At 69.8% G+C, this 55,814-nt stretch carries 62 protein-coding genes and 1 pseudogene (1 of these 63 running past the window's edge); 33 read left to right on the top strand and 30 right to left on the bottom strand.

Annotated features, from left to right (window positions below; genetic code table 11):
• From ACLQ2N_RS28245 to ACLQ2N_RS28220, 6 genes are all read left to right on the top strand, one after another.
• Positions 1-1,301, top strand: partial view of a DUF2637 domain-containing protein gene (locus ACLQ2N_RS28245; protein WP_425817237.1) — the 3' portion only. 16 nt of this gene lie to the left of the window's left edge; the window shows 1,301 of its 1,317 coding nt (coding positions 17-1,317); its start codon lies off the left edge, out of view; its stop codon occupies positions 1,299-1,301.
• Positions 1,298-1,489 carry a hypothetical protein gene (locus ACLQ2N_RS28240; RefSeq protein WP_425817235.1) on the top strand — a complete coding sequence of 64 codons (192 nt, stop codon included), beginning with the start codon at positions 1,298-1,300 and terminating at the stop codon, positions 1,487-1,489. The genes ACLQ2N_RS28245 and ACLQ2N_RS28240 overlap by 4 nt, the downstream gene beginning before the upstream one ends.
• Positions 1,490-1,792: 303 nt before the next feature.
• Positions 1,793-2,419 (top strand): plasmid mobilization protein, encoded by a 627-nt coding sequence (locus tag ACLQ2N_RS28235; RefSeq protein WP_425817233.1) that lies wholly within the window; start codon positions 1,793-1,795, stop codon positions 2,417-2,419.
• Positions 2,416-4,149 (top strand): relaxase/mobilization nuclease domain-containing protein, encoded by a 1,734-nt coding sequence (locus ACLQ2N_RS28230; protein ID WP_425817231.1) that lies wholly within the window; start codon positions 2,416-2,418, stop codon positions 4,147-4,149. Before ACLQ2N_RS28235 ends, ACLQ2N_RS28230 begins: the two co-directional genes overlap by 4 nt.
• A 140-nt stretch (positions 4,150-4,289) precedes the next feature.
• A complete protein-coding gene (locus tag ACLQ2N_RS28225) occupies positions 4,290-4,733 on the top strand; it encodes a hypothetical protein (protein ID WP_425817229.1) in 444 nt (147 codons plus the stop codon).
• 76 nt (positions 4,734-4,809) lie between these two features.
• Positions 4,810-5,496 carry a hypothetical protein gene (locus tag ACLQ2N_RS28220; RefSeq protein ID WP_425817227.1) on the top strand — a complete coding sequence of 229 codons (687 nt, stop codon included), beginning with the start codon at positions 4,810-4,812 and terminating at the stop codon, positions 5,494-5,496.
• A 299-nt stretch (positions 5,497-5,795) separates the two neighbouring features.
• Here ACLQ2N_RS28220 and ACLQ2N_RS28215 read toward each other — a convergent pair whose 3' ends face one another.
• From ACLQ2N_RS28215 to ACLQ2N_RS28205, 3 genes are all read right to left on the bottom strand, one after another.
• Positions 5,796-6,617: a DUF317 domain-containing protein gene (locus tag ACLQ2N_RS28215; protein WP_425817225.1), complete on the bottom strand. Its 822-nt coding sequence runs from the start codon at positions 6,615-6,617 to the stop codon at positions 5,796-5,798.
• 15 nt (positions 6,618-6,632) lie between these two features.
• A complete protein-coding gene (locus ACLQ2N_RS28210) occupies positions 6,633-6,923 on the bottom strand; it encodes a hypothetical protein (RefSeq protein ID WP_391261863.1) in 291 nt (96 codons plus the stop codon).
• 100 nt (positions 6,924-7,023) lie between these two features.
• Positions 7,024-7,377: a DUF317 domain-containing protein gene (locus ACLQ2N_RS28205; protein ID WP_425817223.1), complete on the bottom strand. Its 354-nt coding sequence runs from the start codon at positions 7,375-7,377 to the stop codon at positions 7,024-7,026.
• Positions 7,378-7,592: 215 nt separating this feature from the next.
• On the opposite strand from ACLQ2N_RS28205, the gene ACLQ2N_RS28200 reads away from it, so the two are divergent.
• From ACLQ2N_RS28200 to ACLQ2N_RS28185, 4 genes are read left to right on the top strand one after another with little or no spacing between them, the layout of a single operon-like run.
• Positions 7,593-8,348 (top strand): TnsA-like heteromeric transposase endonuclease subunit, encoded by a 756-nt coding sequence (locus ACLQ2N_RS28200; protein WP_425817221.1) that lies wholly within the window; start codon positions 7,593-7,595, stop codon positions 8,346-8,348.
• Positions 8,345-10,237 (top strand): Mu transposase C-terminal domain-containing protein, encoded by a 1,893-nt coding sequence (locus ACLQ2N_RS28195; RefSeq protein WP_425817219.1) that lies wholly within the window; start codon positions 8,345-8,347, stop codon positions 10,235-10,237. Before ACLQ2N_RS28200 ends, ACLQ2N_RS28195 begins: the two co-directional genes overlap by 4 nt.
• Positions 10,234-11,286: a TniB family NTP-binding protein gene (locus tag ACLQ2N_RS28190; protein WP_425817217.1), complete on the top strand. Its 1,053-nt coding sequence runs from the start codon at positions 10,234-10,236 to the stop codon at positions 11,284-11,286. Before ACLQ2N_RS28195 ends, ACLQ2N_RS28190 begins: the two co-directional genes overlap by 4 nt.
• Positions 11,283-11,933, top strand: coding sequence for a hypothetical protein (locus ACLQ2N_RS28185; protein ID WP_425817215.1), 651 nt, complete (start codon positions 11,283-11,285; stop codon positions 11,931-11,933). Before ACLQ2N_RS28190 ends, ACLQ2N_RS28185 begins: the two co-directional genes overlap by 4 nt.
• Positions 11,934-12,039: 106 nt before the next feature.
• On the opposite strand, the gene trxB is transcribed toward ACLQ2N_RS28185, so the two are convergent.
• Positions 12,040-13,014, bottom strand: coding sequence for a thioredoxin-disulfide reductase (trxB, locus tag ACLQ2N_RS28180; RefSeq protein ID WP_425817213.1), 975 nt, complete (start codon positions 13,012-13,014; stop codon positions 12,040-12,042).
• Positions 13,011-13,433 carry an arsenate reductase ArsC gene (locus tag ACLQ2N_RS28175; protein ID WP_383167130.1) on the bottom strand — a complete coding sequence of 141 codons (423 nt, stop codon included), beginning with the start codon at positions 13,431-13,433 and terminating at the stop codon, positions 13,011-13,013. The genes trxB and ACLQ2N_RS28175 overlap by 4 nt, the downstream gene beginning before the upstream one ends.
• 95 nt (positions 13,434-13,528) lie before the next feature.
• Here ACLQ2N_RS28175 and ACLQ2N_RS28170 point away from each other — a divergent pair, with 95 nt between their 5' ends.
• Genes ACLQ2N_RS28170 through ACLQ2N_RS28160 form a run of 3 tightly spaced genes read left to right on the top strand, consistent with a single transcriptional unit; the run spans position 13,529 to position 16,001 of the window.
• The gene (locus ACLQ2N_RS28170; RefSeq protein ID WP_006126153.1) at positions 13,529-13,837 is read left to right on the top strand and encodes an ArsR/SmtB family transcription factor; all 309 of its coding nucleotides are present in this window, start codon (positions 13,529-13,531) and stop codon (positions 13,835-13,837) included.
• Entirely contained in the window at positions 13,834-14,946 is a 1,113-nt protein-coding gene (gene arsB / locus ACLQ2N_RS28165; protein WP_425817210.1) for an ACR3 family arsenite efflux transporter, read from the top strand. Before ACLQ2N_RS28170 ends, arsB begins: the two co-directional genes overlap by 4 nt.
• Complete coding sequence (locus ACLQ2N_RS28160; RefSeq protein WP_425817208.1) at positions 14,943-16,001, top strand: ArsO family NAD(P)H-dependent flavin-containing monooxygenase; 1,059 nt, start codon at positions 14,943-14,945, stop codon at positions 15,999-16,001. Before arsB ends, ACLQ2N_RS28160 begins: the two co-directional genes overlap by 4 nt.
• Positions 16,002-16,004: 3 nt before the next feature.
• Here ACLQ2N_RS28160 and ACLQ2N_RS28155 read toward each other — a convergent pair whose 3' ends face one another.
• The 3 genes from ACLQ2N_RS28155 to ACLQ2N_RS28145 are packed head-to-tail and all read right to left on the bottom strand — an operon-like array spanning position 16,005 to position 18,016.
• Complete coding sequence (locus ACLQ2N_RS28155; RefSeq protein ID WP_425817206.1) at positions 16,005-16,511, bottom strand: GNAT family N-acetyltransferase; 507 nt, start codon at positions 16,509-16,511, stop codon at positions 16,005-16,007.
• A 26-nt stretch (positions 16,512-16,537) separates the two neighbouring features.
• On the bottom strand, positions 16,538-16,912 hold the full coding sequence (locus tag ACLQ2N_RS28150) for an ArsR/SmtB family transcription factor (RefSeq protein WP_054100422.1): 375 nt from the start codon (positions 16,910-16,912) through the stop codon (positions 16,538-16,540).
• Positions 16,913-16,954: 42 nt separating this feature from the next.
• Positions 16,955-18,016, bottom strand: coding sequence for a flavin-containing monooxygenase (locus ACLQ2N_RS28145; protein ID WP_425817204.1), 1,062 nt, complete (start codon positions 18,014-18,016; stop codon positions 16,955-16,957).
• A gap of 109 nt (positions 18,017-18,125) precedes the next feature.
• On the opposite strand from ACLQ2N_RS28145, the gene ACLQ2N_RS28140 reads away from it, so the two are divergent.
• The 5 genes and pseudogenes from ACLQ2N_RS28140 (at position 18,126) to ACLQ2N_RS28120 (ending at position 25,479) form a co-directional block, all read left to right on the top strand.
• Positions 18,126-19,529, top strand: a complete 1,404-nt coding sequence (locus tag ACLQ2N_RS28140; RefSeq protein ID WP_425817202.1) for an NAD(P)-binding domain-containing protein — start codon at positions 18,126-18,128, stop codon at positions 19,527-19,529.
• Between the two features lie 54 nt (positions 19,530-19,583).
• A complete protein-coding gene (locus ACLQ2N_RS28135) occupies positions 19,584-20,780 on the top strand; it encodes an MFS transporter (protein ID WP_425817689.1) in 1,197 nt (398 codons plus the stop codon).
• 1,152 nt (positions 20,781-21,932) lie between these two features.
• Positions 21,933-22,172 (top strand): annotated as a pseudogene (locus tag ACLQ2N_RS28130) (HNH endonuclease); the annotation flags it as partial.
• 45 nt (positions 22,173-22,217) lie between these two features.
• Entirely contained in the window at positions 22,218-22,682 is a 465-nt protein-coding gene (locus tag ACLQ2N_RS28125) for a hypothetical protein (protein WP_425817711.1), read from the top strand.
• Positions 22,683-23,100: 418 nt separating this feature from the next.
• Positions 23,101-25,479, top strand: a complete 2,379-nt coding sequence (locus ACLQ2N_RS28120) for a hypothetical protein (protein ID WP_425817200.1) — start codon at positions 23,101-23,103, stop codon at positions 25,477-25,479.
• Positions 25,480-25,650: 171 nt separating this feature from the next.
• On the opposite strand, the gene ACLQ2N_RS28115 is transcribed toward ACLQ2N_RS28120, so the two are convergent.
• The 5 genes from ACLQ2N_RS28115 to ACLQ2N_RS28095 all read right to left on the bottom strand — a co-directional run bounded on the left by ACLQ2N_RS28115 (position 25,651) and on the right by ACLQ2N_RS28095 (position 29,321).
• Entirely contained in the window at positions 25,651-26,325 is a 675-nt protein-coding gene (locus tag ACLQ2N_RS28115; RefSeq protein ID WP_425817198.1) for a GNAT family N-acetyltransferase, read from the bottom strand.
• A 20-nt stretch (positions 26,326-26,345) separates the two neighbouring features.
• Positions 26,346-26,714: a VOC family protein gene (locus ACLQ2N_RS28110; RefSeq protein WP_425817196.1), complete on the bottom strand. Its 369-nt coding sequence runs from the start codon at positions 26,712-26,714 to the stop codon at positions 26,346-26,348.
• A 16-nt stretch (positions 26,715-26,730) separates the two neighbouring features.
• Complete coding sequence (locus ACLQ2N_RS28105; RefSeq protein ID WP_425817194.1) at positions 26,731-27,600, bottom strand: hypothetical protein; 870 nt, start codon at positions 27,598-27,600, stop codon at positions 26,731-26,733.
• Positions 27,597-29,093, bottom strand: a complete 1,497-nt coding sequence (locus tag ACLQ2N_RS28100) for an MBL fold metallo-hydrolase (protein ID WP_425817192.1) — start codon at positions 29,091-29,093, stop codon at positions 27,597-27,599. Before ACLQ2N_RS28100 ends, ACLQ2N_RS28105 begins: the two co-directional genes overlap by 4 nt.
• Before the next feature lie 99 nt (positions 29,094-29,192).
• Positions 29,193-29,321 carry a hypothetical protein gene (locus ACLQ2N_RS28095; protein WP_393767853.1) on the bottom strand — a complete coding sequence of 43 codons (129 nt, stop codon included), beginning with the start codon at positions 29,319-29,321 and terminating at the stop codon, positions 29,193-29,195.
• Between the two features lie 163 nt (positions 29,322-29,484).
• Between ACLQ2N_RS28095 and ACLQ2N_RS28090 the strand changes: the two genes are divergently transcribed.
• On the top strand, positions 29,485-30,795 hold the full coding sequence (locus tag ACLQ2N_RS28090; protein ID WP_425817190.1) for a hypothetical protein: 1,311 nt from the start codon (positions 29,485-29,487) through the stop codon (positions 30,793-30,795).
• Between the two features lie 203 nt (positions 30,796-30,998).
• Here the strand turns inward: ACLQ2N_RS28090 and ACLQ2N_RS28085 are convergent, their stop codons facing one another.
• The 17 genes from ACLQ2N_RS28085 to ACLQ2N_RS28005 all read right to left on the bottom strand — a co-directional run bounded on the left by ACLQ2N_RS28085 (position 30,999) and on the right by ACLQ2N_RS28005 (position 43,472).
• On the bottom strand, positions 30,999-32,027 hold the full coding sequence (locus ACLQ2N_RS28085; protein WP_425817188.1) for a SpaA isopeptide-forming pilin-related protein: 1,029 nt from the start codon (positions 32,025-32,027) through the stop codon (positions 30,999-31,001).
• A gap of 37 nt (positions 32,028-32,064) precedes the next feature.
• Positions 32,065-32,874 carry a DUF317 domain-containing protein gene (locus ACLQ2N_RS28080; RefSeq protein WP_425817186.1) on the bottom strand — a complete coding sequence of 270 codons (810 nt, stop codon included), beginning with the start codon at positions 32,872-32,874 and terminating at the stop codon, positions 32,065-32,067.
• Between the two features lie 48 nt (positions 32,875-32,922).
• Complete coding sequence (locus ACLQ2N_RS28075) at positions 32,923-33,408, bottom strand: hypothetical protein (protein WP_425817184.1); 486 nt, start codon at positions 33,406-33,408, stop codon at positions 32,923-32,925.
• A 29-nt stretch (positions 33,409-33,437) separates the two neighbouring features.
• Positions 33,438-34,301: a DUF317 domain-containing protein gene (locus ACLQ2N_RS28070; protein WP_425817182.1), complete on the bottom strand. Its 864-nt coding sequence runs from the start codon at positions 34,299-34,301 to the stop codon at positions 33,438-33,440.
• Positions 34,298-35,533: an ATP-grasp domain-containing protein gene (locus ACLQ2N_RS28065; RefSeq protein ID WP_425817180.1), complete on the bottom strand. Its 1,236-nt coding sequence runs from the start codon at positions 35,531-35,533 to the stop codon at positions 34,298-34,300. The genes ACLQ2N_RS28070 and ACLQ2N_RS28065 overlap by 4 nt, the downstream gene beginning before the upstream one ends.
• Positions 35,534-35,594: 61 nt before the next feature.
• On the bottom strand, positions 35,595-35,876 hold the full coding sequence (locus tag ACLQ2N_RS28060) for a hypothetical protein (RefSeq protein ID WP_425817178.1): 282 nt from the start codon (positions 35,874-35,876) through the stop codon (positions 35,595-35,597).
• Positions 35,877-35,907: 31 nt separating this feature from the next.
• Complete coding sequence (locus ACLQ2N_RS28055; RefSeq protein WP_425817176.1) at positions 35,908-37,140, bottom strand: MFS transporter; 1,233 nt, start codon at positions 37,138-37,140, stop codon at positions 35,908-35,910.
• The gene (locus ACLQ2N_RS28050; protein ID WP_425817174.1) at positions 37,137-37,655 is read right to left on the bottom strand and encodes a regulator; all 519 of its coding nucleotides are present in this window, start codon (positions 37,653-37,655) and stop codon (positions 37,137-37,139) included. Before ACLQ2N_RS28050 ends, ACLQ2N_RS28055 begins: the two co-directional genes overlap by 4 nt.
• Complete coding sequence (locus ACLQ2N_RS28045; RefSeq protein ID WP_425817172.1) at positions 37,652-38,485, bottom strand: winged helix-turn-helix transcriptional regulator; 834 nt, start codon at positions 38,483-38,485, stop codon at positions 37,652-37,654. The genes ACLQ2N_RS28050 and ACLQ2N_RS28045 overlap by 4 nt, the downstream gene beginning before the upstream one ends.
• Positions 38,486-38,527: 42 nt before the next feature.
• Positions 38,528-38,947: a hypothetical protein gene (locus tag ACLQ2N_RS28040; protein WP_425817170.1), complete on the bottom strand. Its 420-nt coding sequence runs from the start codon at positions 38,945-38,947 to the stop codon at positions 38,528-38,530.
• Positions 38,948-38,957: 10 nt separating this feature from the next.
• The gene (locus tag ACLQ2N_RS28035) at positions 38,958-39,401 is read right to left on the bottom strand and encodes a hypothetical protein (RefSeq protein ID WP_425817168.1); all 444 of its coding nucleotides are present in this window, start codon (positions 39,399-39,401) and stop codon (positions 38,958-38,960) included.
• Complete coding sequence (locus ACLQ2N_RS28030; RefSeq protein WP_425817166.1) at positions 39,398-39,886, bottom strand: hypothetical protein; 489 nt, start codon at positions 39,884-39,886, stop codon at positions 39,398-39,400. Before ACLQ2N_RS28030 ends, ACLQ2N_RS28035 begins: the two co-directional genes overlap by 4 nt.
• Positions 39,887-39,994: 108 nt before the next feature.
• Positions 39,995-40,342 carry an SH3 domain-containing protein gene (locus tag ACLQ2N_RS28025; RefSeq protein ID WP_425817164.1) on the bottom strand — a complete coding sequence of 116 codons (348 nt, stop codon included), beginning with the start codon at positions 40,340-40,342 and terminating at the stop codon, positions 39,995-39,997.
• Between the two features lie 145 nt (positions 40,343-40,487).
• Positions 40,488-41,147: a hypothetical protein gene (locus ACLQ2N_RS28020; protein WP_425817162.1), complete on the bottom strand. Its 660-nt coding sequence runs from the start codon at positions 41,145-41,147 to the stop codon at positions 40,488-40,490.
• A 302-nt stretch (positions 41,148-41,449) separates the two neighbouring features.
• A complete protein-coding gene (locus tag ACLQ2N_RS28015) occupies positions 41,450-41,932 on the bottom strand; it encodes a hypothetical protein (protein ID WP_425817160.1) in 483 nt (160 codons plus the stop codon).
• Entirely contained in the window at positions 41,929-42,477 is a 549-nt protein-coding gene (locus ACLQ2N_RS28010) for a DUF4913 domain-containing protein (RefSeq protein ID WP_425817687.1), read from the bottom strand. Before ACLQ2N_RS28010 ends, ACLQ2N_RS28015 begins: the two co-directional genes overlap by 4 nt.
• A 239-nt stretch (positions 42,478-42,716) precedes the next feature.
• Entirely contained in the window at positions 42,717-43,472 is a 756-nt protein-coding gene (locus ACLQ2N_RS28005; protein WP_425817158.1) for a DNA-methyltransferase, read from the bottom strand.
• 509 nt (positions 43,473-43,981) lie between these two features.
• Here ACLQ2N_RS28005 and ACLQ2N_RS28000 point away from each other — a divergent pair.
• From ACLQ2N_RS28000 to ACLQ2N_RS27935, 14 genes are all read left to right on the top strand, one after another.
• Positions 43,982-45,100 (top strand): C40 family peptidase, encoded by a 1,119-nt coding sequence (locus ACLQ2N_RS28000; protein ID WP_425817156.1) that lies wholly within the window; start codon positions 43,982-43,984, stop codon positions 45,098-45,100.
• Positions 45,101-45,147: 47 nt separating this feature from the next.
• Complete coding sequence (locus ACLQ2N_RS27995) at positions 45,148-45,453, top strand: DUF6112 family protein (RefSeq protein ID WP_018522644.1); 306 nt, start codon at positions 45,148-45,150, stop codon at positions 45,451-45,453.
• A complete protein-coding gene (locus ACLQ2N_RS27990; RefSeq protein ID WP_425817154.1) occupies positions 45,453-46,133 on the top strand; it encodes a hypothetical protein in 681 nt (226 codons plus the stop codon). The genes ACLQ2N_RS27995 and ACLQ2N_RS27990 overlap by 1 nt, the downstream gene beginning before the upstream one ends.
• Before the next feature lie 32 nt (positions 46,134-46,165).
• Positions 46,166-47,539, top strand: a complete 1,374-nt coding sequence (locus tag ACLQ2N_RS27985; RefSeq protein WP_425817152.1) for an SCO6881 family protein — start codon at positions 46,166-46,168, stop codon at positions 47,537-47,539.
• Positions 47,540-47,614: 75 nt separating this feature from the next.
• On the top strand, positions 47,615-49,111 hold the full coding sequence (locus tag ACLQ2N_RS27980; protein WP_425817150.1) for an SCO6880 family protein: 1,497 nt from the start codon (positions 47,615-47,617) through the stop codon (positions 49,109-49,111).
• 25 nt (positions 49,112-49,136) lie between these two features.
• Positions 49,137-49,598 carry a DUF6238 family protein gene (locus tag ACLQ2N_RS27975; protein WP_425817148.1) on the top strand — a complete coding sequence of 154 codons (462 nt, stop codon included), beginning with the start codon at positions 49,137-49,139 and terminating at the stop codon, positions 49,596-49,598.
• A gap of 28 nt (positions 49,599-49,626) precedes the next feature.
• A complete protein-coding gene (locus ACLQ2N_RS27970; RefSeq protein ID WP_425817146.1) occupies positions 49,627-51,141 on the top strand; it encodes a VirB4 family type IV secretion system protein in 1,515 nt (504 codons plus the stop codon).
• Positions 51,142-51,163: 22 nt separating this feature from the next.
• A complete protein-coding gene (locus tag ACLQ2N_RS27965; RefSeq protein ID WP_425817685.1) occupies positions 51,164-52,027 on the top strand; it encodes a ParB N-terminal domain-containing protein in 864 nt (287 codons plus the stop codon).
• Entirely contained in the window at positions 52,024-52,545 is a 522-nt protein-coding gene (locus ACLQ2N_RS27960; protein WP_425817144.1) for a hypothetical protein, read from the top strand. Before ACLQ2N_RS27965 ends, ACLQ2N_RS27960 begins: the two co-directional genes overlap by 4 nt.
• 127 nt (positions 52,546-52,672) lie before the next feature.
• Complete coding sequence (locus ACLQ2N_RS27955; protein WP_425817683.1) at positions 52,673-53,659, top strand: hypothetical protein; 987 nt, start codon at positions 52,673-52,675, stop codon at positions 53,657-53,659.
• A 331-nt stretch (positions 53,660-53,990) separates the two neighbouring features.
• Positions 53,991-54,281, top strand: coding sequence for a hypothetical protein (locus ACLQ2N_RS27950; RefSeq protein WP_425817142.1), 291 nt, complete (start codon positions 53,991-53,993; stop codon positions 54,279-54,281).
• A 53-nt stretch (positions 54,282-54,334) separates the two neighbouring features.
• Positions 54,335-55,114 carry a hypothetical protein gene (locus ACLQ2N_RS27945; protein ID WP_425817140.1) on the top strand — a complete coding sequence of 260 codons (780 nt, stop codon included), beginning with the start codon at positions 54,335-54,337 and terminating at the stop codon, positions 55,112-55,114.
• Positions 55,115-55,145: 31 nt separating this feature from the next.
• On the top strand, positions 55,146-55,364 hold the full coding sequence (locus ACLQ2N_RS27940) for a hypothetical protein (protein ID WP_425817138.1): 219 nt from the start codon (positions 55,146-55,148) through the stop codon (positions 55,362-55,364).
• Between the two features lie 50 nt (positions 55,365-55,414).
• Positions 55,415-55,573, top strand: coding sequence for a hypothetical protein (locus ACLQ2N_RS27935; protein WP_425817136.1), 159 nt, complete (start codon positions 55,415-55,417; stop codon positions 55,571-55,573).
• Positions 55,574-55,814: the final 241 nt, after the last annotated feature.

Below are 55,814 nucleotides of genomic sequence, written 5' to 3'. Positions count from 1 at the left end.
CACACCCCGCCGTCGCGCCCATCGGGGTGTGGGACCGGCTCGCCATCGTCACCCTCGGCCTCGCCGGATGCGCCCTGAGCTACGACGCGCTCCAGCAGATGGCCGTCGCGATCCACATCCGCGGATACCTGACCTACCTCTTCCCCCTCGTGGTCGACGGCTTCATCGCCTACGGGGTACGCGCCCTGCTGGTCCTCTCCGAGGCTCCGCTGCGGGCCCGGCTCTATGTCTGGACGCTCTTCGGTACAGCCACCGCGGCAAGCATCTGGGCCAACTCCCTGCACGCGGTCCGCCTCAACCAGCAGACCGCTCACACCACCGGCCTGCGCCTGGGCGACACGGTCGTCGCCATCCTGTCCACCCTCGCCCCGCTCGCCCTGGCCGGCGCGGTCCACCTGTACATCCTCATCACCCGCCATCACCCGGGCGCCGGATACACAGGGGCAACTACAGCGGCGGAAGCCGGGGAGCAGAACACGGACCAAGTGCCTTCCTTCGCCCCAGCAGCGGACTGGACCCGCCCTGCGGACCGTCCGGGAGACGGTGCGGACCACGGGCGCGGACCAGCACCGGAGACTGGTCCAGCAAGCGCGGACCACCCCGACCCGCACGGTCACGGCCCTGCGCGGACCACGGACCATGCCGCTGGTTTTGTCCCGGCGGACCACGAGGATCCGGCTGCGGACCACCGAGGCGACTCGGCTTCCGAGCAGGCTGCCAGCCAGGACGCGACGGCTGCGGACCAGCAGACCAGTGATGGTCCGCGCGGTATCGAAAACTGTGGGCGGACCAGGAAAACCCCAGGTCAACCGGCCGATAGGTCCCATGGCCCGGGGGAGCACGACCGAGCGGACCATGGGCGTGGACCGGCCCAGGATCTTGATCCGGCGAGCACGGAGCAAGCTGCCCCGGCAGACCAGATGCCGGACCGCGAGCACCCTCGGACCACGGACCAGCCCGCCGAACCCGCCGCGGACCAGGACCAGAACGGTCCGGCGGACCAGGACCAGGACGATTCCTCGAGTGGACCGCAGGGGGCTGCGACCACGGACCACGAAACCTCGCGCGCGCCGCGGACCACGCCTGCGGACCAGAACGACGAGGTCCCCTGGGAGGTGAAGGTCGAGGTGGCCCGCGAGGCGGCTCTGGAGGCGGGTCGTATGACGCGCCGGGTCATACGACCGCACCTTCGGCGCAACAACATCACCATCAGCAACGAGGGCTTCCGCAAGCTCCAGGATCAGCTCTACGCCGATCCTGCGCTCGCGCACCTGCCCCGAGACACGAGGAGGTCGCGATGAAGACCTGCCGCCGGTTCATCACCGTCCGCGCGGAGTTCGAACGGGAGATCGGCTTCCTGCTGGCCCACTCCCAGCGATACGAGGGGAAGCCCTCGGCGAAGTCCAGCGCGAAGCGGGCCGCCTCCGCGAAGGAGCAGATGGCCCGCGCGCTCTCCACCCACGTCGGCCGCTGCCCCGAGTGCGGCTAACTGACAAGACCCCAGCTCAAACCCCCTATCCGCAAAAGGTGGCCCGGCTCTGTGCCGGGCCACCGTCCCGCTGGGGAGATAGCGCCGCGCTCCCCCGTCCTCATCGGTCACCGAGGCAGGCGCCAGGGCGCACACCCTGGTGCGCGGACGAGTTCTGCACACCCCTGTCCTCACGCCAACCGGCCTGCGGCCCGGCCTGGGCCGGCCTGGCGGGCCGCTCCGCATCTCTACGCACCCGGCCGACGTGCTCGCACTGACCGCGACCACCCAGCACCACACCCGATCCGCGAGGCCCGAACTGCGATGACGCACGCACCCAAGAACACCACCACCCCGGAACCTGGTCCTGACAGCAACTCGGTCTCGGGGCGAGCAAGTTGGGGCGGAAGCGTAGCTTCCGCCGAACCCACCCCCGAGGGGGCGGGTTCGGACCTGCACCGGGGGGCGCAGGTCCTTCAGGCTTCGACCGAGGGCGGATCGAAGCCAGGGCAGGAGGAGCAGCAGAACACGTCGCGCGTCCGCCGACAGCGCACCCCTCGCGCCCGTCAGCGTCCGCGTCAACCGCGCGAGAAGAAGCGCCTGCATCAGCCCAACACACGTTTCAACGAAGACGAGTTCACGCTGATCAAGTCCGCCGCCGCCCAGTGCAATCTGTCCGTCGCCGGGTTCCTCGCCCGTGCCGCACTCGCCGCCGCGAGCGACCTCGACCGCACCAGCGCCGAGATCGCCGACGAACGCGAAGTGATCACCGCCCTGTTCGACAGCCGGCGCCGGCTCGGCTGGGCCGGCAGCAACCTCAACCAGGCGGTCAAGGCCCTCAACTCCGGCGCGGACGCCCCCCAGCTCGAAGCGGCCATCATCGCCGTACGGCGTGCCGCCGACACCGCCCACGAAGCCGCTACACGTCTGATCGAACGCCGCAGCTCATGATCCCCAGCGTCAACGATGAAGGCTCCCGAACCATCGGGCTCCTCGCCTATCTCTTCGGCCCCGGCAGACACGAGGAACATGTCGACCCTCACCTCGTCGCCTCGTTCGACGGCATGTCCCCCGACCCCGGCCGTGACCGGAACGCCACCCTGAAGGAGCTCCAACAGCTTCTGGACCAACCCGTGATGGCGCTTGCGGAGCATGCCCGTCCGGCGAAGCACGTCTGGCACACCTCCGTACGCGCCGACGCCGGTGACCGGACGCTGTCCGACGAGGAGTGGGCCGGCATCGCCCGTCGGATTATCGCCGCGACCGGGATCGACCCTGGCGAGGGGCAGTCCGGCTGCCGTTGGGTCGCCGTACGGCACGCTGACGACCACATCCACATCGTCGCCACCCTCGTCACCGAGGACGGCCACCGCCCCGACGACTACCGCTCCGGCGCCCGCGCCCAGGCCGAAGCCCGGCTCATCGAGAAGGAACTCGGCCTCCACGAGGTCGCACCCGGTGACGGCACCGCCGCACAGCGGCCCACCAGCGCCGAGCGCCACAAGGCCGAGCGGCAAGGTCGCGAGCGCACGGCCCGGGAGGAACTGCGCGAGACCGTTCGGCGGGCCGTGGCCGGCGCGAGGAGCGACGAGGAGTTCTTCGAACGGCTCGCCGCCGCCGGCCTCCTCATCCGCAAGCGCACAGCACCCTCCGGCGACCTTCTCGGATACAAGGTCGCTCTGCACGACGACCTGAACAAGAACGGCGAACCGGTGTTCTACCCCGGCGCACGCCTGGCCCCCGACCTGTCGCTGCCCCGCATCCGGGAACGCTGGTCCGGTCACCCAACCCCGGACCAGGAGGCCCCGGTCCGCACGAGGCCGAGCACCCCGGCCGCTGCCCGACGAGTCACGGCATCAGCCGCGTGGCAGGCCGTGCTCGTCGTCGAGCACGGCGACGACGCCGTCGCCGCTGCCCATATCGCCGCCGCCGGTGAGGTCCTGGACGCCCTCGCGACCACGTCCGCCGCGCACACCCGCCGCGAACTCCACGCCGCCGCCACCGCCTTCGAACGCGCCTCTCGCTCCCACCTACGCGCCGTACGGGGGCACGACCGGGCCCTGCGCCAGGCGGCACGAGACCTCGTCCACGGCGGCAATGCCCTGGGCCGGGGTGAGGACGGTGCCAGCACCGCCATGGCGATCGACATGCTGTTCTTCCTGATCACCGGCGCCGCGCACTGGCACGCCCAGAAGGGGCACGCTCAGCAAGCGGAGGCCGCCGCCCGGGCCGCCGAGCACCTGCGCACCGCCTACCAGCACGCCTCCGCCCAGCCCCTCGGCGTGCTCCACGCGCGCGGCCGGCGTCTGAGCCGGCCGGTGATCCAGCGGCAAATCGCGCTGCTGCGCGACACCCTGCCGGGCCTGGCCGAACGGATTCTCGCCGAGCCCGGCTGGCACGCCCTGGCCGCAACGATCGCGGAGGCCGAAGCCGCTGGCCACGATCCGGCCGCTCTCCTCTCCGGCGCCGTCGAACGCCGGGAACTCGACACCGCGGACCAGGTCAGCGACGTCCTGGTGTGGCGGCTGCGGCGAACCGCCGACCTGCCCGCCGACGCCTCCGACCTGCCCGAGAAGATCACGGCAGGCGACCGGAACGCGAAGCGCAGGCCCACGACCCGGCCCTTCACACCCGGCAGGCGTCGCAACGGGCGAGAGACACCGGGCAGGTCCCCCCGGTGAGCCCGCCAAGCGCGGGCGCCCGGCGCCGCCCAGGAGCACAGTAATACGGGGCAGGCACTGTGGACTTTGTGAATTGAAGCCGCCGGGGTCGTAGGGCACGATCATCAAGCGATTTGGACGAGGCCAAGGAGGACGTCAGGGTGTTTCACCGAATACGCCGCAGGGCCAAGGGACCGAGCGAGGCGGAGCGTCAGCTTGCCGAGTTGCACGCGCGGCTGGCAGACCTGGTCCCCCCGGTCCTCGGGGTGCCGGCGGCGGAGCCGCAGCACAGCGAGCCGACGGCGATGGTCGACGATTTCCTTCCGCCGGAGCTGCGGGTGCCGAGCCATGACCAGCTCGACGGCAGGATGATGCCGTGGAAGCAGCCGCTCGTCCTCGACGGCGAGTTGGCCGCCTGCGCCGAGTGCGGCGCGTACCGGGACTGGCTTATCCTCTCCACCCGTGACGAGATCTGGCTGCGCTGCCGGGTCGGTCACCAGCAGCAGGAGACGCGCATCGACACCGCCTGGTTCAACCGGCACGCGGGGCCGGCGGACGCGACGCACGCCACGTTCGAGGACTGCCTGCGCTATTTCGGGCACTGACCACCACTCCTACGACCCCACCGGGCCCGCGGGCCCGTACTGACCACCCGTCGTCCACCAAGGGGTCAGTTCCGTCATGCGCGTTCGCGTCGCCACCACCATCCTCGGCATCACCGCCGCCCTCCTCGCCGTGCCCGCCTGCTCCGCCGACACCATCGGCACCGAGCCCACCACCGCACCGCCCGCCCGTACCGGAGAGCCGGCCAGCGACACCACCCTCCTCTCCTCGGCTGCGCTGGAGACGCGCCTGCTCGACGAGAGCGATCTCGGCAGCGGCTACCTGCGCAAGCCGGAGCGCGCCGCTCAGCACGACGACGTCACCGTCATCGGCTGCCCGGCCCTGAACGAGCTCGGCAGCGACGCCGCGATCGGCGGCAGCCTCTCCTTCCCGCGCCGTGCGAAGGTGTCCTTCACCTACGGCGGCAGCTCCTCGGAGGTCTCGGAGGAGCTGTACAGCGGCCACCAGGACTCGTTGTCCGATGGCATCGACGAGATCTTCGAGGCGATGACCGGGTGCCCGACCTATCAGGTCGTCTCGGGCGGTACCGCCATCGACATGTCCTCACAGACGCTGGACCCGCGCCGCAGTCTCGGTGACGAGCAGTGGAGCCAGCTCCTGACGGCCTCCACCGGAGGACACAGCACCGTGGTCAAGCAGACCGCGATCCGCGCGGGCAGCCTGTTGCTGATCGTTTCCGGCTCTCCGGCCCTCGTCGACCGCCACCTCGACAAGGCTCTCGCCAAGGCCACGGCAACGAGGTGATGCGAACCCGCCCTTCGGGGCGTCGCTCATTTCGAGCGGCGCCCCTTGCAGGTCGGCCCCGCAGCCCGTGAGGGCGGCGGGGCCGCGCGGTCGTCATGTCAGACGAATGCGTGAAGCCGGGCCTCCCCGTACGGGCAGGCCCGGTTTCGTTGTTGTTTAGCGAGGCGGACGGGACCGTGGGCGCTATTCCCACGTCGAGGCTCAGGGGCCCGGGGAGACCTTCGGGAGTAGCACGGGCCGCCCGCCTCCCCCGCTCCGACCGAGAGGGGGCCTTCACAGGAGGAGGATGCGTGTGCGTCCTATCCGGCCGGGGCCCGCAGCAGCCGATCCTCGGTAGCTGCGGGCAGCACCCGACGCAGAACCGGTGCGGTCGAGCTGAGGGAGGCGGCGAAGGCCGCGACGAGATCGTGCGGGACGCTGGCGGCGAACGATGCCGCCCACAGCCACGGTTCGCCGAGCGCGGGCTCGGCCCATGCCTGCCACCCAACCGGTCCCCCGTCGTCGTACTCGGTCGCGAGAACGCGCGGGTCGGAGTCCTGGATGAGCGGGGGAACCTCGCCCAGGCTGATCTGCGAGGTGAATGTCGGGTCCGTCGCTCCGCCTTCAGGCCGGTCGAAGTCGCGGAGCCATCCGTGGGCGGCAACAGCGTCAAGCACCCGCTCGGGTCCGGCGAGCGACTCGGCAGGCTGGCCGCTCGCGTCGAGCGCCACGAGGAAGTCGACCACCGCCTCACCGGGGACGTCGCAGGTGAAGTACGCCGACCACTGGGCGAGCGGACTGCTCGGCTCAGCTCGGGCGGAGACCTGCCAGGCGATCGGCAGCCCTCCCAGGAGGAACGGCTCGTCCGCCAGCGCCCATTGGGCCCAGCGAAGGGCGTCGGGACTGATGTGCAAGACGGTGCTGCGCACGACTTGGCGGTCCTCCGGCGCCTCATCCGGCTCCTGTCGTCCGCGGACCACTGTCAGGCTCGTCCAGCCCAGGCTGGAGAGCGTGTCGGCGACGACGTCGTAGAGGCGCCCATCGTCACCAGCCAGGTGTCGCGGGCCGACCCAAAACGCGGGCTGGCCGCCGTGCGAAGCACCGGAGTCGGTCGGAAGGTCGGGGTACAGGGGCGCCTCCAAGGGCTCGATGCGGATTCAGTTGCCGCCGGCACGGCGGCGGGGGCGGCGCGGGGGTGCCTGAACGGGGCCCTGCCACGTCAGGGCGACGGCGACCTCGGTCGGCAGATGACCGAGTTGGGCACCCTCATCCCGCCCTTCGGCGAGATAGACGACGGCCCGACCGGTCTCGTCCACAGACGCCAACACGCTCTCGATGCTGTGAGCCATCGGGAAGAACGGGTTCATGGCCAGACGGACCGGAGCAGTCCGGTCGTGGGCGGACAGTCGATCGATGAGATCGCCGACGGTCATCTCCGAGGACGTCACGAACAGCCTCCTGAGGTAGGGAAACAAGCAGCGGTGATACGGATCGGCCGCCGGCAACAGACCAGCGGCCGATCAGCGGTGCCGGCGGGAGCCGCCACGGTCACACGCGACGTGAAGTCGCCAGCACGCAGGCCACAGCGGCGGCGACGATGTCAGCCGGCGTCTCGGTGTCAAACGTCATGCGGTAGCCGGGTACGCCGCCGGTTCCCGCGACGGCAATCGCCCATCCCTCACCATCTGTTCCGGGACGGCCATTCGGGAACCAGCCGAGGTAGAAGCGGCCGTCCTTCGAGCTGATGTGCACGTCCGCCTGGTCATCCACGATCAAGTGGAAGTCGGCGGCAGAAAACTGATCTGTCACGAGCGTGGGCTGGCCGGAACCAAGCTGCCACTCATGTAGCCGCAGGGCTTCGATGGTGGTCGAGAAACCAGGGCCGGCAGGAGCTACGGTCACGGGCAATCACCTCTCTGACCTGCGCAGTTCTTGCAAGGTCGTCTACGTTGACATGCCCTCACGCACCTTGGCCAGTCTTTCCGCGATCTTTCCTGTCTGCCCCCGGCGAACTGTCCTTTGTCATCCAATCGAGGCGTTTGACAGCGAACCCAGCCGTTTCGGTCTCTCTGACAGTGAATCTAGTCCGTGAGGGGTGAACAAGCTGGGGGTGTCGTATGTCGGTAGAGACTGGGGCGGACAGCGTCGTGCCGTACGTCGAGTTGTCGTGTGCGGAGGGCGTACGCGGGCGTCGGCGTCGGCGTCCGTTGCTGGACTGTGCGACGGCCAGGTTCGAGGACGCGGTGCCAGTTCGGCCGTTTCGGTGGTCGCAGGGTGGTCTCCATTTCCCGGGGTGGTACTGGGCGGCGACGACTGGGCAGCATGTCGGTTTCGAGTCGTGGCTCGAGCGGGACCGCCTCGTGCTCATGGACTTCGATCCCGCCGTGGTGCGGATGGCCTCCCAGCCGTTCTGGCTGCACTGGCACGACGGTTCGCGTGAGCGGCGGCATGCACCGGACTTCTTTGTGCGGCGCGCGGACGGTTCGGCCGTTGTGGTCGACGTCCGCGCAGACGGCTGGATCGCGCCGCGCGATGCCGAGGCGTTCGAGGTGACGCGCCGGGCCTGCGCCGAAGTCGGGTGGGCCTTCGAGCGGGTGGGGGTGCCGGAGGCCGTGCTGCTGGCGAACGTGCGGTGGCTGTCGCGCTACCGCCACCCTCGCTGCCGACAGGATCAAGTCGCTGCGCGGCTGATGGAGGTCTTCTCGCAACCCAGGCCGCTGATGGCCAGCGCCGACACGGCTGGCGACCGGCTGGCGACGCTGCCCGTGTTGTTCCATCTGTTGTGGAGGCAGGAGTTGTCCGCCGACGGTATGGCCGTCGAGTTGCTGGGGCCGCACACGGTCGTGCGCGTGGCCGACGGGGGTGTCGGATGACGGAGGACGGGCGATGGGTTCCGCCGACTGCCCGTATCGCGGAGTACCCGAAGAAGGCCGCTGAACAGGCTCGTTGGTGGGAGGGCCATATCCTGGAGGTGCTGCATGGACTGCCGCCGGATGCACCCCAAAGCGCCGTGCCAAGAACGGAGTTCGACCCGAAGCGGCACTCGCTGGCCGAACGCGAGCGGGCCAAGGCCGCCGAGCTTACGGCAGCGGGCCATCCGGTGACGGCCAGTGGAATCAAGCAGCGACGCCAGCGATATCACCGCGACGGACTTGTCGGGCTGGCCGACGGCCGGTCAGCCAAGAAGCTGCCTGACTTCGGCCAGATCCCTCCGGCAGTCGTCGAAGCAATGCGGCAGGCCATCGCTGAGACGGCCAATGCCTCCTCAAGGACGATCCGTTTCACCATTTGGCGGACGAAACAGATCCTCGCGTCCCGAGAGGATGCCGACGGCATCGAATTGCCCACGGAGCGCACGCTCTACCGGCTCTTCGCCAAGCTGGCTGCCGGCACACACGCGACCGGTTCCGCAACCACGCGCCGCTCGCTGCATACACGTCCGTCCGGCCCGTTCGGAGAAGTCCCGGCCATTTCGCCGGGCGAGCTGATGCAGATCGACTCCACTCCGCTGGACGTCCTGGTACGGCTGGACGACGGCATCGCGGAGAAGGTCGAGCTGACCGCGCTGGTCGACATCGCGTCCAGGTCGATCACTGCGGCGGTGCTGCGGCCGACGACGAAGGCGGCCGACGCCTCCGCCCTCCTGGCCCGCAGCATCACACCGGAAACGATGCGACCGGGCTGGCCAGAGGCACTGCGGATGTCCCGGTCAGTGCTGCCGTACCAGCGACTGCTGGCCCTGGACAAGCGGCTGGAGCACGCGGCGGGCAGGCCGGCGATCGTTCCGGAGACGATCGTCTGCGACCACGGCAAGGTCTTCATCTCGCACAACTTCCGTGCTTCCTGCCGCTTTTTGGGCATCTCGCTGCAACCCACGCACAAGGCGTCGCCCTTCGAAAAGGGCGTGATCGAGAGGACCCTGAGCTCAGTGGCCACGCTGTTCGCGCAGTTCGTCGCGGGCTACACCGGCCGCTCGGTGGATCGTCGCGGCCGGCATGTGGAGAACGGACCGCTGTGGTCACTGCCCGAACTGCAGAGTCTGCTGGACGAGTGGATCGTCGCCGTCTGGCAGAACCGGGCGCATGACGCCCTGCGAGATCCGGACGCACCGAAGCGAGCCTTCTCGCCGAACGAGAAATACGCGATGCTGCTGGAGTCGTGCGGCTACGTTCCAGCCCCGTTGAGTGGTGAGGACTACGTCGAGCTGTTGCCGGAACGATGGCACGCGATCAACGCCTACGGTATCCGGATCAACCGCCGTACCTACGACAGCGCCGAGTTGAACCCACTGCGCCGTCAGCACTCCGGGGTCGCAGAGAAGAAGGGCCTGTGGGAGATCCACTACGACCCCTACGACGTCTCCCGGATCTGGGTACGCGACCGCCGCGGCGAGAGCGACCGGTGGATCACCGTGTACTGGCGGCACCTGCACCGCGCCGGCGTCCCGTTCGGCGAAATGGCCTGGAACCACGCCCGCCAACAGGCCCCGAGAAACGGGAGCGAGGCACAGATCGCGGATGCGGCAGCCGCCCTGCTCAAACGCGCCCACGACGGCCCTCCGGACGAGGAGGACCCTCCGGCCAAAAGGCCCCGGCGGGACCGCCGGGTCGCCGCCCGCACCCGGGCGACCACCCCTGGCCGACAGATTCCCGATCCGCCGGCCGAGAGGAAACCCATGGATGAGGCCACGGACACCTCGTCGGCCGAGGTCATTCCGCTGGGCCTGTTCGACCCGCTGGCCGACCCCTGGAGGCGCCCGTGACCATTCCCAAGCCGACGGCGGGACGCACCGGGGTGCGGGAGGCCGACGCCGAGGCCGGCCTGCAGCTGAACACCCTGGTCGGGTGGCGGAGGTTCATCGACGGGCTACCCGCTCCCCCGGCCCTGTCGTCCCGCACCGCTTGGCAGCGAATGCCGGCGTCCGAGCGGGGCCTCTACGACGAGGACCGCCTGGACCATCACGCCCGCATGCTCACGGTCGCCACCTCGTTCGTCGAGCAGACGGCGATCTGCGGCCGCAGGCTGGTCCTGCTCAACCGCCACGCGATCAGCGCCCGCCGCGGGCTGATCGTCTCCGGCCCTGCGGGAACCGGCAAGACCATCGCCATCACCCAGTTGGGTCGCTCGCACGAACTTCTCGACCGGGCCCGGCACCCACGCGCCACCGACCGCATCCCTGTCGTCTACGTAACCGTCCCGCCCGCCGCGACCGCCCGCATAATCGCGACTGAGTTCGCCCGCTTCCTGGGCCTGCCGGTGCGGGCCCGCTCGAACATGACCGACATCATCGAGGCCGTAGTCGGTGTCTGCACCGACACCCGCACCGGGATGGTGCTGGTCGACGAGCTCCACAACATCTCACTCACCAGCCGCCACGGTGCCGAAGTCGCCGACACTTTGAAGTACTTCTCCGAGCGCCTGGCCGCCACCTTCGTCTACGCCGGCATCGACATCGCCGAATCCGGCCTGCTGTCCGGGACTCGCGGCGCCCAGATCGCGGGCCGATTCACCCTGATCCCCTCTCGCCCCTTCCCCTACAGCAGCGAATGGAAGGGCCTGGTCGCCGCCATGGAGGACACCTTGCGGCTGCACGACCACCGCCCTGGCACACTTACCGGCCTGGACCGCTTCCTGCATGACCACACCGGTGGCATGATCGGGTCCCTCTCCCATGCCATCCGCGGAGCCGCAGTCGATGCCATCCTCACCGGCACCGAGAAGATCACCAAGAAGAGCCTTCAGGTCATCCCTCTCGACCACACCGCCCACACCACAGCTCCGCTGGCAGCGAAGACCGCTACCTACCGATGAATAGCGAGCTACCGCCCCGATTTGCGCCCCTGCCGGTCCGACTTCGTCCCGGCCTCGGAGAGTCCGCCCACTCCTACATCCGGCGCCTGGCTCGCGCCAACCATCTCAAGCCCAGTTTTCTGCACTGCTATCTCTGCGGCCCGCCGCAGTGGTTCGGCAAGCCGCTCCTCGAAAACCTAGCTATCGTCGCAGGTCGCTCGCCCGAGGCGCTCGAACGTGCCCTCGTTGACGCCAGCACCCTGGGCGGCACGAACAGACCCCGCCGTCTCCCCAGGAGAAATCCGTTCGCCTGGCGCCGGAGCCTGTCCCATCGCATCGCTCAAGAGGCCCTGAGAGGCACACAAGTCCGCACACTCGCCAAGCGCTACAACATCCGTGACAGGGAGGTCCGCTTCGCCCTGGAGACAACCCGCCTGACCACCACGGTGACGGGTCCGCTGACCGCCCCTGTCACAGGCGAACTCGCCGACCTCATCGAGAGCATGATCAGCAGAAGGCTCAACGGAAGGCAGATCTGGACAGAGCTCATGGACGACCACGACTACCTGGTCACCTATGGCTCCGTTCGCCACTACCTCAGATACGCGCGATGCCGGAGGGCGCCAGCACAAGCTGAGGCATCAGGACGCCAACAGATCGCCCTCTAGGCGGCACCCGGCCGACGTAGCACCGCAGCTCCGACGGGTGAACGATAGTGCGCGGTTCCGTCCCCGCGCAGACTGAGCTGCCCCCGGGTACGGAACCGCAGCGGACTCAAGCGAAGGCCGCGGTAGCCTCCGGATCGGTCTGGACGGCGTTGCCGGCCGCGAGGTACCGCTCGGCGTCCAAGGCTGCGGCGGCGCCGGTGCCGGCGGCGGTGATGGCTTGGCGGTAGGTGTGGTCGACGACGTCACCGGCCGCGAACACTCCGGGAAGGCTGGTGCGGGTCGTCGGGGCGGCAACCTCGATGTAGCCCTCGCCGTCCAGTTCCAGCTGGTCGGCGAAGAGTTCGGTGCGGGGGTCGTGGCCGATGGCGATGAACAGCCCCGTGACGTCCAGGTCGCGGGTGGTGCCGGTGAAGACGTCGCGCAGGGCGACGCCGGCGAGCATGCCGTTGGTCTCCTTGATCTCGGCGATCTCGCAGTCGAAGGCGAAGGAGATTTTGTCGTCGGCGAAGGCCCGGTCTTGCATGACCTTGGAGGCGCGCAGGGTGGAGCGGCGGTGGACGACGGTGACGGAGCGGGCGAAGCGGGTGAGGAAGGTGGCTTCCTCCATGGCGGTGTCGCCGCCGCCGACCACGACGATGTCGCGGTCGCGGAAGAAGAATCCGTCGCAGGTCGCACACCAGGAGACGCCCCGGCCGGACAGCTTGTCCTCGCCTCGCAGGCCGAGCTTGCGGTAGCCGGAGCCGGTCGCGACGATCACCGTCCTGGCGCGGTGGACGGTGCCTGCGGAGTCGGTGAGGAGCTTGATGTCGCCGGTCAGATCGACGGACACGACATCGTCGTCGATCATCTCGGCGCCGAACTTCTCCGCCTGGGCCCGCATGTTCTCCATCAGGACCGGGCCGTCGACGCCCTCAGGGAAGCCGGGGAAGTTCTCCACCTCGGTCGTCGTGGTCAGCGAGCCGCCGACGAAGATGGAGCTGCCGAACAGCAGGGGCTTGAGCTGGGCGCGGGCGGTGTAGAGGGCCGCCGTGTATCCGGCGGGGCCGGAGCCGATGATGACGACCTCGCGTATCTCGCTCACGCCGTCGCCTCCGGCTTCGCGGGGGCGATCTCGGCGATCAGGCCCTCGACGAGGGTCTTGATCTCGTCGCGGATCGGGCGCACGGCCGCGACGCCCTGGCCGGCCGGGTCCTCCAGCTTCCAGTCGAGGTAGCGCTTGCCGGGGAAGACGGGGCAGGTGTCGCCGCAGCCCATCGTGATGCAGACGTCGGACTCGCGGACCGCGTCGATGGTGAGGACCTTGGGGGTCTCGGCGGAGATGTCGATGCCGACCTCGGCCATCGCCTCGACGGCGGCGGGGTTCACGGCCGTGCCCGGGTTGGAGCCGGCGGAGCGGACCTCGACACGGTCTCCGGCCAGGTGGGTCAGCCAGGCGGCGGCCATCTGGGAGCGGCCGGCGTTGTGGACACAGACGAACAGGACGGACGGCTTGTCGGCCATGGTGATCGTTCTCTCTCGTCGCATGGCGGAACCCGGCCGCCAATGACTTCAGCCCCCGCTGGTATCAGCGGGTGATGATGTGAGAGTATCAGTGCATGCTGACTTCAGTCGATCCTGATGTGATCCGAGTGCTGGGCGATCCGCTCCGCCTGAAGATCGTGACCCTGCTGGCGCGCGAGACGCTCTGCACGACGCACCTGGTCGAGGAGACCGGAGCCAAGCAGACCAACCTGTCCAACCACATGAAGGTGTTGCGCGAGGCCGGGATCGTGGAGACCGAGCCGTGTGGCCGCTTCACCTACTACAAGCTCAAGCCCGAGGTCCTGGCCGGGCTGTCCGAGCAGTTCGCCGCGCTGGCCGACTCCGCCCGCACCGCTTCCGAGAACAAGAGGGCCTGCCCGTGACCTCCACCGAGCCCACCACCTCCCCCGCTCCGGCCGGCGGTGGGGACGACTCGATCGTCAAGAAGCTCTCCACCCTCGACCGCTACCTGGCGGTGTGGATCCTGCTCGCCATGGCCGTCGGCCTGGGCCTGGGCCGCCTCATCCCGGGCATGAACGACGCGCTCGCGAAGATCGAGATCGGCGGGATCTCCCTGCCGATCGCGCTCGGCCTGCTCGTGATGATGTACCCGGTTCTCGCGAAGGTCCGCTACGACCGGCTCGACCGCGTGACCGGCGACAAGAAGCTGATGATCTCCTCGCTGGTCATCAACTGGATCGTCGGCCCGGCGGTCATGTTCGCCCTGGCGTGGATCTTCCTGCCGGACCTGCCCGAGTACCGCACCGGGCTGATCATCGTCGGTCTCGCCCGCTGCATCGCCATGGTCATCATCTGGAACGACCTCGCCTGCGGCGACCGCGAGGCTGCAGCCGTCCTCGTCGCCCTGAACTCGGTCTTCCAGGTTGTCGCCTTCGGCCTGCTCGGCTGGTTCTACCTCGACCTGCTGCCCCGCTGGCTGAACCTCGGCAACGGCCAGGGCCTGGACGTGTCCGTGTGGCACATCGCGCTGAACGTCGTCATCTTCCTCGGCATCCCCCTGCTGGCCGGCTTCCTCACCCGTCGCATCGGCGAGCAGAAGATGGGCCGCGAGAAGTACGAGACGAAGTTCCTGCCGAAGATCGGCCCCTGGGCGCTGTACGGGCTGCTGTTCACGATCGTCATCCTCTTCGCCCTCCAGGGGAAGACCATCACCTCCCAGCCGCTGGACGTCGTACGGATCGCACTGCCGCTCCTGGTCTACTTCGCGATCATGTTCTTCGGCACGTTCCTCCTCGGCAAGGGCCTGGGCCTGGCCTACGACCGCACCGCCACCCTCGCCTTCACCGCCGCCGGCAACAACTTCGAACTGGCCATCGCCGTCGCCATCGCCACGTTCGGCGTCACCTCCGGCCAGGCCCTGTCCGGCGTCGTCGGCCCCCTGATCGAAGTCCCGGTGCTGATCGGACTGGTCTACGTCGCGCTCGCCTGGCGCAAGAAGTTCGCCCCCGACGCGGTGACCACGGCCCCGTGACCCAGCACACGGAGGTGGTGGTGGTCGGCGGCGGCCAATCCGGGCTCGCCGCCGGCTACTACCTGCGCCGCCAGAACCTGGACTTCGTGATCCTGGACGCCGGTGCGGCGCCGGGCGGGTCCTGGCAGCACATGTGGGACTCCCTGCACCTGTTCTCCCCGGCCGGGTACTCCTCGCTGCCGGGCCGGCTCATGCCCGCCCAGGCGGGCGAGACCTACCCGGACGCCGGGCACGTGGTCGACTACCTCACCGACTACGAGAAGCGTTACGACCTGCCGGTCCAGCACGGTGCTCGCGTGGATGCCGTGCACCGCGACGCGGACCGGCTCCTGGTCGAGGCTGACGCGGGCACTTGGCGGGCGAAGGCGGTTATCAGTGCCACCGGGACCTGGACGCGGCCCTTCCTGCCCGCCGTCCCCGGCCGCGGCCTCTTCACCGGACGCCAGCTCCACACGGTGAACTACCGCTCTCCGGCCGACTTCGGCGGCCAGCGCGTGGTCGTGGTCGGAGGAGGGAACTCCGGCGCGCAGATCGCCGCCGATCTCGCCCTGGACGGCAACGTCCAGGTGACCTGGGCGACTCAGCGCCCGCCGCGCGTCCTGCCCGACGACATCGACGGCCGCGCACTCTTCGACGTCGCCACCGCCCGCCGCCGCGCCCTCGATGCCGGCCGCGACGATACCGGCGGGGTCGCCTCGCTCGGCGACATCGTCGCCGTGCCGCCCGTCCGCGCCGCACGCGACGCCGGGCTTCTCACCGCGAAGCCGATGTTCTCCCGGCTCACCGCCAGTGGCGTGCGGTGGGACGACGGCAGCCGCGCCGGTGCGGATGCGATCATCTGGTGCACCGGCTTCCGCCCGGCCCTGGCCCACCTCGCCCCGCTGAACCTGCGCGGCCCGCGCGGCCACATCCCCACCGACGGAACCCGGGCCCTCGGCGAGCGGCGGCTGCACCTGCTCGGCTACGGCGACTGGACCGGCCCGGCCTCGGCCACCCTCATCGGCGTTGGCCGTCCAGCCCGCGACGCCGCCCGCGAGATTGCACAGCTGAGCTGAGGTTCAGGTGACGGCGCGGCTGCGGCGTTCGAGAAGGACGACGTCACGCCAGACGCCGTGATGGCGTCCGATCCGCTCCCGGGTGCCGATGACCCGGAAGCCGGCCCGCTCATGGACGGCGAGGCTGGCGGCGTTCTCGGGGAAGATCCCGGACTGGATGGTCCAGATCCCGGCCTGCTCAGTGGAGTCGATCAGCGCCTTGAGCAGGGTGGAGGCGATGCCACGTCCGCGGGCTGCGGGGTGGACGTAGACGGAGTGCTCGACCACACCCGCGTACGCGCACCGGTCGGAGACCCGGCTCGCCGCGACCCACCCCAGCACCGTCCCCCTCTCGTCGATCGCGGAGAAGCGGTGTTCGGACAGCTTCGCCGCATCGAACGCCTCCCACGCCGGGGCAGCGGTCTCGAAGGTGGCGTTCCCTTCGTCGACGCCGGCCTGGTAGATCGCCAGCACCTGCTCGGCGTGCTCCGCCGCCAGCGGCACGACCCTCACACTCAGCGCCCCGCTCACCGCTTCCCCCTCTGTACGTCCGGTCGTCAGGCCGCAGCCGGCATGGCCAGCAGCTTGCCCATCGCGGCGAGCACCGACGGCTCGACCCGGTAGTACACCCAGGTGCCGCGCCGCTCCGAGGTGAGCAGCCCGGCCTCCTTCAGCTTCTTCAGGTGGTGGGACACGGTGGGCTGGGAGACGCCGACGTCGGAGATGTCGCACACGCACGCCTCCCCGCTTTCGTGCGAGGCCACGGCGGAGAACAGCCGCAGGCGCACCGGGTCACCGAGGGCCTTGAACATCCGCGCCGCGGTCTCGGCCTCCGCGGCACTCATGGGGCGCTCGGTCAGCGGCGGACAGCACGGCGCCACGCCCTGACCGTCGGCGGGCTCGAGCAGCGGCAGCACCTTCGCATTCGACATACGTCTATGTTGACACACGTCGAACCAGCATGGGGAGGCTCATCACCGGCGCGCGAGATGGGCGGCCAGACGCCGGGCGATCCGCTCCGCGTCCCGGCCAACCCCACGCAGCGAGTTCGACGAGAGGCTGCGCTGCCACTCCAGCCCGACATGCGCCAGCCCCGGCACGCTGATGGCGAGGCCCTCGCGGTGCCGGGGGCTCCCGTCGGCGTCCAGGGCGCCGTCCAGGGAGGCGAGGTAGGGCAGGTCGGGGCGGTAGCCGGTGGCGAGCACGATCGCGTCGACCTCCTCCCGCTGTCCGTCCGGCCAGATGAGCTTGGCCCCGTCGGCGCCGGTGAACAACGGTCGCCGGTCAGGCTGTCTGGCGGCCAGTGCGGCGCGGTAGCAGCCGTCGTCGAGGACCGGCTGCGCCGGCGGATGCGGCAGGAGCCGACCAAGGGGTGCGGTGTCCAGGCCGGTGCGGGCCGTCCAGAAGTGCAGGTCACGGCCGAGGATGCGCTGGGACGCGAACTTCACCGGCCCGCGGGTGGCGAGCGTGACGCGGGCGGTTTCGGCGAGTTCGGCGGCGATCTGCACCGCGGAGTTGCCGGCCCCGACTACCACCAGCCGGCCGCCGGCGAAGGGGGTTGGGCTGCGATAGTCGGCTGCGTGCAGCACCTGACCGGTGAACTCCGCCAGGCCGGGCAGTGCTGGCCGGTATGGACGCCCGAAGGTGCCGGAGGCCGCGACGACGGCCCGTGCCCCGAGCCGGCCGCCGCCTTCGAGGACCACTTCGAATACGGATCCGGCCCGTCGCACGGAGCTGACGCGCTCACCGGTACGGATGTCGGCGTCCAGGCGGTCGGCATAGGCGGTGAGGTAGGCGACGACCTCGTCGCGATGCGGATAGCGGTTGCGGTCGGCGCCGGGGAACGGCACTCCCGGTAGGGAGCTGTACCGGGCGGGCGAGAACAGCGTGAGGCTGTCGTAGTAGTGCGGCCATGACCCGGCCGCACGGTCGGACGCCTCCAGTACCACCGGCCGCAGCCCGCGGCGCAGCAGCGCGTGGGCGGTGGCGAGCCCGGACTGGCCGCCGCCGATGACGGCGACGTCGATGTGCTTCATGAACAATCCCTCTGGTTTCGATGAATGTCTATGTTGACGCTCATCAATACAGGTGCCATGCTGGGCGGCGCAAGCCATCGACAGATGTCGAACCACGCAAGGAGTCGCCGTGAACGCGCCCGCCACCACCGAGCTGCCCGTCGTCGTGATCGGAGCAGGACCCGCCGGCCTGGCCGCCGCCGCCCACCTGCTCGACCAGGGCATCGAGCCCCTGGTCCTCGAAGCCGGTCCCGCCGCCGGCGCAGCGGTCCGCGAGTGGGCACACGTGCGCCTGTTCTCCACCTGGGGCGAGGTCGTCGACCCGGCCGCCGAGAAGCTCCTCGCCCCCACCGGCTGGACCCGTCCCGACCCGGCCACCTACCCCTCCGGCGGCGACTGGGCCGAGCTGTACCTGCAGCCGCTCGCCGACGTCCTCGGCGACCGCGTCCGCACCGGTGCGACGGTCACCGGCGTCTCGCGCACCGGCCGGGACCGCATCGTCGACGCCGACCGCGAGCAGCAGCCCTTCGTCGTGCACTTCACCCACGCCGACGGCCGTGAGGAGCGCGTCTTCGCGCGCTCCGTCATCGACGCCTCCGGCACCTGGGCCACCCCGTCCCCGGCCGGTGGTAACGGACTTGCCGCGCTCGGCGAGAGGGCCGCCGCGGACCGGATCGCCTACCGTGTTCCGGACCTGAAGGACCCCGTCGTCCGCGCCCGGTACGCGGGCAAGCGCACTGCCGTGATCGGCTCCGGCGCGTCCGCGTTCACCGCCCTCGCCTACCTCGCCGACCTCGCCAAGGCCCAGGACGGAGCGGGCACGAAGGGCGTATGGATCCTGCGCCGGGGCATCTCCGGCTCCACCTTCGGCGGCGGCGAGGCCGACCAGCTCCCGGCGCGCGGCGCCCTGGGCCTGGCGGCCAAGGCCGCCGTCGACGAGGGACACGCGGACGCGGTCACCGGCTTCCGCACCGAAGCGGTCGAGCGCGACACCGACGGCCGCCTGGTCCTGGTCGGCGAGGACGGCCGGCGTCTGGACCCGATCGACGAGATGATCGTGCTGACCGGCTTCCGCCCCGACCTGTCCTTCCTTGATGAGCTGCGCCTGGGCCTCGACGAGCGCCTCCAGGCACCCGTCGAGCTGGCACCGTTAATCGACCCCAACCAGCACTCCTGCGGCACCGTCTACCCACACGGCCACCGCGAGCTCTCCCACCCCGAACCCGGGGTGTACCTGGTCGGGATGAAGTCTTACGGCCGCGCGCCGACGTTCCTGGCGATGACCGGGTACGAGCAGGTCCGCTCCGTGGCCGCCGCGATCGCCGGCGACCTCGACTCCGCCGACCGCGTCGAACTCACCCTGCCCGAGACCGGAGTCTGCGGCGGCGCCGGCCTCTTCGACGCCCCCGACGCCCAAGAGGCGGACGGTGGCGGCTGCTGCGCACCCGCGCCGCAGCTCGTCCAGCTCAGCGCCCCCGTCGCGGTCGGGGCCGCTGCTGAGGAAGCACCGGCGGGCGGCTGCTGCGGCTCGTGACCGACCTCAGTACCCGAGGCGGCGGGGGGGCGGCGGGCCCGCCCCCGCGCCGCCCTGCCCGCCCTCTGCGCCACGCAGATCGCGAGCTGGGGCATCGTCTACTACGCCTTCCCCGTCCTCAACCCCCAGATCACCCAGGCGACCGGCTGGCCGGCCGGGGCGACCACCGCAGCGTTCTCCCTCGCACTCGTCGTCTCCGCCCTCGCCGGAATCCGCGTCGGCCGCATTCTCGACCGGAGCGGCCCCCGCACCGTCATGACCGCAGGGTCTGTGCTCGGCGTCATCAGCCTGCTGATCGTGGCTGCGGCCCCGAACCTCCCGCTCTTCATCACCGGTTGGATGCTCGCCGGGCTCGCGATGGCCGCCACCTTCTACCAGCCCGCGTTCGCCGCCCTCACCCGCTGGTGGGCCCCCGACCACGTCCGCGCCCTGACCGTCGTCACCCTCGCCGGTGGCCTCGCCTCCACCGTCTTCGCACCCCTGACCGCAGCCCTCGCCGAGCACCTGTCCTGGCGCCACACCTACCTCGTGCTCGCCGGCATCCTCGCCGCCGTCACCATCCCCGCCCACGCCCTGGCCCTACGCGCACCCTGGCCCGACGCCCCAACCAGCCCGGCACACGCGGCCGCAGGCGCCGCCAAGGTCGGGCGCAGCCGACCGTTCCTCCTGCTCGCCGCCGCCTTCACCCTGTCCAGCTTCGCGATGTACGCCGTCGTCGTCGCCCTCGTCCCGCTCCTCCTGGAACGCGGGTACACCACCAGCCAGGCCGCCTGGGCCCTCGGAATCGGCGGCGCCGGACAGACCTTCGGCCGCACCCTGTACGCCACCCTCGCCCGCCGCACCAGCGCTACGACCCGCACCACGATCCTGATCGCGCTCGGTGCACTGACCACCGCCGCCTTCGCCGCCGTCCCCGGCCCGTACGCCCTGTTCATCGCCCTATCGGTCGCAGCTGGCATGGTCCGCGGCAACCTCACTCTCCTCCAGGCCACCGCCATCACCGACCGCTGGGGCACCACCCACTACGGCCGACTCTCCGGACTCCTCGCCGCACCCGCCCAAACAGCAGCAGCGCTCTCACCGTTCGCCGGCGCCGCCTTGGCCGTGCCCCTCGGCGGCTATGGCCCCCTCTTCTTCCTCCTGGCCGGCCCTCCACTCGTTGCCGCACTGGTCACGCCATGGACCAAGCCTGCCGACCGCTCGAAGCCGTACGCCTTCGCAGCGACTCGTTTGACTGACAAGGACGACTAGATTCGATGTCAAAGGACAACTACTCTCCCCGCAACCACTAAAGGATCTTGAACCCCGTGGCCGGATCGAGCCGCCAATGGCCACTCTCTGGCCGATCGGCCACGGATCTGAGACCGAAACCGACACAGTGGCCGACGCGCGGGCCGGCGACCGGCATCGGCCGCAGGCAGCGGAGTGGGAACCCCGGCAGCAGAGCACTGCGGCGGACCGTTCCGCTGACCGTGCAAGGTGGGGCGCCGCAATCTAGGCCAGGACGAGAAGGTCACCGGCCCGGGGCTCGCGCAGTGTCTTGGCTGCCCGGTGCCGAGACCGCTACCTCGGCGGAGTCCAGTCGGCGGCGCAAGTGGTCCAGATGCGGCGGCGGGCAGGACCGTCGAGTGCCACCATCATTGCTTAATTCTCTGAGTTGGGGTAGTGAGCGGGGAGCAGGGTCACCCCCGCACACGCGGGGAGCACACTCAACGACCTGCCTAGATTCGGAACGGCAAGAAGCGCGGACCATCCCCGCGCGTGCGGGGAGCGCGCTACAGTGCTTGGGGTGACGACACATATAACTTGACGCATGCCTAGGCATTGAATGGGAGGCGTCGAGTTCATAGTTAGTCGCCAGCGAAAGAGCGGGGCCACGCCGGGCATGGCGTGACCCCGCTAGGACGGACGGGTTCGAGAGACCCGGCCAAGTGACCGCGTATGCGGTCAGTGAAGGGTGAGCAGGGGCCAGTTATAGGCCAAGGCGCCTCCTCCAGTCGTTGACCAGGTCGCCAATAACTCGACCAGCCGCCGCTGACAGGATGGTGATCCAGACCTTTGCTGGTCCCTTGCTCTTGTCGCGAGACTCCCCGTCGTTCATGTGTGCCTCCAATGCACCATTGGGAGTGGTATGACCACGAACTCATGTGCTGGTGCTTGGAGTTGCACGCGTCGGACGGAACCGACATCGCAGAGACGACGATATGCCGTGCGGTGGAGCCAGAGAGCCGCCTTCCCGAGAAGTCACTAATTGCGCCCCTCCTCCCGTATGTAGCCATAAGGCCCATTGGGTTGCGCGCTCAGTGCGCCACAACGCGCCCACGGCGCGCAATGGAGGATCAAGATCTTCCTCCGCGCCGGAAATCTTCACAATCGGATGAGAGGCGTCCGCTTTTGTAGCGGATGCCAGTACCTCCCTTTACGATCCTCGCGATTGACCAGAAGGGGTGCGTGGTGGATGTGATCCGTCGTGGAGAGCGGGGTAAGCAGAAGACCTGGCAATGGATCATGGTCCTTACGGCGCAGCGAGGACTGTGTACCTACTGTGGCCGGTCGGCTGCTACAACGATCGACCACGAGGAGCCCATCGCCAACAGGGGAGCGGACATCTGGTGGAATTTCGTTCCGGCTTGCGAAGACTGCAATCGCTGGAAGAGGGGCCGTTGTGCCAGGCGCTGGGTAGCGGACATGGACCTGCACCACAGGTATCCGAAGGCAGGGTTTGCAACGCGGGCTATGCGGCCCGCGGTCTACGCTGGCATCACCAGGCGCGTGGAGCGTGTACAGCGGGAGATAGCGGACATGGATCGCCGCGAGTGGTTCCGCCTCCACTACGGCGGTGAGCGCCATCGGAACAAACCCGAGCTGTATGAGGTCCTAGCGCGCTGCAAGGCAGAGTTGCGGGGGTACCCGCACTACCCCTGGCGCACCCCGAAGCTCGGCACGTCACGGAACGTATGTACCCGCTTGATGTGCTGCGGCTACCAACACCCGAAGGCTGAGCACATGGTGGCCTTCCTGGAGCACGAGGAGCGCGACGCCTTCCGACGAGCCGTCTTCAACGAACGAGCCCATGAGGGGGACGTTCTGGGCCGGCTCATCAGGGAGTACCTCCTTGGCAAAGAGTCCGAGGGCGACGATGACACGGCATAGTCCTGCCGGATAGCGGGACCAAACCCGACGTTCCGCCACTGTCCTCTGTCAACACAGGTCAGACTGGGGCCGCGGCGGCACCTCGTCTCCCCCGGAGCCGCGGCAAAATTCGAACGGCTGAAGAAGCCAGACCGCGGAAATGGCCGCGCTCGTGAGACAGGAGCGCCGGCATCGCCGTGAGACAAAGCGACAACCACCAGATCGAAGCCTCGCCGTTGGCCACGGGCGGCGCGGCCCTACAGCCGCGGCCCCAGAATTCGCGGCCCTATGACACCGTCTTGGCCGCACGTCATACCTGCCGGGGGTGCTGCAGTCGCTGAGACCGTGGCCCAAGCATCAGGTGGGCCACTCCGGGAACCGCTCTCGGCGGCGGCACCGTCATTCCGCCCCCGGCCACTGCCATGGGAGGCTTGGCGCCGTGGATTCGAGGAGATATCTGGGGCAGGCAGGCATGGAGGCAGCCGTCCTCCCCTCCCGGGCGGCCTACCTGATCGCGAGCGGCAGCGCGGCCGGGTTCCGTACGGCTGTGACGCAGGCCAGCAGCCGGTGGGGCGGCATGACCGAGCCCATCGTCGAAGCCCTGGACTCCAGCCTGTCGCCGCTGCACGAGCAGACCGTCCGCTTCGCCAAGGTCGAAGCGCTCGTCAACATCGACGCCAATCCCCTGGCCGCCGAGGAGATCGCGCAGGTCCTAGGGCTGCCCGTAGTCGCCCTCGCGGACATGGGGGAGAGCGGTGTGGTGTTCACCTGTTCCCCAGACGGAGTCAGGGAGTTCACGGACCCCGCGTACGCGCCGATCGCAGCAAGCCCGAGCGGGCCGCTATGGCAGTTGGCGGTGGCCGGCTGCGTCGAGCCGGACCTTCCCGAACACGCAAGGGTGAGCGAGCGGGAGGACGAGTTCGGCCGCTATCAACTCCAGGGTGACACTCGGATCCAGAGCACGGTCGCGCAATTCGGCGAGTACCAGAGCACCACCCCGGGGCACACCTCAATGTTCCTGTGGGTCGTCGAGGACGAGGGCTTCGCCGACAGCCTCGACTTCTGGAACACCCGGGCGCTGCGACCGGTGGACACGATCGACATGCCGATGCTGCTGCTGCCGGGTGCCGACGCGGTCAAGCACTGGCTCGGATTCCCCGAGCAGGTAGCCCGTCTCCTCGGGTCTCGCCCCGGCCAGTTCGCTCCCGACGTAGCGCTCGTCAGCCGCTCGGCGTCGGCCGACCAGCTGCTGGAACTCGCTTCCGTGCTCGGCCTGGAGCCCACCGAGGAGGAGCCGCGGGCCGGAGCTCGCATCCCCGAGCCCCCGGCCCGGACCGCCCCGTTCACCTTCCGGACGGACCTGGACCCCACGGCCTTGGTGACCTTCGAACGCCACTACGGCGTGCCAACGTCCTTCGACGTCCAGGTCTTCGCCGACGGGCCGAGCACCCTGCGCTTCGCGCAGCCGGTCCGGTTCAACGGGCACGCCGGAGCCCTCGTGAGGTTCTGGGGCGAGCCCCTGCTCGGATTGCCGGACCGCCCGTCCATCGCCCGGCTCGTCCACCCCGATGCCCAGTGGCGGGACGGCAAGCTGCAGTTTACGGTCATGCCGATGAGCCCTCAGCTCACCATTCCCATGACGTTCCCCCTGCTGCCGCAGGCCACGGAGCGGCTTCTGGACGATGTCGCCACCGAACACCAGTTGTCCTCAGCAGGACGGCTGGGAACGGCCTTGGCCGAGAACGCCGACAGCTCCGTGCTTCTCGAACCCGGTGTCTACGAGGCTGCCATCGCCCTGACCACGCCTCGGTCCAAGGAATTGTTGAAGCGGCTGAAGGAGCTTCGCGCGGACGGCGATCCGGACGCCGACCTCGCCGAGTTGGCCGCAACGTGGGGAGGCCGGTCCGAGCGCCGCTACCTGCCCGCCGACAAGCTGCCGAACGTCAGGGCAGAAGACCAGGCGGCGGCGCTGGAACGGCTGTGCGCTCTGGGCTGGGCCGAGCGCGGGCTGGAGAGCATGTGCCCCTCGTGCAACAGCCGGTCCTTCGTTCCGCTCGACCAGACCACCGGTACCCCGCAGTGCCCCGGATGCGGCGCCGTTTCCGCATACCACTCCGGCGGCGCGGCGACCGCCGTGCACTACCGGCTCGACAGCTTCACCGACCGAGCCAGCGACAACGGCCTGTTGCCGCATCTGCTCGCTATCGCCGAGCTCTGCCGGCGCAAGCCCCGTTCGCACTTCCTCCCTGGCACCGACGTCACCTTCGCGAACGGCGCCCAGGAGGAGGTGGACATATTCGGTGTCTGGGACGGGAAGGTGCTTTCCGGGGAAGTGAAGACCTCCGCCTCGGAGTTCACCGAGGGCCAGCTCCGGCGCGACGTCGCCCTGAGCCGGCGGCTCGGAGCGGACGTGCACCTGCTGGCCTCGGTTGCCCCAGTCACCGAGGACGTCCGGAATACCGCGCGGGAACTGTGCGCCGCTGCCGGGCTGGAGCTGGAGATCCTGGACCAAGCCGACCTTCGCCCGCCGGCACACAAGCCCGTCCCCGCGACTGCGGCCGACGGCCTCGGCTGGCTGCGTACTGCCACGGCCGACCTGGCCGCGCTGATCGAGAAGGACAAGCCCGTCAGCCACGGCCAGGTGGCACGGACCCTGAAGACCGCGTCCGGCGGAGCCGCCCCGGTCCCCGGACACATCGAGGCTCTTTCCTGGGCGCTGACCGAGCACCGCGACGACGCCGCGGACCTGCTACACCGTCTTCTCCGGGTCCTCGACACTGCGGTCCATGAGCACCGCGCCGCCAGCCCCAACGCGTAGAGGCAGCTACCGGCCTACGCCTTTGCGCCCCGCTGTTCCGGTTCACCGGGTGAGCACCCGGGTCACGCCGAGAATCGTGTCGAGTTAATAGCCGACCAGCTGGGACAGAAGGATTGGCTCCGGCTGTCGAACCCGTTCCGCTGTACGGAGCCATGAGCAGGGTTCGGCTTGCTAAACGTGCAGGACGACGTCCACGGGCGGGACCGCCGCGCGGATGCCGAACATGTGGCGGCATTCGTTGATCCCGCCGACCTGGGTGGTCTGCTGGACCCGGTGATCCCAGTCAGTGGCGGTGATGGCGGCGTCGTGGGCCTCGACGAGTCGGCCTTCGACGCTGAGGCGGCGGATTCCGTTGGGGGTGTAGCCGAGCTTTTCGGAGACACGGCGGGAGGCGGCGTTGTCGGCGAAGGCGGAGGAAGTCACGCGCTCTGCGTCGAGGTGGCGGAAGGCGAGGTGGAGGGCGGCAGCGCGCATCTGGGTGCCGAGCCCGCGGCCCTGGTAGCGGCGGCCGAGCCAGAAGCCGGTACGGGCCTCGCGGGTGATGCGGAAGTCGCGGGCGGAGAGGTTCTGCTGACCGATCGGCGTGCCCTCGTGGAAGACGGCAAGCAGGAGGCGCCAGTTGTCCTCGCTCCAGTCGCCGCGTGCCCACCAGTGGTTCTGTACGACGTTGCGTGCCGTCTCCTCGGGCGTGCCCGAGGCCCAGGGCTGCGGGAATGACACGGCGCCGCGCAGGAGGACGCCGTCGGCCGCGACCTGGGCGAGTTCGTCGAGCTGCTTGTCGTCGGGGACGCGCAGGATCAGGTCAGGGGTCGTGATGGTGAGCTGGGTGAGTGGCCAGTGGCGCATGGGTGTCCTCCATGGGGTGATCAGAATCCGTCGAGTCCGATCACGTTGCCGAATGGATCTTGCAACTGTGCGATGCGGCGGCCAGTGCCGTCACCGACGTCGAGGGGCCCGCGGTGGTGGGTGCACCCGGCGTCGAGAAGGCGCTGGCGTGCGGCGTCGACGTCGTCGACCGACCAGTACGGGACGGGGCTGCCGCCGCGCTTGTTGCGCTTTTCGTCGAGCGGGTGGAACCCGAACTCGATGCCCGCGATGTCGAGCCAGGCGTACACGTCGCCGTTGTTCTCGTTGACGTCGCGGTGGACTTCGGCGTCGAGGACCTTGGCCCACCAGCTGGCTGCCGTGTCCGGGTCGGCGGTGAAGATCATGATGGCGCGGATGCCGTTGAACACGTGTTTCTCCAGGTGGCTATTGATCGACGCCGTGAAGGGAGATGAGCCCGGTGGCGTCGGCGAACGCGTGCAGCGCGCCAACGAGGCCGGCGTCGCTCCATTGGGCGCCGAGACGGTTGGTGTGACGACGGTACGTGTGGCGGATCCACTGCGGAGACAACGCGCGGCCCTCGCTCTGGCCGAGGTGGGCGAGGGTGACCAGGTCGGGGATGCCGGTCAGGTCGGGGCGCAGGGTTTCCGCGTCGATGAGGGCGAGACGGCCGTCGGGGCGGCGCCGGGTGTGGTCGGCCTTGAGGTCGAGGTGGCCGAGCGGCACATGCTCGTCGCCGTGGGCTTCTGCGGTGAGCTGTAGGAGCCGCCGCCACGAGGCTGGCTCGCGGAGCCACGCGGGGGTGGCCGCGTGGGTCGAGGTGTCCAGCCGCCAGCGGCTCATGGCCTCGGCGGTGGCCGGGCTCCAGCGGGCCGGGGCGGTGTGGATCGTGGCGACCGTGGCGATCAGTTCGTCGAAGCCATCCTCGCTGGTGATGTCCGCGCCTTCGTCCAGGAAGTCGACGACCAGGGTGAGGGCGGCGTCGCACGTGCTGTGCAGGTCCGGCAGCACCGCTTCGTCGTGGAGAAGTTGATAGGCGAGGACTTCGCCGAGGTAGGCGGCCTCGTCGCCGTGGCGCTTGAGGAGCTGGCGGGGCGGGGCACCGAGGGCGAAGGCAGCGGTGCGGTAGCGGGCGGTCAGGCAGCGCACCGGGCCCGGGGCGGCCGGATGGTGACGGTGGACCAGCGATCGGGCCTGGGCCTCGGCATGTGCAGGGACGGTGGTGAGCGGGGTGGCGAGCCACCCGTCGGGCCGCACACGGGCGGCGCCGGCGAGTGGCCCGGCCATGGTGGTCATGCCGTCGCCGCCTGGGTGTAGCCGAGCGCGGTGAGGCTGTGCTCGTAGCAGCGTGCCGCCAGGTCGGGGCGCTGGTGCTCGCCGAGCGCCGCGAAGAGAGCGTAGACCGGGGAGTCGAGGGGTTCGCCAATGTGCCAGCCCTGGTACGAGCCGCCGACGACGTCCCAGATCTGCGCGCGCCCCTCGAAGACCGCGATCAGGTCCTGGTAGTAGATCTCGATGCCGAACGGGAAGATGGCCATGGCCTCCTCGCGGCCGGTGGACTCCACCAGCTCGAAGGCCGGACCAGTGATGTTCCACGCGTACGACTCGATACTCCCCGTTCCGCCGGGCGGGTCCAGGAGCCGCAGGACGGCTCGCCGGGAGCCGACCGGGCCGCGGAGGTAATCGTGGATGCCGGAGGCGAGCGCTCCGGTGCGGGTGGCGACGAAGTCGCGGGCCAGGCGTGGCAGTTCCTCGGCGAGCAGGGCCCGTGCGGCTTCCCAGGTTCCCTCCGGCAGGGCCGGGGTGATCGGGGTGGGCTCCACGTCCTTCGGTTCCGAGAGGAAGGCGCGCTGCGTGGCCAGGGCGCTTACCTCGGCCTTGGCGTCGATGCGGACCCACTCGGCGCCCGAGCTGGAGAGGGTGCCGCCGTCGTAGGGGACGGTGAGCCGCTCGCCGGGCCGGGGCCCGTGCACGCGGAACAAGTGCTGCAGCGTGTTGGCCGTGGCCGCGAGGGCGGCATGGTCGGCGTAGAGGAACGGGCCGTGCGGGCTGCGCGGGGCGGTGAAGCCGTTACCGCACAGGGCGACGTCGCGCACGCCGTCGAGCGGCTTGAGGTAGTCGATCAGCAGGCCGTTGAGGATCTCGATGCCGGTCTTGCGGTTGCGCGGGCCGTCCATGCCGGGCAGCAGGTTGTTGTCCGCGCCGAGCGCGCCGTACGGCACGGTCTGGGCGTTGTTGGACACGATCGCCAGCCGCGGCGGCTTCAGTACGCCGTCGGCGAGCTGCTCGATGTAGAGATCGGAGACATCGGCGTCCACACCGATGAACACGTCCGCGTCGGTGGTGCCCGCTCGGCGCACGAGCGGCTGGGCGACGCGCTGTTCCCAGAACAGTGTGCGGGCGCCGGCCGGGTAGAGAGTGATCTCGATGTCGCCGACAGTCAGCGGCGTGGCGTGATCGAGGCGGCGCACGGCGAAGCCGAGGACCTCGATGGCATCGACGACGCCCTGCGGGGTGGTCATGCCGGTGTAGACCGGGACGGTCTTCGCCAGCAGGTCGAGCGAGGGCAGGTGGAAGTGGTCCAGGTGCTCGTGGCTGAGAATCACCGCGTCCGGCACCGGCATCTTCGCGGTGTCGACGGTTCGCGGCGGCCATATCGGGAACTCAAGGTCTCCGGCCCCGAAGGCATCGGCAAGGATCGGGTCCAGCAGTACCGTTGAGAGGCCATCGGTGATGTGCCACGTCTGGTGGCCCAGGAACGTCAGCTCCAGTCCGGCGGGAGCGGCCATGGTGCTTCTCCTCTGCATGATCGTGAACGACGGGCGGGGAGCAGCCCGGGGGCGATTACGGCGCCCCCGGGCCGCGGTCTACTCACCAGCAGCGGCGCGTCACCGGTGGTACGTGGTCGGCGCGTGGCTGGTGGCACCGGTCGCGGCGAACGCCTTCACCCGGCGCTGCAGCACCTGCACCGCCTCGGCGGTCACCTTCGGCGCCTCGGCCTTCTTCGACTGGCTCATCGCATACCTCCTCTCACAGTCGAGCCCCACGCGGTGGATGGCGGGGATCTTCTTGGAGTACAGCTCAACCGTTCGACTGGAGACAGGACTTGGCTGTAGTCCCGGTGTAGTCCCGCCCTACGGGCAGTACGCTTCCGGTCACGCAGGATGATGGGATTGCCCCGTGGACGACTTGATCCGTCACCCCCTCGCCCATGCCCGTATCGAACGTGGTTGGACCGGGCCCGACCTCGCACGCGAGATCCGGCGCGCCGCGCTGCGCAGAGGGTTCCGCTCCGGCGTGGAGAGACAACGGATCTGGAAATGGGAGAACGGCCGGGCGATCCCCGACAACGACTCCCAGCTGCTCCTCGCCGACGTTTTCGAGATCGCCCCGCGCACCGTTGCGGCCCTGGGCTGGCCTCACTGGTTGCCGGGCCGGGACAGCTCCATACCCCTGGGCCCGCACAGCACCGTTCCTGCTCTTCGAGAGGCCCTGCGTTCTTCCATGGACCGCCGCACGTTCCTGACGTACAGCTCTGCCGCACTGGTCGGTTTCGCCCATCAGTGGGCGGCCACCGATCCGACGGCCATCGCCAGCGCTCTGGACGGGCAGGCCGTTGACGCCGAACTCGTCGATCTGCTCGAAGCCACCGGCCAGAAGCTCACCACCCTCGTCACCGAGCAACGTCAGCACACCCGTACGCTCCTGGACGCCCATCTGACGACCGTCACCGACCTGATAGAGGACGGCAACTACACCGAGCCCGTCGGCAGCCGGCTCCATACACTCGCCGCACGGTTGTCGCAGACGGTCGGCTGGCACCGCTTCGACCAGGGCAAGCACGCCGCCGCCGGCCGCTTCTGGCACGGCGCTCTGCACAGTGCCCACGCCTCCGGCGACCGTGATCTCGGCGCGGGCATCATGTCAGACCTCGCCTATCAGGCGACCTGGCTGAAGGACCCGAAGACGGCAGCGGAAATCCTCAGGAGTGCCATTGCCCGCACCGAGCATCCGACCGCCCGCTCTCTGCTTCATCTGCGACTCGCCCGTGCCCAGGCCGCCCTCGGCGAAGGACACGCCTGCCGGCGCTCCCTGGAGGGAGCCGAGCGAGAACTCTCCCGGACCGCCGGTGAGGCGCCCGCCTGGTGCTCGTGGATGTCACACGCCGACTTACTGGTCGACTCCGGACAGTGCCTGCTCGACCTTGGCCAGCCCGAGCGCGCCCACCAGCTCATCGGAGAAGGAATGGCCCTCCTGCCCAGCGCCCGCGACAAGACCCGGGCCGTCTTCCTCACGTACGAAGCGGGCAGCTATCTCAAGGCAGGCGAGGCCGACCAAGCCGCAGCCGCCGCAGCCGAGTCCCTCACCCTCGCCAACAAGATCGGCGCTCCGCGCTGTGTCGCCCTCGTTCGCGAACTCGCGCCCGGCTTCAACAAGTACGCCGGGGCCGACGGCGTGAACGATCTCCTGGAGAGAGTGCGGACGAGCTGATCCGCGGGGGCATGATGCTTCAGTCGTAGAGCGGCTTCCAGCCACCACCAGCACGGTCAGCAGGCCACTGCGGACCGTCGGGGGATTTTCCGAGTACTTGGACGGCCCTTTTTCCGACCAGGAGGGCAGAGTCGATTCGACCGCGCACCAGCAGGCCCCCAGGAAGTGTCCTGGGGGCCTGCTGGTGCGCGGTCGCTCTTCGGTTAGCTGTTCTTGCCGTCGCTCTCCGACCCGGACCCGCCGACCGTACGTCGACGGGCAACGACCAGCGCCGCCGCGCCTGCGGTGACGAGGAGGCCGGCACCGGTGGCGATCCACGGGGTCGCGTCGGCACCGGTGTGGGCGAGTGAGCCCGTCGGCGCCTTCGGCTTGGGGGCATCGACCGGGATCTCCGCCGCCGTCGTCGTCGCATCGGCTGCCGGTGTACTGGTGCTCGGCGCGGAGGGCACGGTGCCGTCGGCCCCGCTACTCGGCTTGCCCGGTGTGGACGGGGTGGGGGCGGGCCTATGCGTCGGCTTGTCCGAGGGGCTGGGTTTCGGAACGGTGGCGGTCTTAGCGTTGGTGACGGTCACGGTCACCGGGGAGCCGGGGCCCGCGGTGAACGTCTTGATCGGCTTGTGCAGGTCGTAGCCGGCGGGGGCCATGATCTGCTTGGCCCAGTACCGCGTCGCCCGGCTGGACACCGGAAGTTCGCCGGAGGCTGTGCCCTTGGAGCCGGTGGTCAGAGTGAGCAGCGTGGCAGTGCCGGTGCCGATGTTCACGGTCGCGCCGGGCAGGAGCTTGCCGGTCTTGTCGTCCTTGACCTGCAAGTGGACCTTGGCGGTCTTGAACGGGCTGGTGACGGTCAGCCGCGTGGTCGCTCCCGGGGTGACGATGACGTCCTGGTCGGCGACGAGGTCGTGGAGCGGACTGCCGGAGGACGTTGCCTTGAGCCGGTAGATGCCGGGGACGAGGTCAGGGAAGGTCACCGTCCCCTGTACGTCGGTCGTCCCTCGTCCGGCCTCCAGGCCGCTGGCGTCGAGCAGCAAAAATTCCGCGCCGGCCAGGACGTCTCCGGCGGTGTCCTTCGTCGTGATCTCGACGCTGCCCGCGTCCGGGGCCGGGGTCTCGGCGGGGGCGGCGGAGGCCCAGGGGGTCGGTTCGGACGGCTGGGCACTCGCGGCGGGCGCCCAGCCGAGGGCACCAGCCACCGAAATGGCTACAGCGGCGGGTCGTACAAGACGTACGTGCACGGGGGGACAGAACTCCTTAACGGTTTGGTTGGGGGTGTCACTGCGTCCGGCGGGGGGCCGGTCCTGTCGGCGGTGGGGCCGCGGGCGGGCGCGCTGGGGGCTCGTGGGCCGTCGCTGTGGCCGTGTTGAGGCGGTGCCGGAAGTCGAGCGATACGTCCTTGAGGGTGCGGTGCAGCGGTTCGGTGGAGATCAGGGAGGTGGTGAAGGTCGCGACGAGCGTGGCGGGGGTACGGCGCGCGAAGCGTGCCTTCCACTGCGGCGTGCCCCAGTCACCCGCCCAGGCCGTCCAGGCCGGGTCATCTGGTCCGCGGAATGTGCCGGGAGCGAAGCGATGCCGAACTGCAGCGAGGCCGTCCGGCGAACGGAAGGTCTGCGTGCCCTGCACGTTCGCTTCGTGGCTCCAGCCGCCGGCGAACAGGGGCGCGTACGCCGTGTGCGGGGCCGTTTCATCGTTGAACAAATAGGACCGGTCGCTGCTTCGGTCCCAGAGGTAACGGTCGCGCAGCTCTGCGTGGACGTCGTGCAGGAGTTCGGCGGGGGTGGTGACGTCGAAGACGATCTCCCATGACGTGGGGCCGAAGGGAATGCGACTCGCGCCGATGGTCCACGTTCCCTGACCTCTCGTGTCGGGGTCGAGGACGAGCCTGGTCCACACCCGGGCGCACGGGCTGCTGGAGAACGTCATCCCTTCGTCGGCCGGGTGAAGATTCCATCCGCTCTCGAAGGGGAACGGCCAGACCTCAAGAAGGTCCTTGTCCCCCGGTCCGGCGAGGTGGCGAGGCAGGACCTTCACCCTCTGGTCGGGACCGAAGGTGCTGAAGGGGTCGAGGGGCGGGTCGGGCAGCATGGGGGGCTCCTGACGGAGGCGGCGGTGCAGGGCAATTGGGATGCGGGCTCACCGGCCGCGTACGGCGCCCGCGACCGGTGCTCCGGGCGCCGTGCGGACGGTGTGGCCGATCGGGCCGCCCTGACGGCGGGCGGCCCAGGCACCGGGGAACCAGACTGCGGTGTACTTCTCGATCGCGTCGCGCAGCCCCGTGGTGACGGCCCCTTCCCACGGCGGGCGTCCGGGGAGGTGGTACTTGTCGAAGGTGGCGTAGCTCTTGGTATTCGGACGTCTGTCGGTGGCCTCGTCGCGGCGGTGAAAGGTCTGGTGGTCCAGGAAGCTCAGGACCACCGCGTCGATCTCACCGCGGTCCGGGTGGACAACCGCCACACGCAGCCCCCCGTAGGTGTCGGCGTGGATGGTCCCGGCGAAGTCGATTCGCAGCCGTAGGGGTGCATCGGGCACGGGGGCGGCGAAGTAGGTGTCACCCACAACGGCGTGTTGGTGGAAGGGGAGGCACAACTGGGCGAAGAACTCAGCGGCTTGGAGGGGCAAGTGGGTCTCCGGATGGGCTCGGACCGGTCCTACCGGCGTGGACCGGGCAGAGCAGGTCGGCTGGTGATGCTCCAGCGCGGGACGCTGGCTGCGGGAAGCGCGGCGGGTCGGCGTGCTGCGACGGCCCGCCGTACGTCGAGCGGTGTGGGGGCCGGCGGAAAGATCGGGGTGAGCCGAGCCATTCCCTCGATGTAGCTGAAGGTCGCCGCGCACCAGCGGGGCAGCGGTGCCGGATCGGCGACACACTCGGTGACTGCGGTGAGCACGGCGACGGGGGTATCGGTGCTGAACGTGGCGTACCAGGCGGGCCGGTCGATGGACTTGCCCGCCCACAGCTGCCATCGGGCGTCCCGCGTCGTGAGCTCGGCGTCCCGATCAAGGGGGCCGCGTGTGTACTCCAAAGCGGCGAGCCCGTCCGGCGCCTGGACCGCGAAGACCCTCCGGCGCGGCTGGTCGAGCACCCAGCCCTGGTCCAAGAGCGGCTTGACCGTGCGGAAGGGGTCGTGCTCCTCGATTCCGGCGACCGGCCGGGCGAGGCAGGCGCCCGGCCCTTGCTCGTACGCGGTCGCGAGGGCGGTGGTGAGCGCGGTCACGAACTCGGTGGGTGTCCGGTCGTTGAAACACGCTCCCCAGACCGGGGGACCGAACGGGTCGCGGTAGGCGTTGATGCGCCAGAGCCCGTCGTCTTCCCCTTCGGGCAGATATCCGACACGGACCCTGCGGTCGGGGGCGCTGATGTAGCCGTTGCCGAGGTCGTCGTGTTCGACGCTCCAGCGGAGGTCGAGGAGCGGGGCGAGGGCGGGGTCGCCGGTGCCGGTGGTGGAGGCGAGGTAGCGCGGGGAGACGTAGACGTCGCCGTCGATCTCGTGCTGCGGGTCGGGCTGGGCGGTCACCGGTGCGACCTCGTGGTGACGGTGATCTCGTCGGCGGCGGTCTCGAGGCGTTCGGTGACCTCGGCGGTGGTGCGGCCGGTGACGATGAAGAAGCCGGCGCGGGCGGTGAACAGGTCCCCTCCGTCGGCCGGCAGGCGGATCGGGTCACCGACCTCGTGCAGCCACTGGACCTGGTGCAGCCAGGGGGTGTGGGCGGCGAAGGGCGTGTTGATGTGGCGTTCGGTGAGCGTGCCGGAGGTGTCCGGGTAGAGCATGCGGATGCCGGCGGCTGCGTGACGGGTAGGGGTGAGGTCGGGTGTCTGGCCGCATGCGATGTCAGCGGCGGCCTTGGGGAGGTCGATGCCGGTGGCAAGACGTACAAGGTGTCCGATCATGTCGCCGCCGAGCCTCGCGTTGACCTCGATGAGCCGCGGCCGTCCGTCTACGAGCCGCATCTCGACGTGCTGTATCCCGTCCGTGAGGCCCAGGGACTTGACGGCGGCTGCCGCGACAGGGGCCACCTGGGCGAGGAGCGGGTCGGCGCTGTCGATGGTGTGCCCGGTCTCTTCGAAATGAGGGGCCGGCCCCAGGTGCTTGCGGGTCACGGCGACCGCCGTGGTCACCCCATGCTGGGTCACGCATTCGACGGAGACCTCGGGGCCGTCGAGGTACTCCTCGACCAGGACGCCGCCACGGTCCTCGCGACTGCGGTCGGCCCCGGCCGAGGCAAATGCGAAGGCGGTGGGGAGGTCTTCGGGCCGGTCGACGCGGGCCACGCCGATACTGCCGGCGAACGCCGACGGCTTGAGGACGGCGGGGTAACCGATCGTCATCGTCGCCAGCCCGGCCTCCAGCAGGGTGCGGGCGCTCATGTAGGCGGCTGACGGCACCCCGTCGCGGGCGAAGTGTCTCCTCGCGATGGACTTGTTGCGGCAGCCCTGCATGACCTCCACTCCGGCGAAGGGCAGGCCGATGGCGTCGGCGAGGTGCGCGGTGGGGATGAGATTCCACTCGTCCCAGGTCACTACCCCGGCCAGTTCGTGGCGGGCCGCCAGGGCACGGCCGGCAGTGACGAGGGCAGTGAGGTCGGCCAGGTCGGCGACGGCGTGATCGGTGACGAACTGCATCTCCCACGTCGGCTCGGTGCCGGTGAGCAGGACGACGTCGTACGCGGCGGCCACCTGCTCCAGGCAGTAGCCGCGATAGGTCTCGTCTCCGGGAGACACGACGAGTACGAGAGGGCGAGCGGACAAGAAGGGTGCTCCGTATCGGTGGGCATCAAGGGAAGAGGAGAAGAGAGCCGGCGGTGTCGGGTCAGTCGGCACGGCGGCGGCGCAGCTCGAACGCGGAAGCCCAGTGGGGGTGCTGTGAGATCAACTGGCGTGCGTAGAGCGCGGTGTAGTTGTTGTTCAACCCGGCGTCGCCTTGCGGAAGCTGACGGCGCAGGTCCTCGAAGAGGTGCTTGAGGCTGATCCGGGTCGCTCCGGCGGCAAGGCGGCCGGCGGCCATGCGCTCCAGTGCCCGGAACACATGCGGGTTGTGGGCATCGAAGGTGCGGAACTGCTCGGTGATACTGCGACCGACGGCGGTGGGCATGAGGTTCTCCACAAACGGGGGGCGTACCGGTTCAGGTGCGCAGAGCGGGGTCGGTGCGAAGGCGGCCGAAGGCGAGCGTCAGGCCGAGGGCCTGCAGTACGGCGCACGCGGTGATGACGTGGCCCAGCGCGTCGGGCGGGGTCAGCGCGGTGAGCACCCCGGCGACGGGAAAGGGCGCCAGGAGGATGAGGATGGTCGCCGACAGGGTGCTGCCGAACTTCTCCGGTGGGATCAGTCGGGAGCGCAGGGTGCGCAGGACGACCGCCATGCCGCCCTCCGCTGCCATGAGGACCGCGACCAGGACCAGGTAGGAGCGGTAGTCAGGAGCCTGGGCCGCGGCGAGGCAGCCGAGCGAGGCCAGAGCGGCGCAGACGGCGCCAACCGGCCACAAGCCCAGACTGTCGAGGAGGAACCGACAGATGGTGACGGCCAGGAGGGTGGCGGCTGCGGCGGCGGACCAGACCAGCCCGACAGCGGTGGTGGACTGCCCGTAATGCTGGACGACGATCACCGGTCCGGCCGCCTGGAGGAAGCCCGTGGCCAGATTGGACAGGGCCAGCCCGGTCACGAGCCAGCCGAGCGCGGGAAGCGAGCGGATGGTGCGCCAGCCGGTGAGCAGTCCGGCACCGGGCTGCCCCTTCGGCGTCCCTGCGGCGACGTGCGAGGGCGGGGTGCGCAGGGCGAGCAGCGCAGCGAGCAGCGAGAGCACGGTGACCACGGCGAGCATCGCCGGCGGTCCGGCGAGCAGAAGTACCCCGGCGAGTGCCGGACCGGCCAGCGTCGCGGTCTGGTCGATGCCGAGCAGAACGGCTTGGACTCGGTGGGCTCGTGCACCTGCTCGGCGGCCGGCGGCGGCTCCCGCCGTCTCGGCCGCGATGTAACTGACCTCCGTGAGCATGCCGGTCGTCACCGCGAGGACCATCAGGGTCACGCCCGCAGCATGGCCGGTCGGGTAGAGCTGGAGCAGGGCCGCGCCCGCAGCAAGGGCGAACGCGCGTCCCAGGGAAGCGAGGTGGAAGACGATGGCCGCCCCGCGTCGGTCGACGATCGATCCCGCCCACCCGAAAGCCGCCAGTCGCGGGATCCATTCCAGGGCGAACGCGGTGCCCGTCAGCGCGGCCGACCGCGTGGTCGCCAGGACCAGCAGCGGAATGCCGTAGGTGGACATCGCGTGCGCGAGGGCGTCCGCCGAGCGCGGCAGGTAGATACCGCGCACCAGCCCGGCGGTGTGGCCGGCATGCCGGAGTGAGATGGCTGTGTTCACGCGGCCATCCCAGTCTCAGGCACCTCGGTGGACTGGGGGTTGTCGGCCAGCCACCGGAGCAGCAGCGCGCGAGGACGGCCAAGCTCCGCCTCGGCCTCGGCGCTGGGCAGCCGCTCGGCGTACCGCCCCGACAGGTCATCGGAACAGACGGACATCCGCGATGGCACGACGAGGTCGAAAACCCGTCGAACGCGATCGGTGAACGCGCAGACCGGCGCCGGATAGTGGTGCCGGTCCCAGCGGGCGAACGCGTCATACAGGCCCGCCAACTCGAAGCCTGATTCGGTGAGTTCGAGGCCGGAGCCGGAAACGATCCGGATGAGACCGTATGCGCGGGCCACTTCGATGGCGCGCCGCAGGTGGTGCGTGGAAAGGTCGGTCAGGGTGCCGGCCAGCCGTCGGGGCGGTATCGCCCCGTTGTCGTCGATCTCGCTGACCAGGCGGATCAAGGAGCGCGATGCCAGCAGATCGACGGCCTGGCGTACTTCGGCTGGGGTGAGGACGGTGGTGGTCATCGGCGCGGGCCTCCTACCGCAGTGGTGGCCGCCTTGGTGGCGTGGGAGAAGAGGTCGCGGTTGTGCCACGTCGGAGACGAGTGGCCCGTCCGGGCCTGCGGGAGCGCGGCCGGAGCTGGCCGGGGCTGGCTGCTGGCCCACGGCCTCGGCGCGGTCTTCGTCTGCGGGTTCCCCCAGACGGGGTGCTGGGCCGCCTGGTCGAGGGGCTGGCCGGCGGACCATGCGGACAGGGCTCCGAGAACGGGGCCCAGGCCGTCGCCCGCCGCAGACAGCCGGTAGGGCTGGCCGTTGCCCCCGGTGTCGACCAGACCGTCGGCAACGAGCTGCCGCAGCGGCGGATACACATTCGTCCAGTCGCTGCTGGGCATCACGATCCGGGCCAGCGCCCGACCGCTGACGTCCCCACGCGACTTCAGTACCCACAGGATGGCGGCGGCGTGACGCCGGGTGAGCAAGGTGAGGCTGTCCTCGATCTGTTCGATGGCGGACAGCGGGTGGTCCGCCTGCTCCAGGTGCTCCTCGGCCCATTTGACGATCAGCGGCAGGACCGGCAGCAGGTCGGCTCCGCGCTTGGTGTGGCCGTAGGTGACGTGCCGGCCACTGTGCTCGGTGCGCTCGACGAGGCCCACGTCGCACAGGGACTTGACCTTCGGGTGGAGCTGGCCGTTCTGCAGCCAGGACACCTTGGCCGCCAGCTCGCTGTACCGCACGGGCGGGCCGGAGAGCGCGAGCATGATCCGTACGTTCCATCGCGGGGTGATCATGGCGAGGGCCTCGGTGACCCGGGCGATGTCGGTGCCTGTGTCAGGGGGCAGAGCGGTGGTGGTCAAGGGAGGAACTCCTGGGTGCGTAAAGGGGAAATCGCCTGCAGGTCAGCGGCTGGGTGCTGCGCTCTGCACCGGAAGAGGCGGAGCCGCAGGGACTGCGGGAGCCGTATGAGAGGGAGCGGGGGCCGGGGGCGGAGCGGGTGCCAGGCTCTGCAGCACGGCGGCGACCGACGTCGCCTGGACGTCGCGGACGGCGACCACTTCGGCGAGCCGACGGGATCCGTCGAGGAGGTGGGAGACGTCGCCCTGCCAGATCCGCCGCTCGGGGTCGTGGAGGATCCGGGCAAGGTGGTCGCGGTGGAAATTGATGCCGCGCTCGGCTTGAGCGAGGGCCTTGTGCATGCCGAGCAGCGCGGCGAGCATGCCGGGCGGGTTCTCCTGAGCGTGAGCTGCGAGGTCGGCGAGCGGTGCGCCGTACAGTTCCTCGATCCGTCCGGCTACCTCGGTGGACGTGAGTAGGGACAAGCGCGAACTTTCACGGTCGGGGGGCCCGGGCCGCCCCGGCACGCGGGGGTACCGGGGCGGCCACGGAGGGGAGCGTCATGGTGGCCTGGAGCTGCGCGGTCCGTACGGGCCGGGGACGCTGACCGGGTGGAGGCATGGTGCGCAGCAGCTCGCCGAGGGTCGCGCGGTAGCCGTCGCGGGCATCGAGCGCTGCCTCCAGCCACTGCGCGTCGAAGCGGAGCTTGTCCGCCGACAGGTCGTCCATGTCGCGGTCCGGATCCATGTCCGCGTACACCCGGTCGCGGACACGGGCGACCTGCTCCTCCGTGAGCGCCAGGAAGGCACGCAGCTCCAGGGCCCGGGCGAGGGCGGGTGACACGTCGTGGGCGACAGCCGCCTCGTGCAGCGCGGAGACCGGCTTCCCGAAGACCTGCTGCAGCTCGCCGTCCATGGTGCTGGCCTTGGTGCGGCTCATCGGGTGAGCCTCCCTACCTGCCCGGCCGACGCCGACGCGGGTGGAGGTGCTTCTGCCGGCCGGCGGGGAGCGGTGGTCTGCACTGCGGGACCGCTCCGGGAACGAAGGCGGGCAAGACGCTCGGCGGAGAAGCCCTTCTTGCCCGGAGCATCCGGGTCGAGGAGCCACCGCACGACTATCGCCCGGCCGTCGCGGACGGTAACGGCCTCGTTCACGCGGTGGGCGAGACCCATCGTCGGGTCGTCGACCTCGCTGGGCTGCGACTCCAGCGCGGCGAGGAGGTCGTCCTCCGCTCGATCCAGTACCGACTGGGCCTGGACAAGCAGGCCGTGCCACTTCACGACCTCGGTCGCGTCCGGGTTCGCGGTCGGCTTCGCGCCGACCGCGTCCTTCAGCTGGTCCATGCCCATGCCGAAGCGCGCTTCGATCCGCTCGGTGAGTACGCCCACCACATCCGCGGCGCCGTCGGATATACCGTCGGACAAGGGAGAATCTCCTGTTCTGGAAAGGCCGATGCCTGGCGAAATGGGAAGGGGACGGCCGTTCCCGGGCAGCTCAGCCGCGTACGGAAATCCGCCGGATCCGGAAATCGGTCAGTCCAGGCACATCCGGACGTCGCGGTAGACGTACGTGCCGGACACCCAGCCCTTGACGCCGGTCGTCTTATCCGTGATGTAGAGCCAGTTGCCGCTCTTCTTCTGCACGCTGAACTTGTGGCCCCGGTAGAGGATGCCGAGAGCGGTGGACTTCGAACTGGCCTTGGACCGGATGGTCACGGCCTGGGTGTGCACCTCGTACGGCAGCGGCGGCAGGTTGTGACAGCTGGACGCCGGGACCGCGGAAGCGGCGGTGGGTACCGCGCTGGCGGTGGTGGCAGACAACACGGGCAGAGCGAGAGCACCGAGCATCACCGCAGATACGGCAATTCGGGTGGAACGCATGCGGAAGAGACCTCCGTGAAGGCATAGGGATTACGCGGAAGGTGCCGGGGAGTTGTTCCGGCGGCTGTATAAGAGTCCGGAGAATCACCGGTTTGGCTAACCGGCGATCGTCGGTTATGTTGCGCCGCCGCGTCGCGCTTGACGCTCAGCGCGTACGGCCGGGCGGCCGGGGAAAAGCAGCCTTCGCCACACCCGCCCCGGGGCCAGAAGCGGCTGCGGGGCGAACCGGCGGCAGCGGGCCGGCCTTGCCGTCAAGCCGGTCGTCGCACCACCGCAGAGCCTCGTCCGCTGTGTCGAAGCCGCCTTCGCGCAAGGTGTACGTCCACGCATCGGTGTCGAACTCCTCGACGACGACGCGGAACGGGCTGGGGGCTCGCTCGTCCATGGCGCGCAGCGCCACCACGGTGAACGCGTCTGCCCAGTCGTCGTGGGTGTGCGAGGAGACAATGGCGAAGTGGTCGCCCTCGCCCACGAGGCGTCGCTCCAGCCATCGAGTGGCCTCGTCCGCCGGTAGGGCGCACAGCTCCGGGTCCAAGCCGATGGCATCGCGTGGGCAGCCGCGGTGGATGAGCCAGGACTGGGCCATCACTGCCAGCGGCAAGGCTGCGATGTCGACGGTGTACGACCCCTTGTCCCGTTTCAAGTGAACGGCGAGGAACTGCGGCGCGCCTGGGGGTCCCCAGGTCACGGTCCGGTCGAAGAGGACGTAGAAGATTTCCGCGTCGGCATGATGTTGCGCGAGGGGAACAAGCTCGTCCCCAAGCGTGTCGGTGAAATCGCGGTAAGCCGCCTCGTCGGCGGTCAAACCGGTTCCGGATCGGTGGGGGTCAACAAGAGCCTCTCGGATGGAATTCAGGGTCCCTTCACTGAGGTGGACGCCGAGGTCGGTGAGCGAGCAGGGAGACGACGCCCGTCTGGGTCTTGGCCAACACCCGCTGCTGGTCGACCAGTGGGCCTGCGGCACGTCGAGAACGTGTCGGTCGCGGAAGGTCCATAGGGTGTTGATGTCGTGGCCGATGGTGGCTGCGACGCGGTGGTAGAGCGGGGAGCAGCTCGCCGAGATGAGACCGGCGTGGGCGGGGTGGGTACGGGCGATGTTCCGTGCGTTCAGCGGGCTTGGCGGGGCCTGGAGGTCGGTACGGGACGGCGCGGGGCCGGCAGCGGGGTAGGCGGTGGCCCGGGCCGGGGTACGGGTCCGCGGGTGGTCAGCTGCGGGGAGCGGGAGCGGGCCGCGTGAGTCCGGGCGCTCAGCGGACGGCGGGCCATCCCCAGACGACGACCAACTTCGTCGTAGATGTCGTTGCCCGCCCGCGGCCGAATCGCGATGACGTGAACGTCCTTGTGGTGCGCGGAGTCCGCCGGCGCGGGGCGGAGTGCGTAGACGACGCGCCACTCCTTGCGCGAGTCCACGAACAGCTTCCGGTACCCCTCCAGGTCCCCGTCGAGACGCAGGCCGAAGCGCTGCGCGGTCACCACCTCCTGCAGGTAGGCGAGGGTGAGATCTCGGATGTCGCTCGGGGCCTGGAGGAGGTCGGTCAGTGCGCGGGGGTCGATGCTCAAGCCGAAAGCGGGCTTCCCTCCTGCGGTCACGACGTCGGCTCGTCCGCCTCGGCAGGCTCGTCGGCTGCCCGCTTGGACGCCGCCTCCGTACGGACGGACGGCGGCGGTCCCGCCAGAAGGCGATGGGCAGGCCGGTCGGGAGAGGTCATGCAGGCCGACAGCGGACCGCCGGGTGCGCGGATCGCCGCGACAGCGTGGGTGAGGAAGTCCCGGTGCCACACGAACAGGCCGGACAGCCCTGCTTCGGGATCCCGGTGCTGCTGGTAGGCGAGCCACAGGGCGTGGAGCCAAGCCACGACATCGTCATGGTCCTGCCACTCCAGGCACCACGGCGCGGCGGTTGTGACCTCTGCCCCGTAGACCGGGAGGAAGAAGTCGTCGACCCAGTCGCTCAACGCGTCGAGTTCGTCTTCCAGTTCCTCGCCATCGAGTTCCAGGATCGGACGGGGCTCCGGCGCGGGGCTCGGCGGCCGGCCGAGCCCCGGCATGCCGAACGCGGCGAACGGCGAACCGGGCGGTTCCGGGGCGGAGGAGAGGTGGTCGAGCTGCTGGGCCTGCTGCGCCGACTGCTCCATGAGCCGTCGGACGCTCGCCTCGATTCCCTCCAGCTGCGGATCGGGAATGCGAATCGGCTCCAGCTCCCCGTCATCAGGCGGATTTATAGATTCGGTCATGCGAGTTCGGCCTCCTATGAGACGCAGAATGGGGAAGGAACGAGGCGGCGACACACGGCGGCACGGAGGCAGAGCCGCATGCCCGATTTCGCCGGGTGATCGACGCGAATGCCGGCATCTGCGCGAGCGACGCTCGCGACTCAGGCGGTGAGGATCACGTCATCCTGGGTCAGGGTCTCCCGGACCGTTTCGGTGAGCCGGTCGGCCGCGATCGAGGCGTACTCCTCGGTCTTCTCCACGCCGATGAAATCCCGGCCCTCCAGCAGGGCGGCGACACCCGTGGAGCCCGAGCCGGCACAGAAGTCCAGCACCGTGCCGCCCGGCGGAGAGATCTTGACGAGTTCACGCATGACGGAGACGGGCTTCTGGGTGATATGCCGACGCTTCGAGCCCGACGGCTGCGAGGCGCTGTAGAGACCGGGGAGGTAGACGGGGTTCGCGGCGGCGTTGATCTTGCCCTTGGCGCCCCAGACGATGTACTCGCAGTCCTGGCGGAACTTGCCCTTCTGCGGCCGGGCCTGCGGCTTGTGCCAGGTCAGGATGCCCAGCCACAGCCAACCGGCCGCCTGGAGAGCATCCGTTGTGGAGGGCAGTTGACGCCAGTCGGTGAACAGCAGGGCGGTGCCGCCGGTCTTCGTGAGGCGGTGGGCTTCGGTCATGATCTGCGTCAGCCAGAGGGTGTAGCTGCGCTGATCCATGTTCTCGCCGGTGAAGTCGGGGAGAGTGTTCTTGGAGTCGGCGGAGGTGTACTTCTGCTTGGCGGAGCGGCTGGTGCGCTCCTTGGCGGTCCGACCGCCTGAGTTGTAAGGCGGATCGGTGATGACGGAGTCGACGCAGCCGTCCGGAAGGCCGGCGAGAACGCTGAGGGCGTCGCCCTGGTGGAGGGAAAACGGCAAAGAGGAACCCCAATTCGGGTGGAAGGGCGAAATGAACTAACCGCCTCGCAGGAGTCCTCGCGGGCCGGAAGTGGGCATGCAGAAGCCCAGGGCCGCGGACCGAGGTGGGCGAGGGGAGTCCAAAAACTGTAGAGGCGAATCCGCCGACGCCCAAAAGTGCAGGGGTGAGGTACCGGATTCCGATACCTCACCCCTGCATTTTTGGTCAACCGCCGATCCGGGCCTACTGTTTTTGAACCGCCCGGTGCGCACTACCGCCGGATGCACCCGCCGCACGTCGCGGCCGAGTCCCATGCTCCGACGCGCCTCGTTTCCCTTCCCGGCCACGCGATGCGAGCGGCAACTCGCTGCACCGGCCAGCCCCGATCGCTCATTCCGGCCGCCGCGCCCATCCCGGCACACCTCGTGCACGCGGCTCGGCCGGACATGCATCTCGAAGGACACACCGTCATGACCTCTCGACATCCATCCATACCCAGGACCGGTGACCGGCGAGCGGCTCGCCCGAGTTGAAGCTGGTCGTCTCCGCCCTCTGCGTCGTCTTCCTCGCTCCGCTTCTGCTCGCCGGAACCGCGATGGCGGTGATCTCCTCGGCCGCCGCCACGCAGACCACCGGCAAGCTCATCCCCTGTGTGCCGGCCGTCGACACCGGCAAGATCGCCGACCAGATCACCCGGCTGCTGGACGGCGCGTCCAGCGACGACGTACGCGTCGAGGGGCTGGATCTGCCGGCCGCGCAGATCCCCGCCGCTCGGACGATCGTGTCCACCGGCATCGCCCTCGACGTCCCCACAAAGGGGCAGATCATCGCGCTCGCCACCGCGATGCAGGAGAGCCGGCTGCGCAACCTCACCTACGGCGACCGCGACTCGCTCGGCCTGTTCCAGCAGCGCCCCTCCCAGGGGTGGGGCACCGCTGAGCAGATCCACGACCCGGTCCACGCGAGCAAGGCGTTCTTCGAGCACCTGCTCAAGGTGCCCGGATGGCAGCAGATGACGGTCACCCAGGCTGCCCAGGCCGTACAGAAGTCCGGCCTGCCGGACGCGTACGCGCAGTGGGAGCCCCTCGCCACGGCGCTGCAGACCGCCATCGTCAAGACCTTCCCCGGCCATGGCACCGACAAAGGCCAGGCCGGCAAGCCGTCGACGGGTGTGACCGGCTGCACGGGCAACCCGGACGGGTCGGCCTTCGGCCGCATCCCCGAAGGCAGCGTCCCCAAGGGCTACTCCATCCCCGCCGACACCGATCCGAAAGCCCGGACGGCCATCAAGTGGGCGATGCGCCAGCATGGGACGCTCTACCAGTGGGGCGGCTCGTGCACCGCCGCGCACGGCCCGGACCCGATGGGCCGCTGCGACTGCTCCAGCCTGGTCCAGCAGGCGTACGCGCAGGCCGGGATCACGCTGACCCGCACCACGTACACCCAGGTCCTGGAGGGCAAGGCGATCTCGCTCTCCCAACTGGAGCCCGGGGACCTCGTCTTCAGCCGCGGCATCGCCGCCCGGCCCGAACACGTCGGGATCTTTCTGGGCGAGGGCCTCGTGATCGAGGCGCCGCGCACCTCCAAGCCGGTCCGGATCACCCCCGTCAAGGACTGGGCCATCCTCGCCGCCCGCCGCGTCGTATGACACCGACTCTCACCTGGTCCTCGCATGTAAGGAGCTTCTCCACACCCATGTCCGTCACCACCCACACCCCTCTCGCGTTCGATCCGGGCATCACGCCCCAGGACGGGGGCCTGCCCGGCCTGAGCGTGCTCACGACCGTCGTCAACTCCGTCAATTTGTTCGCGATCATCGCGGTCGTCGGGGCGCTCGCCATCTCCCTCGGCGTGTGGGCCTGGGGCCACCACACCGGGGGGCACCAGGCCGAGGCCAACGGGAAGAAGGGCGCGGTCGTCGCCGCCGGCGCAGCCCTCGGGCTGGGGGCTGCAAACGGAATCGTGGCGTTCTTCTCGACCCTGGGGTCGCAGGTCCACTGATGCCGCGACTCCCCTCTCTCTCCGCACGCGGAGCCGCCTGGTCGCCGATCCGGCGCATCGCGGTCGTCGCCGCGGCTGCCGCCGTGCTCCTGGCCGTCGCCGTGATCGTCGCTCTGCTGACCCGAAGCGACTCCGGCCGTCATACTCCGGAACCCGCCGTGCCCGCCCCGGCAGACAGCCCGTCCTCCACCACGACCGTGCCGAAACCCTCCTCCGGCACGGGGGCACTGCCCGCTCCCCCGCAGATCTCCGACCCGGTCCCTTACGCCAGGGCAGCGGCCCAGATGCTGTGGTCGTACGACACCCGCACCACCAGTCGCGACCAGCAACTCGCTGCCATGCGGGCATGGATGACGAAGGAGTCCCAGTACCAGGACTGGCCCTCGGTCGCCGACCAGGTCCCCGATCCGGTGCTGTGGTCACGGATGGCCGACCAGGACCAGCACGCCTCGGCGAGCGTCCCCGAGGGCCACTACCCCGGCGCGTTCAAACGGGCCCTCGCCGAGGACCCGTCCGCCATCACCGAGGCGTACATCTACGCCGTCACCGTCAACGGCGAACAGCGCATCGCGTGGAAGGGCGGCGGTGGAGCCGAGGACCGCGCCGTGACCCTCGCGGTGCAGTGCCGCCCCTCCCACGACTGCACCCTGGCCGCCATCGCCCCGACCGTCACGCAGTGACCCGCATCTGACACTGAAAGGAGCAGCACCCCGTGGGTTTCTGCGATCTGCCCTTGACCGAAACCATGTGCGCTGCAGGCGACATAGCCGACTTCGCCTCCGATCCAGCAGAGTCTTTGGGGAATTGGCTGGCCCAGTCCACCGCTGAGCTGGCGGCCACCGCCGCCGACCTGGCGGCCGAGGCGGTCAACACCACCACGAAGGTCGACCTCACCGCCGATTGGTTCGTCGACAATTACGAGATGCTGCTGCCGCTGGGACTGACCGTCACGGTCGCCACGTTCTGCGCGCAGCTGGTCCGGGCCGCGATCCGGCGCGACGGCCAAGCACTGACACAAGCGTTCACGGGCACCATCTCCGGCATCCTCTTTGCCTTCTGCGCCATTGCGTTGACCACCGTGGCCGTCGAGGTGGTCGACGCTCTCAGCGACGGCCTCCTCGCAGCCGCCCACACGAATCTTGAAGCGGCCATTCGCCGCATGATCAAGGTCAGCGCGCTGGCGGCCCTGTCTCCGATGGGGTGGCTCATACCCGTGGTCGCCGGGCTCGGCGCCGCCGTCGGGGCCATTCTGTACTGGTGCGTCATGATGGTCCGAAAAGTGGGCATTCTCGTCATGGTCACCCTGGCAGTCTTCGCCTCCGCCGGCGGCGGATGGGAAGCCGCACGGCGCTGGCGCAAGGGCTGGATCGAAGCCACCGCCACCCTCGTCGTCTCAAAGCTGCTGATGACCGTGATCTTCGTCCTCGGCGTCGCCGCCCTCGGCAAGACCGAGGCCACGGACGGAATCGCCGCGCTCGCCGACTTCATGGCCGGCATCGTGATCATGGTCCTCGTCCTGCTGTGCCCCTTCGCCACCTTCAAATTCGTGCACTGGGCATCGGAGGGCACCGACGGCGAGTCCATCCACCGCGCAGGTGGTGCTGGAGCCCAGATCGCCCGGGCACACGCCGAGAAGGCGGTCCGGAAGGGCACCGCGGCTATCAGCGCCGCCGGATCCGGCGGCGCCACAGCTGCCGCCGGTGCCGCACCGCACGGCCCGGATGGTGGCGAGGGCGGATTCCCTGGCCACATCGCCGCCCATCCGACCGGCGGAGACGACCAGGGCGACAAGGGTCCGCAGAACGACGGGCCGGGCCTCTCGCCCGGCATCGCCCCTGTGAAGACCGGCCTGGAGAAGGCCGTGCAGCCCGCGCCGACGAGTGTGTCCGACGACACCAGCGGCCAGATGGGCGGCAGCCCGGGATCGAACGGCCCCGCCGCTCCCGCGTCCGGCCAGGACGGCGGGTGGCAAGGCACCCCGCCGACCACAACCCCGCCGCCGCAGGGCACGCCGCCGCCTTCTGGCTCACCGAACGCCACGTTCAGCGGGACGAGCGAACCGCCACCGCCTCCGACCGCCCTCTGACCCCCTGCCCGACACCTGGGGGCGGGAGACACACCGTGCCCCCGCCCCCAGGCTCCACCCGCCACCAGGACCCCCTTGACTGATCTTTCCGTCGCCCCGGTCACGGTGAAGTTCCCGCACCGGTCACGCCGCGGCATCCTCCTCGGCCTCTCCCTGCCCCAACTCGCGCTCGTGGCCTCGATGGTGGCCCTGCTTCTGATGACGGTCGTAACCACCGGCCTGCTCGGCGCTGTCGCCCTGACCCCGGTGTTGGCCACCGCAGCCGCACTCGTCGCGGTCCGCCGCCACGGCCGCTCCCTGATCGACTGGGCGCCGATCGTCGCCCGCTACGCACACCGCCGCCGTACGGGCCAGACCCTCTGGCTGGCCCGGCCCGTAACCCGGCCCCGGCAGGACGGCATCCTGCACCTGCCCGGCACCGCCGCCTCCCTGAAGGTGGTCACGCCCGGCGACTCCGCCAACGGCGCCGCCGCCGTACACGACCCGCATCAGCAGACCCTGACCGCCATCGCCCGCGTCAGCGCGCGAGCGTTCGTGCTCCTCGACCCGGCGACCCAGAACGCGCACATGAGCAGCTGGGGGCGGGCGCTGGCCGGCGTCGCCCGCACGGGGCACGTCGCCGCGGTGCAGGTACTGGAGCGCACCGTCCCCGACAGCGGTGACACCCTCGCCCGCCATTGGGCCCAGCACGGGCATTCCCAGACTCCGGTCGCCGGGCAGATCTACTCCGAGCTGGTTGCCTCGGCCGGCCCCGCTGCCGCCCCGCACGAGACCTACCTCTCCATCAGCCTCGACCTCAAGGCCGCCCGGCGCCTGATCTCGCAGGCCGGGGGCGGGCTGCCCGGCGCGTTCACCGTGATGGAGCAGACGACGGCCAGCATCGCGCAGGCCGCACGGACCGCCGGGCTCGAGGTCACCGGCTGGCTGAGCGCGCGGGAGATCGCCGCCGTCGTGCGTACGGCGTACGACCCGAAGGCGCTCGCCGCTCTTCAGCAGTGGTCCGAGTCCGGCCGTGCCGAAGCCGACCCCAGCGCGGCCGGGCCCGTGGTCCAGGTCGAGGAGTACGACCGCCTCGCCACCGACAGCGCGAGGCACGCGACGTACTGGGTGGAGAACTGGCCGAGGGTCGAGTCGTATGCCGGGTTTCTGCACGGCCTGATGTTCACGGCCGGCGTGCGCCGCAGCCTCTCCCTTATATACGTACCGCAGGGAATCGAGTCCGCGCTTCGCGACGTCCAGCGGCGCAAGGCCCAGATCATCGCCGACGCCAACGAGCGCACTCGCCGGGGGCAAGTGGACTCCGAAGAGGACTCCGTCGAGTACGCCGACGTCAAAACACGAGAACGGCAGTTGATCGCGGGACACGCGGATGTGGCAATGACCGGCCTGATCACCGTCACCGCCGAAACCGACGCACTCCTGGATGCCGCCTGCGCCCAGATCGAGACCGCGGCTGTCTCCGCCGGAGTCGACCTGCGACGGCTCAACTACCAGCAGCCCAACGCCTTCACACTCGCCGCCCTTCCCCTCGCACGGACCGACGCACAGAAGAAGTACGGCCTCGCCACCTGAGCCCGGCCCCACCCGAAAGGCCCCCTTGACCCACCCGCCCGCGTACGACGATGCGCACCCCTACCTCCGCGCGGCGAGCGCCGGAGTACGCCACCACACCCGAGCACTCGCACGGTCGGACAACGCCCCGCCCCCACCGGCCAATCGCCAGCACCTCGACGTGCTTCACGGCCACCTCACCGCCCTGCTGTTGCTCCTGGACCAGCTCGGCGAGACCACCCGGCCGCCGCACCCCGCCGCCGGCCACCACCTCGGCGCCGCGCACACCCGCCTCTGGCAGGCCACCAGCGAGGTTCACGCCGCCTTCCATCTGCTGCCCGGCAGCGCCACCGCGGGCGCCGAGGCGAGTGAGTGCCGACCCGACCGGCTGCCCGAGGGACCACCCGTGCTGACGATCTGCCAGCGCCACCTCGCTGCCGGGCACGTCGTCCGCCGCAAGACCACCCCCACCGACCTCCGCCCGCACACCACGGCCTGCGTGCGATGAGCACCACCCGCAGAATCGAGGGCCCCCGATGAGCCACCGGCCCGCCCGACGTGCTCGTCGTGCTTCCGCCAGCCCGCTCTTCACCCCCCACGGCATCGACCGCGCCAGCCGTAAGGCCGCTCGCAGACAGCTCGCCGAGGCCACCGCCAAGGTCCGTACGGAAATGGGCACCCGCCCGGCGGAGAACTCATCCGCCGAGCACCCGATGCCGGCAGCGCTCTACCCGTCCAGCGGTCGTCCCGGGCCGGCATCCGCGCGCGGCAATCAACTCCGGCTCCCCGCCCACCGCATGACCACCGCGGTCGCGGCCGGTGCCTATCCGTTCCTCGCCGAGGGCGGCCTCGGCGCGGCGGGCATCTACATCGGCCGCGACGTGCACGCCGAGGCGTCGTTCGTGTTCGACCCGTTCGAGCTGTACGGGAAGGTCGAAGGGTTCACCAACCCCAACATCCTGCTCGCCGGCGTGATCGGCCAGGGTAAGAGCGCCCTCGCCAAGTCCTTCGCACTGAGGTCGGTCGCCTTCGGATACCGCGTCTACGTACCGTGCGACCCGAAGGGTGAGTGGACGCCCGTGGCGAACGCCCTTGGTGGCCGATCCGTCGCCCTCGGTCCCGGACTCCCCGGTCGGTTGAACCCCCTGGATGCCGCCCCGCGCCCGGAGAGCGTCTCGGAGGCCGACTGGGTGGGGGAGATCCGCAAGCGCCGGCTCCTCCTCCTCGGCTCCCTGGCCCGAACCGTCCTGGGCCGGGACCTCATGCCCATGGAGCACACCGCCCTGGACATCGCCCTGGACGCTGTCGTCACCAGCGCCGCCGAGACCTCCCGCACCCCGCTCCTCGGAGACGTCGCCGCGACCCTCAACGACCCGGTCGCGCTCGACGAGGCGGCCGGGACGATGTCAGGCCGGCTCGGCGATGCCGCCCGTGACCTCGCCCACGCCATGCGCCGGCTCGTCAGCGGCGACCTGGCGGGCATGTTCGACGCCCCCTCCACCGTGCGCTTCGACCCGCGCGTGCCGATGCTCAGCATCGATCTGTCCCGGCTCGGCGGCTCCGGAGACGACACCGCACTCGTCCTCGCGATGACCTGCGCGAGCGCATGGATGGAGTCCGCGCTCTCCGACCCGGGCGGCGGCCGCCGCTGGATCGTGTACGACGAGGCATGGCGCCTGATGAGGCACATCGGCCTGCTGCGCCGCATGCAGGCCCAATGGAAACTCTCCCGGGGCCTCGGCATCGCGAACTTGATGGTCATCCACCGGCTCAGCGACCTGCTCACCGCCGGCGACGCCGGATCACAGGGCCGAGCCCTGGCCGAAGGACTCCTCGCCGACTGCAGCACCCGCATCATCTACCGCCAGGAGACCGACCAGCTCCACGCCGCGGCCTCCCTCCTCGGCCTGACCTCCGTGGAGATGGACGCCATCGCGCACCTCAACCGCGGCCGGGGCCTGTGGAAAGTCGCCGGACGATCCTTCGTTGTGCAACACCAGCTGCACGCTTATGAGCTGGCGCTCTTCGACACCGATGCCCGCATGCACTGAAACACCGACCCAACGGAGACCCATCATCGAATCCCACCCCACCAACTCCCTCATCCCACCGCTGGAAGAAGACGACCTGGCCGTGCTCATGCACGACATCCAGGAGAACGGCCTTCTCCAGCCCATCGTTCTGGACAGCTCGGGCCGCATCCTCGACGGTCGCGGTCGCCTGACGGCCTGTGAACGCCTCGACATCGAACCGGCATTCGTCACCTACGACGGCGCCGGGATCGATATCTACAGCCTGTCTGTGAACCTCAAGCGCCGCAGCTTCTCCAAGGGGATGTGCGCGATGATCACAGTCAAAGCCCGCGCGAGCCTCGGTTACGCCTGTCCCGAGTCGGGACAGACGGCTCGTCCCGACTCGGGACAGGAAGCGCGTCCCGAGTCGGGACACACGGTCCGAGACATCGAGGAGCAGCTCGGAGTCGCGCGCGCTGTCATCGGACGGGCGAATGTCGTCTGGCAGTACGCGCCCGACCTTGTCGACTCCGTGATCAGCGGCGCCGTCGGACTGGACCGCGCCTACGAAGTCGCCCGACAGAAGCAGGCGCAGACGGAGTCGGCGGAAGCACAGCTGGCCAAGCTTCGCATGACGGACCCCGCCCTCGCCGCCCGCGTGGCGGACGGGGAACTGACTCTGCAGGGTGCCTGGGCAGAGCACAAGGCACGGCAGGAGGAGGAGATACGCCAGCGCCGTGTCGCCACACACCTGTTGTGCGAGACCCTCCCCTCGCTCGCCCAGATCCGTGGAACCCGCACCTTTACCCTCTACGATCCCGACCTGTCGCCACCCGGTCGGGCGGTGACGCGAGAAACTATCGAGCACGCATCCAGCGCCTTGGCGGAAGCCGCCTCCGTGTGGGCGGAGCGTGACCTGCCGTGACCCAGATCGCCAACAATGCGCTGCGCACGCTCGTCCTGGAAGTCGCCCGGCGCATCACCACCGACCGCGGACGCATCCACACCGAGGAACTACAGCGGGAGCTTGCCAAGGAACTGGCCGGCAACAAGGACCTCCTCCCCCTGGCACTCACGAAGGGCTGCCAAGGGCTCGTCCGGGACATGGGAGCCCGCCACAGCCCTCGCCGCCGCACGTCCGGCGGCCTGTATCACCCCGATTCCGTACTGAAGCTCGGGAACGGCATCTGGGTGTGGATGAAGGACGCCACCCCCACCGACATCACACAGTGGGGACGGATCTGCTCCCGCAACGCCGTACACATCCTCACCTCCGAGGCCGAGAACCAGCAGTACGTCGCCGACCGCACCGACGCCTTCCCCGAGCATCCCGGAATTCAGCGGCTCGCCTCCCTCGAAGAAGCCGTCTTCCACTACCGGCAGGAGACCCTCAACGACGAAATCAACGGGTTCCCCGACACCAACGACCTCGACCACCTGTAGCTCGCACCACTCGAAGGGCGTTTCCGTATCTCCCCGCGCGATCCAGACTTCGACTTGCACGACAACGCCGGCCGCCGACGCCGACCAGATAGACGCCGCCCGGTACAACGTCGCCACCCGCAACGACCTGAAGCGGTGGGCACGACGCGACGACGACTACTCCCGCGCCGGTGTCCGTCCCTCTCCGCTCGCGCCACTTCCCGGCCACCGCAACGTGAACTCATGGTGGCAGGAGCTGTGGCGCCGGCACGCTCATATCACCACGCCGCTGCGGGCACGCGGACTGACGTGCGACATCGAGTTCGGCCTCAGCGCCTACATCGTGCGCGTCCCACTCCCCGACAACACCATCCTGATCATCAGCCCGCCCCAGGAGCCCGCCACCGAACGCCCGCCTGGAGACCCGGAGGGCTGGATCGCGACGCGGGAACACCCAGCCGACGCGTCACTGTTCGAGGTCATCTACGACTCTTCACCACCCTCCGACGATCCCGGCACCCCCCAACGCCCCGAAGCCCGTCACGGCGGAAGCACCGAGCCACTGATCGCGGCGATCGACCATCGCCTCATCCAGCTCGGGCTGCTCCCCGGCACCGAGCCACACACCTTCGACGTCACGCAGAACGCCACGGTGAGTGTCCCCCAGCCGGCCCAGGACCCTGCCACCGCACACGACACGGGCATCACAGCCGGGACGAGCGAATCTCAGCAGCCCACCACCGCCGCTACCACCACCGCTGCCGCTTGCGGTGACGCCCTTCTGGAACTCACCGACCAGCTCAACGGCAGCGACTCCCCCATACAGGCCGCCGCTCTGCTGCGCCAGGTGCTGGACCCGGACGATGGGGTGCTGGCACGCCTGGGCGACCTCTTCGAAGCTGCGGCGGAAAAGGCGAAAGAGGCGGTGGAGGATGACGGGTTCGACCTATCCCACGACCTTGCTGACGCGGCCGTCGAGGTGCGCAGACTCGGAGAGGACCTGCAGTCTGCCGAAGCTCGGATGCGCACGCTGACGCCGCTCGCGCCACCCCCTCGTTCTCCGGCCTCCCCGACCCGTACGCCGTCGCTCCCACCCCGATCCCTCCCGACGGCACCCCCACGGCACACACGCTGACATCCTCGGCGCCCTGGAGCGCTACCAGACACTTCGCGAAGTCGCCGGAGTCCAGCTCGGTCGGGAGACCACCAAGGCTGCGCGACAGTCCGCATGCCGGCAGCGACCCCTCCACGCTGCTGCCCGGGCCACCCCGACGTCACGACGCCATCTGGTCCGCTCCCAGGCCCAGCCCTCGCAACGAAACGAAGACATGAACGACCGGTCGCCCTCAGCGCCCCCAACCGCCCATGGCCATCACCTCGTCATCAAAGCCCTTCATAAGCACCCGCAAGCGCTTCGGAACCTCCACACGCCCGGCAGCGCGGAGGACGAACTCGCAACGCTCGTGGTGCGCAGCGCACTGCATCTCGACAACGTGCAGGCCGAGCTGGTCGACCGCTGCACCTGGGCCGCCGAAGACCTGACCCGTGCCGCAGCCGGAAAGGCCGTGCCGAACTCACTCGGCATCCTGCAGACCTCGGGGACCCTGATCGACATCCTGGCCGCCCGCCGCGCCGACGCCGTCACCAGCCTCAAGGCAACGCTGGCCGCATACCAGCGGGCCACCGCCACCACTCAGCCCCAGCGCACCGTCCCCGCCCCACCGTCCCCGTCCCGGACCACACGACAGACGCGGTGACACCGCCCGCCCACCGCCCGCATGACCATGCCCGCAGACCGGAAGCCCCTCCTGTGCCCACCCTCGAAACCTTCGCCTCGGCTCTGGCCGCCCACCTGCCCGGCGACTGGACCAGCACCTACGAGCACTACACCCGCTACAAGGACCAGTACCCCACGACCAACCGGCTCTGGGACAATGGACATGTCTCCGACCTCGCCAGCACGTACGCCCTCGGGCACGGGGCAGTCCTCCGTGGCCCCGAAGATCAGGAGCTGTACGTCACCGGCCGGCCCCGGTACCCGCACGAGGTCGTCGTCGCCCCGCTTGCACCGGACCGAGCCGGGATCAAACGCCATCATTTCTTCGGCGTGGAGGAGCCCTCCGGCATCGCCGTGCCCGCCGACCCCGTTCGCGCAACCGCCGCGGTCACCCGTCGGCTCCTGCCGCGGTACGAGCAAGCTCGGCTGGAGGTGCTCCGGAAGATGAAGGAAGAGCCCGAGCCGCCCCACCGTGCCGCCCCGGCCCGCTCCGCCCGGGTGATCACTCTTGCCCGCTTTGCCGACATCGACATCGGGGCACCGTACGAGAGCATCCCTCCGGACGCCAGGGAGATTTTGTACGCCCACGGATTCCAGTACCACCCACACCAAGGCGCGTTCCTCCTGCCCGTCGCGTACGGAGGCAGGGAGCGCGCACTGCGGATTCAGTCCGTCGCTCAGAAGCTCGCAGCCAAAGGCATCGGCGTCAACCTCCGCTACACCCCGCCAGACGCCTCTACCGCATCCGCCCCACCCGCACGGCCGGCTGCCCCCGCATCCACCAACGCCTCCGGGGCGGTCCACCGTCGGTGAACACGGAGGCCGGGCCGCGATGGAGCGGATCTTGAGCGGCAATCTGCCGCCGGGCGGCAAGACCGACCTCAAGACGCTCGCCGCGGTCGCCGGGGTGACCCGCACCGGCTTCTACCCGAAGAAGAACCGCGACGGCACCCCCAGGCCCGGGGCCTACCAGCATCTGGCCAAAGAGTTCGAGCCGGGTGCGCGAACTCCAGCAGGCCGGGGAAGATCGTCGACCCGCGTGAGGCACAGATCGAGCGGCTGAAGGCCGAGCGAGAGGAACTGAAGAAGCGTGTCGCGGACCGCGACCAGCTCGTGGAGCAGCTCACCGGATTCAAGCAGCTGGCGATCTCTCGGCTGGCCGCCCAGCACGAGGAGATCGAACGCCTCCGCCGTCAGATCACCGACGGCGCCAACGTCCGGGCGCTGCCCGCCGCCGCAGACCGCACCGCGCCGTACGGTTCATGCAGTTGACCGATCTAGGCAACGCCGAGCAGCTCGGAGCGGGCCCGCTCGCGCACGACGGGGTCCGTGCTGAACGCGGCATCCCCACGTCACCGGCTCCCAGCGGTCGAGGCCGCCCGCGCCAGTCGACCATTTCCATAAACTATGAATATAAAAAAGCTATGCTTCGAGCATGAGTCGACAAGACACCGCTCCTGGCGCGTCCGCCGCCATCGGGGCAGCCCTCTACGGCCTGGCCACCAGGGCCGCG

It is taken from the genome of Streptomyces sp. DT224, assembly GCF_049844595.1.
Classification (GTDB): domain Bacteria; phylum Actinomycetota; class Actinomycetes; order Streptomycetales; family Streptomycetaceae; genus Streptomyces.
Note: the sequence above shows the minus strand (reverse complement) of the source record. Positions and strands in the feature narration are given on the sequence as shown.

Bases quoted from the DNA above. Each gene is read 5' to 3' on its own strand.
- ACLQ2N_RS28240 (WP_425817235.1), top strand. From the start codon at position 1,298: ATGAAGACCTGCCGCCGGTTCATCACCGTCCGCGCGGAGTTCGAACGG.
- ACLQ2N_RS28235 (WP_425817233.1), top strand. From the start codon at position 1,793: ATGACGCACGCACCCAAGAACACCACCACCCCGGAACCTGGTCCTGAC.
- ACLQ2N_RS28230 (WP_425817231.1), top strand. From the start codon at position 2,416: ATGATCCCCAGCGTCAACGATGAAGGCTCCCGAACCATCGGGCTCCTC.
- ACLQ2N_RS28220 (WP_425817227.1), top strand. From the start codon at position 4,810: ATGCGCGTTCGCGTCGCCACCACCATCCTCGGCATCACCGCCGCCCTC.
- ACLQ2N_RS28200 (WP_425817221.1), top strand. From the start codon at position 7,593: ATGTCGGTAGAGACTGGGGCGGACAGCGTCGTGCCGTACGTCGAGTTG.
- ACLQ2N_RS28195 (WP_425817219.1), top strand. From the start codon at position 8,345: ATGACGGAGGACGGGCGATGGGTTCCGCCGACTGCCCGTATCGCGGAG.
- ACLQ2N_RS28185 (WP_425817215.1), top strand. From the start codon at position 11,283: ATGAATAGCGAGCTACCGCCCCGATTTGCGCCCCTGCCGGTCCGACTT.
- ACLQ2N_RS28175 (WP_383167130.1), bottom strand. From the start codon at position 13,433: ATGGCCGACAAGCCGTCCGTCCTGTTCGTCTGTGTCCACAACGCCGGC.
- ACLQ2N_RS28170 (WP_006126153.1), top strand. From the start codon at position 13,529: ATGCTGACTTCAGTCGATCCTGATGTGATCCGAGTGCTGGGCGATCCG.
- ACLQ2N_RS28150 (WP_054100422.1), bottom strand. From the start codon at position 16,912: ATGTCGAATGCGAAGGTGCTGCCGCTGCTCGAGCCCGCCGACGGTCAG.
- ACLQ2N_RS28145 (WP_425817204.1), bottom strand. From the start codon at position 18,016: ATGAAGCACATCGACGTCGCCGTCATCGGCGGCGGCCAGTCCGGGCTC.
- ACLQ2N_RS28125 (WP_425817711.1), top strand. From the start codon at position 22,218: ATGGACCTGCACCACAGGTATCCGAAGGCAGGGTTTGCAACGCGGGCT.
- ACLQ2N_RS28115 (WP_425817198.1), bottom strand. From the start codon at position 26,325: ATGCGCCACTGGCCACTCACCCAGCTCACCATCACGACCCCTGACCTG.
- ACLQ2N_RS28105 (WP_425817194.1), bottom strand. From the start codon at position 27,600: ATGACCACCATGGCCGGGCCACTCGCCGGCGCCGCCCGTGTGCGGCCC.
- ACLQ2N_RS28100 (WP_425817192.1), bottom strand. From the start codon at position 29,093: ATGGCCGCTCCCGCCGGACTGGAGCTGACGTTCCTGGGCCACCAGACG.
- ACLQ2N_RS28095 (WP_393767853.1), bottom strand. From the start codon at position 29,321: ATGAGCCAGTCGAAGAAGGCCGAGGCGCCGAAGGTGACCGCCGAGGCG.
- ACLQ2N_RS28080 (WP_425817186.1), bottom strand. From the start codon at position 32,874: ATGCTGCCCGACCCGCCCCTCGACCCCTTCAGCACCTTCGGTCCCGAC.
- ACLQ2N_RS28060 (WP_425817178.1), bottom strand. From the start codon at position 35,876: ATGCCCACCGCCGTCGGTCGCAGTATCACCGAGCAGTTCCGCACCTTC.
- ACLQ2N_RS28050 (WP_425817174.1), bottom strand. From the start codon at position 37,655: ATGACCACCACCGTCCTCACCCCAGCCGAAGTACGCCAGGCCGTCGAT.
- ACLQ2N_RS28035 (WP_425817168.1), bottom strand. From the start codon at position 39,401: ATGAGCCGCACCAAGGCCAGCACCATGGACGGCGAGCTGCAGCAGGTC.
- ACLQ2N_RS28025 (WP_425817164.1), bottom strand. From the start codon at position 40,342: ATGCGTTCCACCCGAATTGCCGTATCTGCGGTGATGCTCGGTGCTCTC.
- ACLQ2N_RS28010 (WP_425817687.1), bottom strand. From the start codon at position 42,477: ATGGAGCAGTCGGCGCAGCAGGCCCAGCAGCTCGACCACCTCTCCTCC.
- ACLQ2N_RS27995 (WP_018522644.1), top strand. From the start codon at position 45,148: ATGTCCGTCACCACCCACACCCCTCTCGCGTTCGATCCGGGCATCACG.
- ACLQ2N_RS27990 (WP_425817154.1), top strand. From the start codon at position 45,453: ATGCCGCGACTCCCCTCTCTCTCCGCACGCGGAGCCGCCTGGTCGCCG.
- ACLQ2N_RS27970 (WP_425817146.1), top strand. From the start codon at position 49,627: ATGAGCCACCGGCCCGCCCGACGTGCTCGTCGTGCTTCCGCCAGCCCG.